The sequence below is a fragment of the Methylobacterium sp. A52T genome, assembly GCF_053346095.1.
On the sequence record NZ_JBKFBI010000020.1, the window covers coordinates 1 to 55,338 of the forward strand.

53 protein-coding genes (1 of these 53 only partly in view) are annotated in these 55,338 nt (G+C 71.4%); 28 read left to right on the forward strand and 25 right to left on the reverse strand.

All coding sequences use genetic code 11. The annotated features are described in order from the left end of the window. Together ACLBYE_RS07345 and ACLBYE_RS07350 are read right to left on the reverse strand one after the other, a co-directional pair. Positions 1-1,105: CHASE3 domain-containing protein (locus ACLBYE_RS07345; RefSeq protein WP_447693653.1), on the reverse strand; the 1,105-nt coding region annotated here is incomplete at its 3' end. 246 nt (positions 1,106-1,351) lie between these two features. Further along, complete coding sequence (locus ACLBYE_RS07350) at positions 1,352-2,479, reverse strand: patatin-like phospholipase family protein (RefSeq protein ID WP_447693654.1); 1,128 nt, start codon at positions 2,477-2,479, stop codon at positions 1,352-1,354. Between the two features lie 384 nt (positions 2,480-2,863). Between ACLBYE_RS07350 and ispG the strand changes: the two genes are divergently transcribed. The 7 genes from ispG (at position 2,864) to ACLBYE_RS07385 (ending at position 10,931) form a co-directional block, all read left to right on the forward strand. After that, entirely contained in the window at positions 2,864-4,189 is a 1,326-nt protein-coding gene (gene ispG, locus ACLBYE_RS07355) for a flavodoxin-dependent (E)-4-hydroxy-3-methylbut-2-enyl-diphosphate synthase (RefSeq protein WP_026605032.1), read from the forward strand. Between the two features lie 311 nt (positions 4,190-4,500). Then, the gene (locus ACLBYE_RS07360) at positions 4,501-6,519 is read left to right on the forward strand and encodes a potassium transporter Kup (protein WP_447693655.1); all 2,019 of its coding nucleotides are present in this window, start codon (positions 4,501-4,503) and stop codon (positions 6,517-6,519) included. A gap of 13 nt (positions 6,520-6,532) precedes the next feature. Continuing rightward, positions 6,533-6,868: a DUF6968 family protein gene (locus ACLBYE_RS07365; RefSeq protein ID WP_447693656.1), complete on the forward strand. Its 336-nt coding sequence runs from the start codon at positions 6,533-6,535 to the stop codon at positions 6,866-6,868. Positions 6,869-6,946: 78 nt separating this feature from the next. Continuing rightward, positions 6,947-7,177 (forward strand): type II toxin-antitoxin system VapB family antitoxin, encoded by a 231-nt coding sequence (locus ACLBYE_RS07370; RefSeq protein WP_447693657.1) that lies wholly within the window; start codon positions 6,947-6,949, stop codon positions 7,175-7,177. A 489-nt stretch (positions 7,178-7,666) separates the two neighbouring features. Beyond that, complete coding sequence (locus ACLBYE_RS07375) at positions 7,667-8,146, forward strand: (2Fe-2S)-binding protein (protein WP_020093844.1); 480 nt, start codon at positions 7,667-7,669, stop codon at positions 8,144-8,146. Continuing rightward, the gene (locus ACLBYE_RS07380; RefSeq protein ID WP_447693658.1) at positions 8,143-10,473 is read left to right on the forward strand and encodes a molybdopterin cofactor-binding domain-containing protein; all 2,331 of its coding nucleotides are present in this window, start codon (positions 8,143-8,145) and stop codon (positions 10,471-10,473) included. The genes ACLBYE_RS07375 and ACLBYE_RS07380 overlap by 4 nt, the downstream gene beginning before the upstream one ends. Before the next feature lie 74 nt (positions 10,474-10,547). Further along, complete coding sequence (locus ACLBYE_RS07385) at positions 10,548-10,931, forward strand: hypothetical protein (RefSeq protein WP_447693659.1); 384 nt, start codon at positions 10,548-10,550, stop codon at positions 10,929-10,931. A gap of 248 nt (positions 10,932-11,179) precedes the next feature. Here the strand turns inward: ACLBYE_RS07385 and ACLBYE_RS07390 are convergent, their stop codons facing one another. The 3 genes from ACLBYE_RS07390 to ACLBYE_RS07400 all read right to left on the reverse strand — a co-directional run bounded on the left by ACLBYE_RS07390 (position 11,180) and on the right by ACLBYE_RS07400 (position 13,508). After that, positions 11,180-11,974 carry a DUF1194 domain-containing protein gene (locus ACLBYE_RS07390; protein WP_447693695.1) on the reverse strand — a complete coding sequence of 265 codons (795 nt, stop codon included), beginning with the start codon at positions 11,972-11,974 and terminating at the stop codon, positions 11,180-11,182. A 313-nt stretch (positions 11,975-12,287) separates the two neighbouring features. After that, entirely contained in the window at positions 12,288-12,512 is a 225-nt protein-coding gene (locus ACLBYE_RS07395) for a hypothetical protein (RefSeq protein ID WP_012320868.1), read from the reverse strand. Positions 12,513-12,794: 282 nt separating this feature from the next. After that, a complete protein-coding gene (locus ACLBYE_RS07400; RefSeq protein WP_447693660.1) occupies positions 12,795-13,508 on the reverse strand; it encodes an SIR2 family NAD-dependent protein deacylase in 714 nt (237 codons plus the stop codon). A gap of 120 nt (positions 13,509-13,628) precedes the next feature. On the opposite strand from ACLBYE_RS07400, the gene ACLBYE_RS07405 reads away from it, so the two are divergent. From ACLBYE_RS07405 to ACLBYE_RS07445, 9 genes are all read left to right on the forward strand, one after another. Continuing rightward, entirely contained in the window at positions 13,629-14,189 is a 561-nt protein-coding gene (locus ACLBYE_RS07405) for an isochorismatase family protein (RefSeq protein ID WP_447693661.1), read from the forward strand. Continuing rightward, positions 14,186-15,256 (forward strand): GlxA family transcriptional regulator, encoded by a 1,071-nt coding sequence (locus ACLBYE_RS07410; RefSeq protein ID WP_447693662.1) that lies wholly within the window; start codon positions 14,186-14,188, stop codon positions 15,254-15,256. The genes ACLBYE_RS07405 and ACLBYE_RS07410 overlap by 4 nt, the downstream gene beginning before the upstream one ends. 230 nt (positions 15,257-15,486) lie before the next feature. Further along, positions 15,487-16,914: a dihydropyrimidinase gene (gene hydA / locus ACLBYE_RS07415; RefSeq protein WP_447693663.1), complete on the forward strand. Its 1,428-nt coding sequence runs from the start codon at positions 15,487-15,489 to the stop codon at positions 16,912-16,914. A gap of 49 nt (positions 16,915-16,963) precedes the next feature. Next, positions 16,964-17,959, forward strand: a complete 996-nt coding sequence (locus ACLBYE_RS07420) for an ABC transporter ATP-binding protein (protein ID WP_447693664.1) — start codon at positions 16,964-16,966, stop codon at positions 17,957-17,959. 16 nt (positions 17,960-17,975) lie between these two features. After that, entirely contained in the window at positions 17,976-19,232 is a 1,257-nt protein-coding gene (locus ACLBYE_RS07425) for an ABC transporter substrate-binding protein (protein WP_447693665.1), read from the forward strand. Positions 19,233-19,491: 259 nt separating this feature from the next. Next, positions 19,492-20,427, forward strand: a complete 936-nt coding sequence (locus tag ACLBYE_RS07430; protein WP_447693666.1) for an ABC transporter permease — start codon at positions 19,492-19,494, stop codon at positions 20,425-20,427. Between the two features lie 2 nt (positions 20,428-20,429). Beyond that, positions 20,430-21,320 (forward strand): ABC transporter permease, encoded by an 891-nt coding sequence (locus ACLBYE_RS07435; protein ID WP_447693667.1) that lies wholly within the window; start codon positions 20,430-20,432, stop codon positions 21,318-21,320. Positions 21,321-21,613: 293 nt separating this feature from the next. Then, the gene (locus ACLBYE_RS07440; RefSeq protein WP_447693668.1) at positions 21,614-22,030 is read left to right on the forward strand and encodes a hypothetical protein; all 417 of its coding nucleotides are present in this window, start codon (positions 21,614-21,616) and stop codon (positions 22,028-22,030) included. Between the two features lie 159 nt (positions 22,031-22,189). Continuing rightward, complete coding sequence (locus tag ACLBYE_RS07445; RefSeq protein WP_447693669.1) at positions 22,190-22,882, forward strand: 50S ribosomal protein L25/general stress protein Ctc; 693 nt, start codon at positions 22,190-22,192, stop codon at positions 22,880-22,882. A 70-nt stretch (positions 22,883-22,952) separates the two neighbouring features. Here ACLBYE_RS07445 and pdxH read toward each other — a convergent pair whose 3' ends face one another. After that, positions 22,953-23,576 (reverse strand): pyridoxamine 5'-phosphate oxidase, encoded by a 624-nt coding sequence (gene pdxH, locus ACLBYE_RS07450; protein ID WP_447693670.1) that lies wholly within the window; start codon positions 23,574-23,576, stop codon positions 22,953-22,955. Positions 23,577-23,668: 92 nt separating this feature from the next. Here pdxH and ACLBYE_RS07455 point away from each other — a divergent pair, with 92 nt between their 5' ends. Then, positions 23,669-24,169, forward strand: coding sequence for an RT0821/Lpp0805 family surface protein (locus ACLBYE_RS07455; protein ID WP_447693671.1), 501 nt, complete (start codon positions 23,669-23,671; stop codon positions 24,167-24,169). Between the two features lie 52 nt (positions 24,170-24,221). Here ACLBYE_RS07455 and ACLBYE_RS07460 read toward each other — a convergent pair whose 3' ends face one another. After that, positions 24,222-24,521 carry a hypothetical protein gene (locus ACLBYE_RS07460; protein ID WP_447693672.1) on the reverse strand — a complete coding sequence of 100 codons (300 nt, stop codon included), beginning with the start codon at positions 24,519-24,521 and terminating at the stop codon, positions 24,222-24,224. A gap of 343 nt (positions 24,522-24,864) precedes the next feature. On the opposite strand from ACLBYE_RS07460, the gene ACLBYE_RS07465 reads away from it, so the two are divergent. The 5 genes from ACLBYE_RS07465 to ACLBYE_RS07485 all read left to right on the forward strand — a co-directional run bounded on the left by ACLBYE_RS07465 (position 24,865) and on the right by ACLBYE_RS07485 (position 31,386). After that, positions 24,865-26,481: a glucosamine inositolphosphorylceramide transferase family protein gene (locus ACLBYE_RS07465; RefSeq protein WP_447693673.1), complete on the forward strand. Its 1,617-nt coding sequence runs from the start codon at positions 24,865-24,867 to the stop codon at positions 26,479-26,481. Between the two features lie 184 nt (positions 26,482-26,665). Next, complete coding sequence (locus ACLBYE_RS07470; RefSeq protein WP_447693674.1) at positions 26,666-28,639, forward strand: monovalent cation:proton antiporter-2 (CPA2) family protein; 1,974 nt, start codon at positions 26,666-26,668, stop codon at positions 28,637-28,639. A gap of 17 nt (positions 28,640-28,656) precedes the next feature. Continuing rightward, positions 28,657-30,093, forward strand: coding sequence for an MATE family efflux transporter (locus ACLBYE_RS07475; RefSeq protein WP_447693675.1), 1,437 nt, complete (start codon positions 28,657-28,659; stop codon positions 30,091-30,093). 110 nt (positions 30,094-30,203) lie between these two features. Further along, positions 30,204-30,995 (forward strand): DUF937 domain-containing protein, encoded by a 792-nt coding sequence (locus ACLBYE_RS07480; RefSeq protein WP_447693676.1) that lies wholly within the window; start codon positions 30,204-30,206, stop codon positions 30,993-30,995. A 73-nt stretch (positions 30,996-31,068) separates the two neighbouring features. After that, positions 31,069-31,386, forward strand: coding sequence for a cupin domain-containing protein (locus tag ACLBYE_RS07485; RefSeq protein WP_447693677.1), 318 nt, complete (start codon positions 31,069-31,071; stop codon positions 31,384-31,386). A 22-nt stretch (positions 31,387-31,408) separates the two neighbouring features. Here ACLBYE_RS07485 and ACLBYE_RS07490 read toward each other — a convergent pair whose 3' ends face one another. Beyond that, entirely contained in the window at positions 31,409-31,858 is a 450-nt protein-coding gene (locus ACLBYE_RS07490; protein WP_447693678.1) for a hypothetical protein, read from the reverse strand. Positions 31,859-32,399: 541 nt separating this feature from the next. Here ACLBYE_RS07490 and glyA point away from each other — a divergent pair. From glyA to ACLBYE_RS07510, 4 genes are all read left to right on the forward strand, one after another. Beyond that, complete coding sequence (gene glyA, locus ACLBYE_RS07495) at positions 32,400-33,704, forward strand: serine hydroxymethyltransferase (protein ID WP_447693679.1); 1,305 nt, start codon at positions 32,400-32,402, stop codon at positions 33,702-33,704. 115 nt (positions 33,705-33,819) lie between these two features. Further along, positions 33,820-34,353 (forward strand): transcriptional regulator NrdR, encoded by a 534-nt coding sequence (nrdR, locus tag ACLBYE_RS07500; RefSeq protein ID WP_056523583.1) that lies wholly within the window; start codon positions 33,820-33,822, stop codon positions 34,351-34,353. Beyond that, complete coding sequence (gene ribD / locus ACLBYE_RS07505) at positions 34,350-35,459, forward strand: bifunctional diaminohydroxyphosphoribosylaminopyrimidine deaminase/5-amino-6-(5-phosphoribosylamino)uracil reductase RibD (RefSeq protein ID WP_447693680.1); 1,110 nt, start codon at positions 34,350-34,352, stop codon at positions 35,457-35,459. Before nrdR ends, ribD begins: the two co-directional genes overlap by 4 nt. A gap of 3 nt (positions 35,460-35,462) precedes the next feature. Next, positions 35,463-36,086, forward strand: coding sequence for a riboflavin synthase (locus ACLBYE_RS07510; RefSeq protein ID WP_447693681.1), 624 nt, complete (start codon positions 35,463-35,465; stop codon positions 36,084-36,086). Between the two features lie 40 nt (positions 36,087-36,126). Here ACLBYE_RS07510 and ACLBYE_RS07515 read toward each other — a convergent pair whose 3' ends face one another. The 12 genes from ACLBYE_RS07515 to ACLBYE_RS07570 all read right to left on the reverse strand — a co-directional run bounded on the left by ACLBYE_RS07515 (position 36,127) and on the right by ACLBYE_RS07570 (position 47,651). Beyond that, entirely contained in the window at positions 36,127-36,555 is a 429-nt protein-coding gene (locus ACLBYE_RS07515; protein ID WP_020093869.1) for a PaaI family thioesterase, read from the reverse strand. A 266-nt stretch (positions 36,556-36,821) separates the two neighbouring features. Beyond that, complete coding sequence (locus tag ACLBYE_RS07520; RefSeq protein ID WP_447693682.1) at positions 36,822-38,393, reverse strand: SpoVR family protein; 1,572 nt, start codon at positions 38,391-38,393, stop codon at positions 36,822-36,824. Between the two features lie 34 nt (positions 38,394-38,427). Further along, positions 38,428-39,729, reverse strand: coding sequence for a YeaH/YhbH family protein (locus ACLBYE_RS07525; protein ID WP_447693683.1), 1,302 nt, complete (start codon positions 39,727-39,729; stop codon positions 38,428-38,430). A 188-nt stretch (positions 39,730-39,917) separates the two neighbouring features. Continuing rightward, on the reverse strand, positions 39,918-41,870 hold the full coding sequence (locus tag ACLBYE_RS07530) for a PrkA family serine protein kinase (RefSeq protein WP_091979915.1): 1,953 nt from the start codon (positions 41,868-41,870) through the stop codon (positions 39,918-39,920). Between the two features lie 218 nt (positions 41,871-42,088). Further along, positions 42,089-42,532, reverse strand: coding sequence for an Ig-like domain-containing protein (locus ACLBYE_RS07535; RefSeq protein ID WP_026605036.1), 444 nt, complete (start codon positions 42,530-42,532; stop codon positions 42,089-42,091). Between the two features lie 120 nt (positions 42,533-42,652). Next, on the reverse strand, positions 42,653-43,072 hold the full coding sequence (locus tag ACLBYE_RS07540) for a hypothetical protein (protein ID WP_447693684.1): 420 nt from the start codon (positions 43,070-43,072) through the stop codon (positions 42,653-42,655). A gap of 89 nt (positions 43,073-43,161) precedes the next feature. Beyond that, the gene (locus tag ACLBYE_RS07545) at positions 43,162-43,665 is read right to left on the reverse strand and encodes a MerR family transcriptional regulator (protein WP_100252799.1); all 504 of its coding nucleotides are present in this window, start codon (positions 43,663-43,665) and stop codon (positions 43,162-43,164) included. A 114-nt stretch (positions 43,666-43,779) separates the two neighbouring features. Further along, the gene (locus ACLBYE_RS07550; protein WP_091979909.1) at positions 43,780-44,100 is read right to left on the reverse strand and encodes an integration host factor subunit alpha; all 321 of its coding nucleotides are present in this window, start codon (positions 44,098-44,100) and stop codon (positions 43,780-43,782) included. Between the two features lie 167 nt (positions 44,101-44,267). Further along, a complete protein-coding gene (locus tag ACLBYE_RS07555) occupies positions 44,268-45,275 on the reverse strand; it encodes a beta-ketoacyl-ACP synthase III (protein WP_447693685.1) in 1,008 nt (335 codons plus the stop codon). A 99-nt stretch (positions 45,276-45,374) separates the two neighbouring features. Further along, positions 45,375-46,409: a phosphate acyltransferase PlsX gene (gene plsX, locus ACLBYE_RS07560; RefSeq protein ID WP_091927318.1), complete on the reverse strand. Its 1,035-nt coding sequence runs from the start codon at positions 46,407-46,409 to the stop codon at positions 45,375-45,377. Positions 46,410-46,554: 145 nt separating this feature from the next. Then, a complete protein-coding gene (locus ACLBYE_RS07565) occupies positions 46,555-47,085 on the reverse strand; it encodes a YceD family protein (protein WP_020093879.1) in 531 nt (176 codons plus the stop codon). Next, positions 47,082-47,651 (reverse strand): ubiquinol-cytochrome C chaperone family protein, encoded by a 570-nt coding sequence (locus tag ACLBYE_RS07570; protein WP_447693686.1) that lies wholly within the window; start codon positions 47,649-47,651, stop codon positions 47,082-47,084. Before ACLBYE_RS07570 ends, ACLBYE_RS07565 begins: the two co-directional genes overlap by 4 nt. Positions 47,652-47,806: 155 nt before the next feature. Between ACLBYE_RS07570 and ACLBYE_RS07575 the strand changes: the two genes are divergently transcribed. Then, positions 47,807-48,304, forward strand: coding sequence for an outer membrane protein assembly factor BamE (locus tag ACLBYE_RS07575; protein ID WP_020093881.1), 498 nt, complete (start codon positions 47,807-47,809; stop codon positions 48,302-48,304). Here the strand turns inward: ACLBYE_RS07575 and ACLBYE_RS07580 are convergent. The 4 genes from ACLBYE_RS07580 to ACLBYE_RS07595 form a co-directional block, all read right to left on the reverse strand. Next, entirely contained in the window at positions 48,241-48,951 is a 711-nt protein-coding gene (locus ACLBYE_RS07580; protein ID WP_447693687.1) for an HAD hydrolase-like protein, read from the reverse strand. The genes ACLBYE_RS07575 and ACLBYE_RS07580 overlap by 64 nt on opposite strands. A 22-nt stretch (positions 48,952-48,973) precedes the next feature. Next, entirely contained in the window at positions 48,974-50,887 is a 1,914-nt protein-coding gene (locus ACLBYE_RS07585) for a PAS domain S-box protein (RefSeq protein WP_447693688.1), read from the reverse strand. A 103-nt stretch (positions 50,888-50,990) separates the two neighbouring features. Then, the gene (locus ACLBYE_RS07590) at positions 50,991-52,082 is read right to left on the reverse strand and encodes an alkene reductase (protein WP_447693689.1); all 1,092 of its coding nucleotides are present in this window, start codon (positions 52,080-52,082) and stop codon (positions 50,991-50,993) included. 194 nt (positions 52,083-52,276) lie between these two features. Further along, entirely contained in the window at positions 52,277-54,421 is a 2,145-nt protein-coding gene (locus ACLBYE_RS07595) for a sodium-translocating pyrophosphatase (RefSeq protein ID WP_447693690.1), read from the reverse strand. A 447-nt stretch (positions 54,422-54,868) separates the two neighbouring features. On the opposite strand from ACLBYE_RS07595, the gene ACLBYE_RS07600 reads away from it, so the two are divergent. Beyond that, positions 54,869-55,240 carry a hypothetical protein gene (locus tag ACLBYE_RS07600; RefSeq protein ID WP_447693691.1) on the forward strand — a complete coding sequence of 124 codons (372 nt, stop codon included), beginning with the start codon at positions 54,869-54,871 and terminating at the stop codon, positions 55,238-55,240. Here the strand turns inward: ACLBYE_RS07600 and thiL are convergent. After that, positions 55,160-55,338, reverse strand: the 3' end of a protein-coding gene (gene thiL, locus ACLBYE_RS07605; RefSeq protein ID WP_447693692.1) for a thiamine-phosphate kinase. The gene runs 817 nt beyond the window's last position; the window shows 179 of its 996 coding nt (coding positions 818-996); the start codon falls outside the window, past its right edge; the stop codon is at positions 55,160-55,162. The two genes, ACLBYE_RS07600 and thiL, sit on opposite strands and share 81 nt — an antisense overlap.

A 55,338-nucleotide genomic window follows, 5' to 3' on the forward strand; every position in this document is an offset into this window, starting at 1 on the left:
CGCCCCCCGCCTGCCCCTGCCGCCCGATCTCGTGAATGGTCGTGCCGAGCCCCCCGGCGGCGGCGGCCACCGTGCTGACATTCGTGGCCGCCTGCTCGGCCGCCGCCGCGACCGTGGTCGACTGGTCGGCCGTCTCGGCCGCGGCGAAGCTCATGCGCGCGGCCGTGGATTCGAGCTCGCTCGCCGCCGACGAGACGGCCCGCACCACGCCGCCGACCGCCGCCTGGAAGCCGTCCGCCATCTCGACCATCGCGACCTTGCGTTGCGCATCGAGGGCGGCACGGGCCTGCGCCGCCTCGGCTTCGAGGGTCGCGGCTCGGACGAGGCCGTCGCGGAAGACCCGGACCGAATCGGCCATGGCGCCGATCTCGTCACCGCGGCCGACTCCGGGCACTTCGGTCCGGAGGTCGTTCGCGGCCATCCGGGTCATCGCGGCCGTGATGGCGCGGACCGGCTTGGCGATGCCGATCTGCAGGAGCGCCAGACCGACCAGCCCGATGCCGGCCATCAGGCCGAGGCCGATCAGGCTCGCCGACCGCGTCGCCGCGATGGCCGCCGCCGCGGCCTGAGCCCGGCCGTTCATCAGCGCGCGCTCCGTGTCGGCGATCTCGGCCGTCTTGGCGCGGATCTCGTCCATGATCGCCTTGCCGACGCCCGAGATCATGATCCGGCGCGCCTCTTCCCGGGTCGCGGCATCGCGCATCAGGGCGATCTCGCGATCCGCGAACGTGCTGCCCCAGCGCTCGGCCAGGGACTTCAGGTCCGCCAGGCGTGCCTGCTGCGCGGGGTTGTCCGCCACCAGCCGCCGCATCTCCGACCAGGCCGCCGCGAAGGCCTCACGCCCGGCCGTCTCGGGCTCGAGGAAGCGCGGCTCCGCGGCGATCAGGTAGCCGCGCAGGCCGGTCTCCCGGTTCACCATCGCGAGGCTCATCCGCTCGACCTGCGCCAGCACCGCCTGCGTGTGCTCGATCCGGTCCTGGGCCTCCCGGATATCGCCGATGTTCCGCAAGGTTATGCCAGCCACGACCAATGTAACGATGAGCATCGCGCCCATCACAAGGGCGATCTTGATGCTGATCCTGTAGTCGGACATACGAAATGACATGTCTCGGGCTCTCCCCGCGGCGAATGAGTCGTCGCCTCATCACCTGCGCCCTGCCCGTAGACGCTTCATCGGCGTTTATGAAGAGAAATTTTTATTAACTCTGAGCCGGGCTAAGACTCATTCGCGCGACATCATTTCCTTTCACCGAACTGCGGGCCCATCCTCTGATAAATCCGACAACTGCCGGCAGATATCGACAGAACGAAATCTTGAGATCAATTATCCGCACGTGGCCCGAAGGGCCCATCACTGATACGCCTGCTGCAGGTCGACCGTGCAATCCCGGCCGATCCGCTCGTAGTTCTCGGCGAGCCAGGCCTGCGCGGCGGCGCGGCCCTTGTCGCGCAGGCGCTTGAACACGGTCCAGCGCGCGTCGAGCTTGGAGGCGGCGTTGTAGTCCTCGAGGGCGTCGGTGCCGTCGATCCGGTGCACGAGGACCCGGCGGTACTGGCCCTGGCCGAGGGTGCCCTCCTCGATCAGCCCGTCGAGGAAGTCGATCGCCCGCAATTCGCGCATCAGATTCGCGTTGAACGTGATCTCGTTGAGCCGGTCACGGATCTCGGCCTCCGTGCGCGGGGTCTCGCGCCGCTCCACGGGGTTGATCTGCACGAGCAGGATGTCGCGGGTCTGGGCGCCGCGGTGCAGGGGGTAGAGCGGCGGGTTGCCGAGGTAGCCGCCGTCCCAGTAGGGCACGCCGTCGATCTCCACCGCCTGGAAGACCGTGGGCAGGCAGGCCGAGGCCATCAGGTGGTCGACGGTCAGGTGCTCGCGCTCGAACACCGCCAGCTTGCCGGTCCAGACGTTGGTCGCCGAGACGAACAGGCCCGCCGTGTCGGCCTCGCGGAGGCGGTCGAAATCGACCTGCTCGGCGAGCGCCTTGCGCAGCGGATTGATGTTGAGCGGGTTCGACACGTAGGGGCTCGGCGCCAGCATCTTGGCCCAGAACTCGGCCACCGGGTTGCCCTTCCACAGGCTGAACAGGCCGCTCACGAGGTTGCGCTGAGCCGGCCCCAGGTCGCCGTCGAGGCTGACCTCGCGCCAGAACCGCTCCAGACCCTCGCGAGCGCCGTCCGGGCCGCCCTTCAGCCAGCCATCCACCAGGACGACGGCGTTCATCGCCCCGGCGCTCGCCCCCGTCACCGCCTCGAAGCCGAGGCGGCCGTCCTCGATGAGCGCGTCGAGCACGCCCCAGGTGAAGGCGCCGTGCGCGCCGCCGCCCTGAAGGGCGAGCGCCACCGGCTTCTCGAACTTGGGCCCGGCGAGCGCCGGACCCGGCGCCTGCGCCGGCTGCGCCTCGATCGCGTCCGTGACGGGCGATTCGGGAACGGCGGTGGCGGGGTTGTGCGGCTCGGCGCCACCGAATTGTTCGCTCATGTCGGCCTCCTGATCCACCGTACAGATGGGATGCTGCAATGCAGCATCAACCGTGCGACGGGATCGCGGCGGGGCGCCTGCCCCGCGCCGGCACCTGTCCCGGCCCGAGCGAATCGGCAACAGAGTCCGACGAAAACTGGCCGGCGACGGCGGCGGGTGCCTCCGGGACGTGCAGGAAACTCGACATCCGCGCCCGGATACGACATGACAGCCGCGATGCTGTCCTGCGCGATGCTGCCCCGCGCGGCGCCGGGTTGACGCGGCGCCGGGTCATCCGCAGCTAACCCGCGGCAGCCCCGAAGTTCCGGCGAGGCGTGTCCCCGGGACCGGCCCGGCAGCCGTCACGGCTCCGGCACCCGCGAGGCGCGCCCGCGAAAGTCCACGATGGAAGTCATGGAAGCCACCCGTTCCGAGAACCCCGCCGATAACCCGCTGGCCGGCGGCGGACCGGAGATCGCCGGCCCCGCCCCGCGCCACCGCACCGTCGGCGTCACGGTCGGCGAGGGCGAGGGCGCGGTCACCGTCGGCGGCGGCGCCCCGATCGTCGTCCAGTCGATGACCAACACCGACACGGCCGACATCGACGCCACCGTGGCGCAGGTCGCCCAGCTCGCCCGGGTCGGCTCGGAGCTCGTGCGCATCACGGTCGACCGCGACGAGGCCGCCGCCGCGGTGCCGAAGATCCGCGAGCGCCTCGACCGGATCGGCGTCCACGTGCCGCTGGTGGGCGATTTCCACTACATCGGCCACAAGCTGCTCGCCGACCACCCGGCCTGCGCCGAGGCCCTGGCCAAGTACCGGATCAACCCCGGCAATGTCGGCTTCAAGGACAAGAAGGACACGCAGTTCTCGGCGATCATCGAGCAGGCGATCAAGCACAACAAGACCGTGCGGATCGGCGCCAACTGGGGCTCGCTGGACGGCGAGCTGCTCACCCACCTGATGGACGAGAACGCCAAGGCGCCGCGGCCGATCGACGCCCGGGCGGTGATGCGCGAAGCGATGGTCCGCTCGGCGATCAGCTCGGCCGACCGCGCCGTGGAGCTCGGCCTGCCGCAGAACAAGATCATCCTCTCGGCCAAGGTCTCGGCGGTTCAGGACCTGATCGCCGTCTACCGCGAGGTGGCGCGCCGCTCGGACTACGCCATCCATCTCGGCCTCACCGAGGCCGGCATGGGCTCGAAGGGCCTCGTGGCCGCCTCGGCCGCCATCGGCGTGCTGCTCCAGGAGGGGATCGGCGACACGATCCGGTACTCGCTGACCCCCGAGCCCGGCGGCGACCGGACCGTCGAGGTCAAGGCGAGCCAGGAACTCCTGCAGACCATGGGGTTCCGCACCTTCGTGCCGATGGTGGCGGCGTGCCCGGGCTGCGGCCGCACGACCTCGACCACGTTCCAGGAACTCGCCCGCGACATCCAGAACTGGATCGTCACCTCGATGCCGGAGTGGAAGAAGACCTATCCGGGCGTCGAGGGGCTGAACGTCGCCGTGATGGGCTGCATCGTGAACGGCCCGGGCGAATCGAAGCACGCCGATATCGGCATCTCGCTGCCCGGCACCGGCGAGACGCCGACCGCGCCGGTCTTCATCGACGGCAAGAAGGCGATGACGCTCCGCGGCCCGACGCTGGCCAAGGACTTCGAGACGATCGTGATCGACTACATCGAGCGCCGATTCGGCCAGGGCGGGAACCGCACCGCCGCCGAGTGACGGGCAGGCCGACGCACACGTCCCGCGAGACGGAGACCGCGTCGCCCCCCGCCGTCGGTCCGGGCGCCGCGCGTCCCGTCGACGTTGGCGGGGCGGCCCGCCGTGCCGAGACCCAGCTCCGCGTTCTTCGCGGGTGCACACGGTTTCCGGGCGCACGAGGGCATGATAGCAAGGCCGCACGATCCCGCGAGCGGTCGGCCCGGTGGCCGGCCCGCACGGTTCGGCGGAGTCTTCGCGTTTTCTGCCCGGCCCCGACTGGCCCCTGAGCCGAACCGCGAAGCGCCGGCCACGCCCGAGCTTCCGACATCCGCATGAGCCAAACCTTCGCACCCGGCGTAGCCCCCCAGCCCGCGCCCGCAGCCCCCGACGCCGCGCGCGCGGCCGCCCAGGCCGCCGACGAGACCGGCGCCCCGGTGCCGACGCACGGGCCGGCCACCGCCGGCAGCCTCGACGCCCCCGAGAAGGCCGAGACCCAGCACGGCCATGCCGGGTTCTGGACGCTGCTGGTCGGCTCCGTCGGCGTCGTCTACGGCGATATCGGCACCAGCCCGCTCTACGCGTTCCGCGAGGCGCTGGTCCCGGCCCGGACCGACGGCATCCTGCTGCCCGAGGAGGTGATCGGCACCGTGTCGCTGATCCTCTGGGCCCTCTTCATGATCGTGACGGTCAAGTACGTCGCGATCCTGCTGCGCATGGACAACAACGGCGAGGGCGGCATCCTCTCGCTGATGGCGCTGGCCCGGAAGGCGCTCGGCGGCTCGCGCATCGTGTTCATGCTGGGGCTCCTCGGCGCCTCGCTGTTCTACGGCGACGCGGTGATCACGCCGGCGATCTCGGTCCTCTCGGCGGTGGAGGGCCTGAAGCTCGTCACGCCCGCCCTCGACGAGTACGTCCTGCCGATCACCGTGGTGATCATCGTCGCGCTGTTCCTCGTGCAGAACCGCGGGACCGGGAAGGTGGCGGCCTTCTTCGGGCCGGTGACCGTCGTGTGGTTCCTCGCCATGGCGCTCGCGGCGCTGCCGCACATCACCCTGCACCCGGAGGTGTTCCGCGCGCTCAATCCCTGGCACGCCGTGCACTACCTGCTCGGCCACGGCAGCGGCGCGCTGATCGCCCTGGGGGCGGTGTTCCTGGCGGTGACCGGGGCCGAGGCCCTGTTCGCCGATCTCGGCCATTTCGGCCGCAAGCCGATCCAGGTGGCCTGGATATGCCTCGTCTTCCCGGCGCTGGCCCTCAACTATCTCGGGCAGGCGGCCCTGGTGCTGGAGAAGCCCGACACGGCCGATCCGTTCTTCCAGCTCGTGCCCGCCTGGGGCCTGCTGCCGATGGTGGTGCTCGCCACGATCGCCACCGTGGTGGCGAGCCAGGCGGTGATCACCGGCGCCTTCTCGCTGTCCCGGCAGGCGATCCAGCTCGGCCTGCTGCCGCGGCTGGAGATCCGCCACACCTCCGAGTCGCATGCCGGCCAGATCTACCTGCCGCAGATCAACGCCCTGCTGATGTTCGGCGTCGTGCTGCTCGCCGTGCTGTTCAAGACCTCGTCGTCGCTGGCCTCGGCCTACGGCATCGCGGTGACCGGCACGATGCTGCTCACCGCCTCGCTGACCTTCCTGGTGATGTGGCGCATGTGGAAGTGGTCGCCGGTCGCGGCGGCCGCCGTGATGCTGCCCTTCATCGTCCTCGAGTTCCTGTTCCTGCTCTCCAACCTGATCAAGGTCGTCGAGGGCGGCTACGTGCCCCTGCTGCTCGCGGGCGGCCTCATCATCCTGATGTGGACCTGGGTGCGCGGGGTGACGATCCTGTTCAACAAGACCCGCAAGACCGACGTGCCGCTGGTCGAGCTGGTCGGCATGCTGGAGAAGAGCCCGCCCCACCACGTGCGCGGCACCGCGGTGTTCCTGACGAGCGATCCCGAGATCGCCCCGGCGGCGCTCCTGCACAACCTCAAGCACAACAAGGTGCTGCACGAGAAGAACGTGATCCTCACCGTCGAGACGGTGGACACGCCCCGCTCGAACGAGGCCGACAAGGTGCGGATCGAGCCGGTGGGCCCGCATTTCTACAAGGTCGTGATGAAGTTCGGCTACATGGAGACGCCGAACATCCCGAAGACGCTGGTGCTGCTGCGCCGCCAGGGCTTCAAGTTCGACATCATGGCGACGTCGTTCTTCCTGTCGCGCCGCTCGATCCGGCCGGCGGCGCATTCCGGCATGCCGCTCTGGCAGGACCGGATCTTCATCACCCTCGCCAAGAACGCCAACGACGCCACGGACTTCTTCCAGATCCCGACCGGGCGCGTGGTGGAGGTCGGGACGCAGGTGACGGTCTGAAGGCCGCGCCGCCATGGTCATCGGCGCGCGCGTCCTGACGATCCGGAGCCCGGACGCGGATATTTCCGTCCCGGCCCGGCTCTGCGCGCCCGAATACGCCGATGGGCATTGGATCTGCCGCTATACGATCGGTTGGCCCGAGCATCCGTGGGACAGCTTCGGAGCCGGCGTCGATGCGTTGCAGGCGCTCCATCTGACGATGCAGAAGATCGGCATCGACCTCTACAGTAGCGCGGCCCACAAGGCCGGCAGCCTGATGTGGGAGAAGCCTGCGGATGGATACGGCTTTCCCATCCCGAAGAATGGCCGCGATCTGCTGATCGGCCTGGACAAGGTCTTCGAGGGGTGACGCAGGTAACGGTGTTTCTGCCGCTGGTGTAGATCAGCGCCCGGGATTATCTACGCTCGGCATCTAGGGCGAGCCCGCATGCCGATCAACGTCAATAATCCCGAAGCCGATGCGCTGACGCGCCGCTTCGCCGCGATAGCGGGCATCGGCACCCCCGAGGCGATCGAGCGCAGACACCTGGTGGAGACGCCGCGGGAGACTGCGGCCCGGTTGCGTGCGCAGCACGGGATCACGCTCAGCGATAGCGCCCGGGAGCCTCTGCCGCGGGAGGTCTACGACGCCCTGCAGGGCAGCCGCTGCGATCCGTGAATACGTGTGGAGACAGCCACACGTCGTCCTTTTTCCCGGGCGCATGGAGCGGCAGCGGAATGCGACCCGGGACCCAGCACAGGACGTCGCGAAGCGTCATTCCAGTTCAACTTGTGCCGCTTGCGCGGCAGGTCCTCGTGCTGGATCCCGGATCAGGTTCCGCTTCGCTCCACCTGTCCGGGAAACGGCTCCGCGCTTCATGAACCCAATGCGGTGACAGACCGCAACGACACGCCGTGATGGCGCTAACCTCATGTGCGCCGCCGCACGCGGCATGCCCTGAACGCAGCCGGCGCGGGATGACCAACAACATCCCCACGTTGCGCCGCTCCCTCAGCCTGCCTTAGAATATTTATTATTCTGAGCTTGAGCGTTCGCCCCGCGGCTTATCCGCACCGGGGAACGTGAGCCGGCTAAGCCGGCCGAGGCCCCCGGCCCGGCTCGGACCCGACTGATCGCCGCTCCGGCGCCGCCAGACAGGACGCAACGATGATCAAACTCACCGTGAACGGGGCTGCGCGCAGCTTCGACGGCGACCCCGACATGCCGCTGCTGTGGTACCTGCGGGACGAGCTCGGGCTCACCGGCACCAAGTTCGGCTGCGGCGTGTCGCTCTGCGGGGCCTGCACCATCCATCTCGGCGGCGCGGCGACCCGCGCCTGCATCACGCCGGTCTCGGCGGCCGCCGGCCAGGAGGTCGTGACCATCGAGGGTCTGTCGCCGGACGGCAACCACCCCGTGCAGGTGGCGTGGCGCGACCAGAACGTCGCCCAGTGCGGCTTCTGCCAGTGCGGCCAGATCATGCAGGCGGCCGCCCTCCTCAAGGACACGCCGAAGCCCACCGACGACGACATCGACACGACGATGAGCGGCAACATCTGCCGCTGCGGCACCTACCCGCGCATCCGCGCCGCGATCCATCAGGCCGCCGGTCAGACGGCGCCCGCCAGCAAGGGAGAGCGCCTGTGATCCACGACGCCAAGCTCACCGCTGAGCTCGCCGCCGGCACTACGCCGGCCCTCGACAATGTCAGCCGCCGCGGCATCCTCGGCGGCGCCGGCGCCCTGGTTCTGGCCCTCTCGCTGCGCCCGGCCCGGGCCGACGAGACCCAGACCAAGGAGCAGAAGGAGCAGAAGTTCGGCGCCGACGGCATGCCGCACGGCTGGCGCGACGACCCGAAGGTCTTCGTCGCCATCGCGCCGGACGGCACCGTCACGGTGACCAACCACCGCTCCGACATGGGTCAGGGCATCCGCACCTCGGTGGCCTTCACGGTCGCCGACGAGCTGGAGGCCGACTGGGCGAAGGTGAAGGTCATCCAAGCCTGGGGCGACGAGACCCGCTTCGGCAACCAGGACACCGACGGCTCGCGCTCGACCCGCCACTTCTTCCAGCACTTCCGCCACGCCGGCGCCGCCGCGCGGCTGATGCTGATCCAGGCGGCAGCCAAGCAGTGGGGCGTGCCGGCCTCCGAGGTGACGGCCGTCAACCACACGCTGACCCACGCCAAGTCGGGCCGCACCCTCGGCTACGGCGCGGTCGCCAAGGCCGCCGGCGAGCTGCCGGTGCCCACCGACGTCAAGCTGAAGGACCCCAAGGACTTCCGCTACATCGGCACCGGCAAGATCGGTCTGATCGACAATGTCGACATCACCACCGGCAAGGCGGTCTACGGTCTCGACACCAAGCTCGACGGGATGCTTTACGCCGTCGTCGCGCGCCCGGCCGTCTACGGCGGCACGGTGAAGTCCTTCGACGACAGCGAGGCCAAGAAGGTCCCGGGCGTCGTGAAAATCTTCAAGATCGACGCTACCCCGATCCCCTCGGAGTTCATGCCGCTCGGCGGCGTCGCCGTGGTGGCCAAGAACACCTGGGCGGCCCTGAAGGCCCGGGACGCGCTCAAGATCACCTGGGACGACGGCCCGAACGCCGGCTACGACACCGACGCGTTCCGCAAGGAGCTGGAGGCCGCCGCGCGCAAGCCCGGCAAGGTCGTGCGCACGCAGGGCGACGTCGACGGCGCCATGGCCAAGGCCAAGACCAAGGTCCAGGCCGAGTACTTCGTGCCCCACCTCGCCCAGGCCCCCATGGAGCCCCCGGCGGCGGTGGCCCGGGTGAGGGACGGGTTCTGCGAGGCCTGGGCCTGCGTCCAGGGTCCGCAGGCCGCCAACGACCGCCTGATGAAGGCGCTCAAGCTGCCCGACGACAAGGTCAAGGTGAACGTCACGCTGCTTGGCGGCGGCTTCGGCCGCAAGTCGAAGCCCGATTACGTGGTCGAGGCGGCGCTCTGCTCGCAGGCCGTCGACGGCGCGCCGGTGAAGCTCGCCTGGACCCGCGAGGACGACCTCCACCACGGCTTCTACCACACGATCTCGGTGGAGCGGCTGGAGGCCGGCCTCGACGACAAGGGCATGCCGGTGGCGTGGCTGCACCGCTCGGTGGCGCCGACGATCGGCTCGATCTTCGCACCCGACCCGAAGCACGAGCTGCCGTTCGAGCTCGGGATGGGGCTGGTCAACACGCCGCTCGACATCCCGAACATGCGGCTGGAGAACCCCGAGGCCGCCGCGCATGCCCGCATCGGCTGGTTCCGCTCGGTGTCGAACATCCCGCACGCCTTCGCGATCCAGTCCTTCGTGTCGGAGCTGGCGCACGCCGCCGGCCGCGAGCCGAAGGAGTACCTGCTCGCGCTCATCGGACCCGATCGCAAGATCAGCCCGACCGAGATCGGCGACGTCTGGAACTACGGCGAGGACCCGAAGCGCTACCCGATCGAGACCGGCCGCCTGCGCGGCGTGATCGAGGCGGCCGCCAAGGGCGCGGGCTGGGGTCGCCAGATGCCCAAGGGCACCGGCCTCGGCATCGCCGGCCACTACAGCTTCGTCACCTACACGGCGGTGGCGGCCGAGGTGGAGGTCGACGACAAAGGCCAGGTCCAGGTGAAGGCGATCGACATCGCGGTCGATTGCGGCCCGCAGGTGAACCCGGAGCGCATCCGCTCGCAGATGGAGGGCGCCGTGGTCATGGGGATGGGGCTCGCCCTGACCTCCGAGATCACCTTCAAGCAGGGCCGGGCGGTCCAGAACAACTTCGACGGCTACGAGGTCCTCCGGATCGACGCCGCCCCGAAGGCGGTCCGCGTGCACCTCGTGCCGACCGGCCGCTGGGACGGTCCGCTCGGCGGCGTCGGCGAGCCCGGCGTGCCGCCGGTGGCGCCGGCCATCGCCAACGCGATCTTCGCGGCCACCGGCCGGCGGGTCCGGCAATTGCCGATCCGCGATCAGCTGAGCGCCTGAACCGTCACCCGTCGCGAGGCGTTGGGGCCGTGGGGAGACCCGCGGCCCCATTCTCTTGGAAAGTACTCGACCCGATGATGCGTCCCGCCCTGACGGCCTGCCTGACCCTGATCCTGACGGCGGCTCCCGCCCTCGCCTCGCCCTGCGGCGACCGGATCGAGGGCGTCTCCAAGCGGGTCCAGTCCGAGCTGACCCAGTCGATCTCCGCCTCGACCAGCGGCCAGGGCAACGCCGCCAAGCGCGGCGGCGAGGGCGTCACCGGCACGGAGGGCCAGCGGGCGAACGAGTCGCCGCAGGCGCCGCCGGAGAAGTCGGCCCAGGCCGGCCAGGGCGCGGACGCCGCCCAGCAGGCGAAGGTCGCCCTGGAGGAGGCGCGCACGGCGGATTCGAAGGGCGATGCGAAGGGCTGCGAGGCCGCCCTGTCCCGCGCCGAGCAGCAGCTGAAGAAGGCGCCTTGAGGGGCTGATCCGCTTTCCGGTTGTCCGCGTCGGTCCCACCGTCTTTGCGAGCGGAGCGAAGCAATCCAGGGTCGCGCCAGGCCTTTTGAGGTCGCGCTGCCCTGGGTCACTGCGCTTCGCTCGTGATGACGGAGAGCGTAAGACCCGGGGGGGGCCTTCGTCATGTCCGAGCCGGCCCGTCACGGTAGGCTCAGGGCCGGCCGCGAGCGCGATTCCATCCGCGTGACGTCCCTACGGGGAGAGCCCCGTCACCGCCCCAGCGCGCTGATCTCGATCACGAATTTCCGCCGCAGCGCCCGCGAGAAGTCGCCGTAGCCGGCGGCTGCCAGCAGGAACGCCCCCGGGCCGCCGATGACGTTCGCGCGGTACCACTGCTCCAGGCTCGTGCGCGCCTGCGGCAGCGGGGTCGGGAGCAGGCCGTAGCCGGGCGCCCGGTAGGCCCCGGCCCCGACCACGTCGTTCTCGCCCGGCACCAGGATCGGCAGGCCGTTGACCGTCGCGCCGGTGTCGAGCAGCGACCGGTGCGCCTCCGCGAGGCTGTCGGCGTCGGTGCAGTTGTCGATCCCGTCGCCGGAAACGTCGACCACCACGCGCTCGGCCGGGACCGAGAGCGCCGGGAGCACGGCGGCGGTCACGGTGCGGAACATCTGGCCGAGGCAGGTGAACTCGCCGGCCTGGCGCGGCGTCGCCCGCACCAGGGCCGCGGCCGCCGCGGCGTCGGCCCGGCCGGCGATCCGCCGCCAGCCGACCGCGAGGGTCGCGCGGTCCGCCCAGGTGACCATCGCGAACAGGATCCCGCCCGGATTGCCGGTGATCGCGCCGAGGACCGACGGATCCTCCAGGGCCTCGGCGATGCCCTCCATCTGCAGCCGGAAGCGCGCGTCGTCGACGGATTGCGACACGTCCACGGAGACGACCAGCGCGGTGGCGACGCTCTCGGGCGCGGCCTGAACGGGCTCGGGTGTAGCGGGCGCGAGCCCGAGGAGCAGGAGGCCGGCGCCCCGCAGCACGCCGCGGCGGATCCGTCGCGAACCCGTCCGCATCATCGGCCTCGGCGCTCCCGGAAGGCGCGGCCCTGCGGCCGTCGCGCATCCGTTAGGCCACGTTTCGGCGTCGCGCGAAACCGGCCTTTCGGGGGGCCTGCCGCGCGGACCCGCCCGTCGGACCGACGCGCCGCGGGGCAGGCCCGGATGCGCGTCGGCAGGGTGTGGTTCGGGCGCTGGGCCCGGCCCCGGTGAGGAAGGTTCGCTCCGGCGGCGGTAGCCCGCTCATCTCGGAGGTTGCCCGTCCTCCGGCCCCGTCCCTGGGCCGGCCGCGGGGTCGTCGAGGGCGGCCTCGGCCGCCCCGGAAACTGCCTCAGGCCGCCGCGGCGGCGAGGGCGTGCGGGTTGCCGTTCAGGCCGGCGCAGAGATCGTCGATCTCGGCGAGGTCCAGCGCCTCGCCGGCCCGGCCGGCGATGGTGTCGATCAGGTGATCCTGACGGGGGTCGAACGGATGACCCTGCATCCGGTAGAACTGGTAATAGCGCAGTGCCGCCAGGACGGTGTCACGCTCGCGGTCGGTTACGGTGAAGTGCTGCATGGGTAGTTGCTTCCCCTTGTGGCTTCAACGAACGCTCGGGTAGGCCGCGACGCCGATCCCGAGCTTGACTGTTGTAACCCGTGGGCAACTGCCCGACCAGTTCTTGACAGCTCGCGCCGATGTGATTCGCGTCATTTAAGATTTTGATCCTGGCCCGGTCCGGCGGATCACGGGCCGAGAAACCCTGTTCGCGCAAAGGGTTGGCGAGCCCGACGGCGAACGCCGCGCGGTCGGCCCCGTCCGCGGCCGGTCCCGAATCCCCGCCGCCGGCCCGTCGCCGCGCTAGAGGCCGAGCTCGTCGAGGTAGCGCGGCAGCGCGACGCTCGCCGGCCCGTAACGCGCGTCGTCGAACGCGTCGGCATTGTCGGACGGCTCCAGGTTGATCTCGCAGGTCGGGATGCCGAGGGCGCGGGCCTGCCGCACGTAGCCGGCCGCCGGGTAGACCGCCCCAGACGTGCCCACGGCCACGAACAGGTCGGCCCCGGAGAGCGCCGCCTCGATCGCGTCAAGGTGCATCGGCATCTCGCCGAACCAGACCACGTCCGGCCGCATCCGGCCCGACGCACCGCAGGCGGGGCAGCTGTCCGCGCGGCTCAGGTCGGCGCGCCGCGGCGTGACCGCGCCGCAGGCGCAGCAGCGCGCCTTGAGCAGCTCGCCGTGCATGTGGGTGACCGCCCGCGAGCCGGCCCGCTCGTGCAGGTCGTCGACGTTCTGGGTGCACAGGAACAGCCGCCCGCCCCGGTCGGCGATCCGCGCCTCGGCCCGCGCCAGAGCGAAGTGCGCGGCGTTCGGCTCGGCCGCGACCACGCCGCGGCGGCGATGGTCGTAGAAGTCGAGCACCGTGTCGGGATCGGCCGCGTAGGCTTCCGGGGTGGCGAGCTTCATCGGGTCGAACCGCGCCCAGAGGCCGCCGCGGTCGCGGAACGTGCCGAGCCCACTCTCGGCCGAGACGCCGGCCCCGGTGAGCACGAAGATCGTCTTGGGATGGTCGCTCACGCGCGGCTCCTGTTCGCCCGGGAATGGCCGGATATGTCCGCTCGTTGGCGGTGCGATTTCTTTCCCGCCGGATCTCCCCGGTGAATGCTGCGGCTCGCTTCACCGAGCGGGAGACACGAAATGTCCGATGTTGCGCTGCTGGTCATCGATGTCCAGGAATCCTTCCGGCACAGGCCCTTCTGGAACGACGTCGATGTCCCGCCCTTCACCGCACGCCTGCAGGCGCTCATCGACGGCGCCACCGCGCGGCGGATCCCGGTCCTGCAGATCTTCCACGTGGCCGAGAGCGGCCCGTTCGCCATCGCCTCCGGCCAAGTCCGCACCCTCGAGCCGGTCGTGATCGCGCCGACGGCCACGTTCCACAAGCGCCGGCACAGCGCCCTGGTCGATAGCGGCCTGTCGGGCTGGCTGACGCAGCACGGCATCCGCCGGCTGATCGTGTCGGGCATCCGGACCGAGCAGTGCTGCGAGACCACGACCCGCCACGCCTCCGACAGCGGCTGGCAGGTCGACTACGTGACCGAGGCCACCCTGACCTTCGCCATGACCCACCCGGACGGCCGCCGCTTCGGCGCGGACGAGATCAAGGCCCGCACCGAGCTGGTGCTGACCGACCGGTTCGCCCGGATCGCCACGGTGGACCAGGCGCTGGCCGGCCCGGACCTGCCGGTCGCCGCGTGAGCGGGGCGGCGCGGCACATCCCGGTCCTCGTGGTCCTGCCGCCGCGCGCGCTGCTGCTCGACCTCGCCGGCCCGCTGGAGGTCCTGCGGATCGCCGGCACCGTCCAGGACCGGGTCGGCTTCGCGGTGGCGTACGCGGCGCCGCGGGCGCTCACCCGCTGCTCGATCGGGCTCGACCTGGGCGGGGCCGGAGGGCTGCCGGCGACGGTGGCCGACGGAACGGTCGTGCTCCTGCCGGGCTCCGCGACGCGGGTGCTCGGCGACGCGCCCGACGCGGCGGTCGACGCCGACGCGGAGGCCGAGATCGTCGCGTGGCTGCGCGGCGTCGTCCGGCCGGGCCACATCGTGGCGACCGTCTGCGAGGGCGCGCTGCTCGCGGCGCGGGCCGGCCTCCTCGACGGCTACGCCTGCACCACCCACCATGCCAGCTGCGACCGGCTGAGGGCGGCGGCCCCCGGGGCCCGGGTCCTGGACAACCGCCTGTTCGTGCAGGACCGCGACCGGTTCAGCAGCGCCGGCGTCACGGCCGGCATCGACCTGATGCTGCACCTCGTGGCCGAGTGGGCGGGCCCGGCGACGGCGGTCGCCGTCGCGCGGACGCTCGTCGTGTACATGCGGCGCGGGCCCGAAGATCCCCAGCTCTCGCCCTGGCTCGAGGGGCGCAGCCACCTGCACCCGGCGGTGCACCGGGCCCAGGACGCGATCGCCGCCGACCCGGCCCGGGACTGGTCCCCGGCGCTGCTCGGCCGGGTCGCGGGCGCGAGCCCGCGCAACCTCGCGCGGCTGTTCCGGCTCCACGCGGGCATGACCGTGACGGACGCGGTCAACCGGTCCCGCGTCGCGCTGGCCCGGGACCTGATCACGCAGAGCGACCTCGGCCTGGAGCGGGTCGCCGAGCGCGCCGGCTTCGGCTCTGCCCGGCACATGCGCCGCGTGTGGCGGCAGTTCCACCCGGCGGCGCCGTCGCGCCTGCGCGCCGGACCCGCGGACGGGGCGTCCGCGCCGGACCGCCCGCGGCCTCCGGCGAGACAACCGTCCTTGCGAGCAGAGCGAAGCAATCCAGGGTAGCGCTCCGCTTACCGGCGTCGCGCGACCCTGGGTCACTTCGCTGCGCTCGTGATGACGGGGGGAGCGACGACAGCCGAAGATCTCGGCCGGAACCGTGGTTCCGCGCATGGCGCGGCCCGCTGGACCCGCCCGGCCGCCTGTGACCTCCTGCGGTTCCGACCGCGCCCGCCCGAATCGGCGCGGACCGTGCATCGGCCCGGCGCGCCCGACGGCGCGGAGGAGTGAGCGGCATGCCCGAATTCGACCTTGCCATCCGGGGCGGCACGGTGGTCACGGCGAGCGACACGGTCCGGGCCGATATCGGCGTGCGCGGCGGCCGCATCGTCGCGGTCGCCGAGGGCATCGCCGACGCCGCCCGGGTGATCGACGCCTCCGGCCTGCTGGTCCTGCCCGGCGGCATCGACAGCCACGTCCACATCGCCCAGGATTCCGGCCCCGGCATCGTCATGGCCGACGACTTCGCCAGCGCCACCCGGGCGGCGGCGGCCGGCGGCACCACCTGCGTGATGCCCTTCGCGCTCCAGCCCCGGGGCGCCTCGCTGCGCGGCGCCGTCGACGCCTACCGGGCCAGGGCCGAGGGCCAGTGCCACGTCGACGTGGCGATCCACATGATCATCTCGGACCCGACCGAGGCGGTGCTCGGCCAGGAGCTGCCGGCTCTGGTGGCCGACGGCTACACCTCGTTCAAGGTCTTCATGACCTACGACGACCTCGTCCTGAACGATCGCCAGCTCCTCGACGTGTTCCACGTCGCGCGCCGGCAGGGCGCCCGTGTCATGGTCCACGCCGAGGGCTACGACGCGATCCGCTACCTCAGCGAGCGGCTGGAGCGGGCGGGCGAGACCGGACCCTACGGCCACGCCCTGTCGCGCCCCGAGATCGTCGAGCGGGAGGCGGCCCACCGGGCGATCAGCCACGCGGAGCTGATCGACCTGCCGATCGTGATCGTGCACGTCTCAGGCCGCGAGGCCACCGAGCAGATCGCCTGGGCGCAGGCGCGGGGCCTGAAGATCCGGGCCGAGACCTGCCCGCAATACCTGACGCTGACCGCCGAGGACATGAAGGGGCTCGGTCAGGAGGATCTCATGGCGGGGGCGAAGTACGTCTGCTCGCCGCCGACGCGGGACGTCGAGAGCCAGGAGGCGGTCTGGTCGGGGATCCGCCGCGGGATCTTCGACGTGGTCTCGTCCGACCATTGCCCGTTCCGCTACGACGACCCGCAGGGCAAGCTGAACCCGCGGGGTAAGACCTCCTTCCGCTGGATCCCGAACGGCATCCCCGGCATCGAGACGCGGCTGCCGGTGTTCTTCTCGGAGGGCGTCTCGAAGGGGCGGATCAGCCTCAACCAGTTCGCCGCGCTCACCGCCACGAACCACGCCAAGCTGTACGGGCTCTACCCGCGCAAGGGCTCGATCGCCCCGGGCTTCGACGCCGACCTGACCCTGTGGGACCCGAACCGGCGCGAGACCATCCGCCAGGCGAACCTGCACCACGGCTCCGACTACACGCCGTGGGAAGGCTTCGACGTCACCGGCTGGCCGGTCATGACCATCGCGGGCGGGCAGGTCATCGCCGAGGACGGCCGGGTCCTGTCCGAGCCGGGGCGCGGGCGGGTGCTCGACCGGGCCGTCGATCCGGCCGAGCGGCGGGGCGCCTGAGGCCGACGCTGGCCCGCCGCTTGCCTGCAACCTCCGGGGGGAGCACCGCATGGATGTCGAGCTGATAGGCCTGACCAAGCGCTACGGCGCGGCCATTGCGGTGGACGGCATCGACCTGAAGGTGCCGTCCGGCGCCTATTGCTGCCTGCTCGGCCCCTCCGGCTGCGGCAAGACCACGACGCTGCGGATGATCGGCGGCCACGAGCGCGCCAGCGCCGGCGACGTGGTGATCGGCCCGAAGGCGGTCGGCGACGCGGCCCCGGCCGCGCGCGGCACCGCCATGATGTTCCAGAGCTACGCGCTGTTCCCGCATCTCGACGCGCGCGACAACGTCGCCTTCAGCCTCAAGATGCGCGGCGTCGGCAGGGCGGAGCGCCGCGCCAAGGCGATGGCGATGCTCGACCTCGTGCAGATGGGCCACCTCGCCGGGCGCCTGCCGGCCCAGCTCTCGGGCGGCCAGCAGCAGCGCGTGGCCCTCGCCCGGGCCCTCGTCACCGGCCCGAAGGTGCTGCTGCTCGACGAGCCGCTCTCGGCCCTCGACCCGTTCCTGCGGGTGCGGATGCGGGTGGAGCTGAAGCGGATCCAGACCGAGCTGGGGCTCACCTTCATCCACGTCACGCACAGCCAGGAGGAGGCGATGGCGCTCTCCGACCTCGTGGTGGTGATGAATGCCGGCCGGATCGAGCAGGCCGCCGACCCGCGCACCGTGTTCGAGCGCCCGGCCACCGCCTTCGTGGCCCGGTTCATCGGCGGCCACAACGTGATCCGGCTGCCCGACGGGCTCGTGGCCGTGCGGGCCGACCGGATGCGGCTCGGCGCCGAGGCCGGCCCCGGCGCGCTGCCGGCCCGGGTGGTGGCGGTCGAGTACCAGGGCACCAGCGTCCATGTCGGCCTCGACGCCGACGGGCTGGAGCGGACGCCGGAGAGCCCCGCCGCCCTCACGGCGATCCTCAGCGACGCGGATTTCGCGAGCCGCCCGCTCCGCCTCGGCGACACGATTCCGGTCGGCTGGGACGCGGCCGCCGCCCACCACCTCGACGCGTAACAGGACGGAGACGACGATGGACCTTTCCCCGAGCCGCCGCACGCTCCTGAAGGGCGCCGCCGCGCTCGCCGCGACGCCGGTGACCGGCTTCCCGGCGGTGCACGCCGCCGAGCCCGTGACCCTGCGCTACCTCGGCACCGCGGTGAACCAGTCCGCCGACATCGCCCGGAAGGTGAAGGAGGATCTCGGCCTCACCATCGAGTACATCCCCGTGGTCACCGACGAGGTGACCAAGCGCGCGGTCACCCAGCCGAACTCCTTCGACCTGATCGACACCGAGTATTTCAGCCTCAAGAAGATCCTGCCCGCCGGCAACCTGCAGGGCATGGACGCCAAGCGGATCAAGCTCGCCGACAAGATCTCTTCCGTTTTCACGAAGGGGGAAGTGGCGGGCAAGAAGATCGGCGAGCAGGGCACGGCGCCCAGGAAGGTCTTCTACCTGGAGGGCATCGACTCCAAAAAATTTGCCGGCGAACAGACTCAGTGGATCTCGCTGATCCCCACCGTCTACAACGCCGACACGCTGGGCATCCGGCCGGACCTGATCAAGGTGCCCGTCACGAGCTGGAAGGAACTCCTGAACCCGGCCTTCAAGGGCAAGGCCTCGATCCTCAACATCCCGTCGATCGGCATCATGGACGCCGCCATGGTGGTGGAGGCGACCGGCGACTACACCTACGGCGACAAGGGCAACATGACGAAGCCCGAGATCGACCGCACCATCAAGGTGCTGATCGAGGCCAAGCGCGCCGGCCAGTTCCGCGCCTTCTGGCAGGACTTCAACGAGTCCGTGAACCTGATGGCCTCGGGCGAGACGGTGATCCAGTCGATGTGGTCGCCCGCCGTCACCAAGGTGCGGGCGCAGGGCGTGCCCTGCACCTACCAGCCGCTGAAGGAGGGCTACCGGGCCTGGGCCTCGGGCTTCGGCATCCCCAAGACCCTGAGCGGCAGGAAGCTCGACGCGGCCTACGACTTCATCAACTGGTTCCTGTCCGGCTGGGCCGGGGCGTACCTCAACCGGCAGGGCTACTACTCGGCCGTGCTGGAGACCGCCCAAGCGAACATGCAGCCCTACGAGTGGGCCTTCTGGATGGAGGGCAAGCCCGCCGAGAAGGATATCCTCGGCCCCGACGGCACCCTGATCGAGAAGGCCGGCGCCACCCGCGACGGCGGCTCCTTCGACGCGCGGATGGGCGCCGTCGCCTGCTGGAACGCCGTGATGGACGAGAACACCTACATGGTGCGCAAGTGGAACGAGTTCATCGCGGCGTGAGGGCGGTGGGCGCCCGCTGCAAGCGACCGAAGAGTCCCATCCTGCGCGGCCACGCGGCGGCTGAATGGAACGCGGGTCCCCTCTCCCGTGCGGGAGAGGGACAGGGTGAGGGATGCGACCTCTCCGGAAAGACCGGGTCCCTCACCCCAACCCTCTCCCGCACGGGAGAGGGCGCGCGTCGCGCCTCGCAGGAGCCGATGTGTGAACGTCGGAGCCCGCAGAGGGAGTGTGGAGCGCCGGCACGCGTGGGGCGAACTCGATGACCGATCTCGCCCTGCCCGCCGCCGCGACCGCCGAGCGGACCGGGGCGCCCGCCGTCGCGGCGCGCCCGCGCGGCCGCGCCCTCGCCTACCTCCAGGCCGCGCCGCTGGCCCTCGTCTTCCTGGTCTTCCTGGTGGTGCCGCTGGTGCTCACCGGGATCGTCTCGCTCTGGGAATACAACGAGTACGAGATCATCCCGGCGCTCACCCTGCAGAACTACGCCGACGTGTTCGACGGCTGCCTGTCGGCCGACCTCTGCACGACCGTGCGCACCTACCTGTCGACGGTGAAGTTCGTCGTGCTGACGCTGGCGATCACCCTGCCGCTCGGCTTCGCGATCGCCTACTTCCTGGCCTTCCACGTCCGCTCGGGGACGGTGCGGATGGGCCTGTTCCTGCTCTGCACGATCCCGTTCTGGACCTCGAACGTGATCCGCATGATCTCGTGGATCCCGCTGCTCGGCCGCAACGGCCTCGTCAACGACACGCTGCGCACCCTCGGGCTGATCCGCGAGCCGATCGAGGGCCTGCTCTACTCCGACTTCGCGGTGGTCCTGGCCTTCGTGCACCTCGACACAGTGTTCATGATCGTGCCGATCTTCAACAGCCTCGCGCGCATCGACCGGCGGCTGATCGAGGCGGCGCGCGATGGCGGCGCGTCCGGCGCGCAGATCCTCTGGAACGTGATCCTGCCGCTCGCCAAGCCCGGCATCGCCATCGGGACGATCTTCGTGACGACCCTGGTGATGGGCGACTTCGTCACCGTCGGCGTCATGGGCGGCCAGCAGATCGCCAGCGTCGGCAAGGTAATCCAGGTGCAGATGTCCTACCTGCAATTCCCGGCCGCCGCCGCCAACGCCGTGGTGCTGCTCGCCGCCGTGCTGCTGATGATCCTCGGGCTCACCCGGATGATCGACCTCCGGCGGGAGCTGTAGCGATGGACCAGCCCCGCGGCCGCGCCTTCTACCTGCTGGCGGCGGTCTTCGCCCTCTACGTCCTGTTCCTCTACGGGCCGACGCTGACCATCCTGGCGCTGAGCTTCCAGGGGCCCTCCGGCGGCCTGACCTTCCCGATGAACGGCGTCTCGACCCACTGGTTCGCCAAGTTGTGGGAAGGCGTCGGCGTGATCGACATCTGGGCGGCGCTGCGGCGCTCGCTGGGCCTCGGCCTCGTGGTCATGGCGCTCACCGTGGGGATCGCGTTCTACGCGGGCCTCGCGTTCCGGAAGGGCTTTCGCGGCGCCGGCCTCGTCTTCGCCCTGGCGGTGTCGAGCCTGATCGTGCCCTCGATCGTGGTCTCGCTGGGCATCGGCCTAGAATTCCGGCTCCTCGACGACGCCGTCAAGGCGATGGCCGCCGCCACCGGCTGGGGGTTCCTGCAGGACCACGGCACGCTGATGGGCCTCTACAGCTCGGCGCTGGGCGCGCACCTCACCTGGACCCTGCCCTTCGGCCTGCTGATCATGTTCGCGGTGTTCAACCGGTTCGACCCGGCCTACGAGGAGGCCGCCCGCGACCTGGGCGCCAGCGGCCCGCAGACGCTCCGGCACGTGGTGGTGCCGATCCTCGCGCCCGCGCTCGTCGGCGTCGCGCTGTTCGGCTTCACCCTGTCGTTCGACGAGCTCGCCCGCACCAGCCAGGCGATCGGCGGCCGCAACACCCTGCCGCTGGAGCTGCAGGGCCTGACCACCACGGTGACGACGCCGGAGATCTACGCCCTCGGCACGGTCACCACGGCCGTCTCGGCGCTGGTGATCGGGACCGCGCTCGGCCTGACCCTGTGGCTGCAGAAGCGCCGTGCGCGGCGGGCGCTAGCGGGGTTGCCGTAGACCGCTTCCCCTCTCATCCTGCACGCGTGCGAGTCTACGGGGTTCGCGTGTGTGGCCTGCCGGTTCCGTTGCAGTCACGATTCTCGATTACGGACGCGGAAATACGGTCCTGATCGAGATCGAGACGCCCGTCGGGCGGCTGCAGGCAGTCGGCGAACTGGAGCAGATCGGCCAAACATTGTATTTTCGTCGCGCCCACATCCAGGGGCTGCACAGGGGTGCTCTCGGGCGGATTGGGCTCAACGCGATCGGTGCGGCGATCCTGAGAGAGGCTGAAGTCGATGCGATCGTCATTGAAGGAGGCGCTCGAACGACGGGAGCAGGGCCGAAGCGAGGACGCCGACCGCCGCCCTTCCGGTATCCCCGTTGAACTCGTGCTTCAGGCCTCGAGCCCGATCGAGCAACCCGTCAGCCTCGTGCGGGCGCTGATCAGCTTCGGCCTGGACTTGCGGGACGCGCACGACACCGTCGACCGCCTCGCGAGCGGCGAGCAAATCTCTGTCACCCTGCACCTGATGCCGGAGAGCGGCTCGCCCTTCGCACTGCGCCATTTCGGTGTGGCCGCGTCCGCGCCTCAGGCGGACGGTGCGTCGACGATTCCCAGGGATGTGCTGGGCGCGATCGATGCGTGGCGCCTGTCGAGGCCGGAGCGCCCGAGTCGAGAGGAGGCGATCGGCATCATCCTTCGCCGCGGCCTCGCGGCCGCGTAGGGGCCCCACTCCGACATTGCCAATCCACCCCCGCCCGTGTATGCGCACGGCGCGCCCCCGAGACACCCTTGGAGGCAGGGGCGCGCCGGGAAGGTTGTGGCCGTCCGCCAGGGGCGGCCTTTTCGTTTTCCGGCTCCAGCAATCGTAAAGGATCACGCCATGAGCGCTGTGAAGACGCTTGAGGCCGTGGCACGCGACCGGGTCGGCAAGGGGGCCGCCCGGGCCGTTCGTCGCCAGGGCCAGATTCCCGCCGTCATCTACGGGGGTGGCCAGCCGCCGCAATCGATCGCGGTCGACCTCATCCGCACCCGCACCCTGATCTACGCCGGCGGCTTCAAGACCACGCTGTTCGAGATCAACGCCGGCGGCAAGAAGGTCCGCGCGATCCCGCGCGACTTCCAGCTCGACCCGGTGACCGGCGTGCCGCTGCACGTCGACTTCCTGCGCGTCGTCTCGGGCCAGACCGTCACGGTCGAGGTGCCGGTGCACTTCGTCAACGAGGACGCTGCCCCCGGCATCAAGAAGCTCGGCGGCACCCTCAACATCGTGGCCCACACGCTGAGCCTCGACGTCGCCCCCGACCAGATCCCGGACGCGATCGAGGTCGACCTGACCGGCCGCGCGATCGGCGACGTCATCCACGTCTCCGACATCAAGATCCCGGCCGGCACCTACACCGGCGAGGCGACCGACCCGGTGGCCAACATCGTGCCGCCGACCGTGCTGGGCGCCGAGGTGGAGGCCGAGGAGGCCGCCATCGCCGAGGCGCAGTCGGCCGAGGCCGCCGAGGAGAAGGCCGAAGCCGACGCCGAGGCCGCCGAGGACGAGAAGAAGGACGGCGAGGAGGCCTGAGCCTCGTCGCCACCCGTCACGCGACGCGAGAGCCCCGGCCCTGCCGGGGCTCTCTGCGTTTCGGCCGGGCTCAGGGATAGAGCCGCGCCCGGCTCCAGCCCGCGCCGGTCCGGGTGAAGCGCACCCGGTCGTGCAGGCGGAAATCGCCGTTCTGCCAGAACTCGACGCTCACCGGCGCGATCCGGAATCCGGTCCAGTGCTCCGGCCGGGGGATCGGCCCGTTGCCGTAGCGCTCGGACAGCTCCGCCACCGCGGTCATCAGCGTGGCGCGGTCGGCGAGCGGGCGGGATTGCTGGCTGGCGATCGCCCCGAGCCGGCTCTCCCGGCGGCGGCTCTGGAAATACGCGTCGGCCTCCGCGGCCGTGACCCGCGTGATCGGCCCGCGGGCCCGCACCTGCCGGCGCAGGCTCTTCCAGTGCAGCACCAGGGCCGCCTGGGGGTTCTGCGCCAGCTCCTCCCCCTTGGTGGATTGCGTGTTGGTGTAGAAGACGAAGCCGCTGGCGTCGAAGTCCTTCAGCAGGACCATCCGCACGTCCGGCAGCCCGTCCGATCCGGCGGTGGCGAGCGCCATGGCGTTCGCGTCCTCGGGCTCGGAGGCCTCCGCCTCCTTCATCCAGGCCGCGAACAGCCCGACGGGGTCCTCGCTCAGCGTGAAGTCCCCGCCCTTCGGGTCATCGGTCCTTAACTGATCCACGCCAAGACTCCTGCCAGCCGCGTCCAGGGCCTGAGGGGGCACCGACATCGGCATGTTCGGTCGAGCGAATAGCCCGTCGTGAGTCAGGTGTAATGCGGGGATGCGCGTGTAAAGGGCCAAGCCGGCGGTCGCGCATCTGCGCGTCCGTGTCGGTGGTGTCGATGGCGGTGGCGATGGCCCTGTGCGGCTGCAGCCAGCCCCTGCTGGTCTTCCGGGGCGATCCGCCGGCGGCGGCGCCGCGCGTCGTCGAGGAGCCGACCGTCACCGGCAGCATCGAGAAGCGGCCCGTGAGCTTCGGGGACGACCTCGCCGAGGAGGATTGGCGCCGGGCGCGGGCCGCCCTCGGCGTCGCCCTGGATCCGCAGGGCAACGGGCGCCCGGTGAAGTGGGACAACCCGGAGACCGGGCTTCACGGGTCGGTCAACCCGACCGGGCTCCCGTACGTCTCGGACGAGCTGATCTGCCGCAACTTCCTGGCATCGGTGATCGCGCCGACCCGCAGCCGCTTCGTCCGCGGCACCGGCTGCAAGCTCTCGGGCGGACCATGGACGCTCAAGCGCGTCCGGGCCGCGAGCGGCCTCGGACGCTCCTGACCGCGCTCCTGGCCGCGACGAGGCCGTCGCGCGACGGCCTCCGCGGATCGCCTCAGTAAGGGTAGCCGTAGTACGGCCGCACGCGCAGGCGCGGCTGCGCGGCCGGCGGCGCCGCGTAGCGGGCCGCGGCCTCCGGATCGTAAGTCCGGATGTAGGGGTCGAGGGCCGGGTCGCGATAATTGCCGTTGTTGACCCCGGCCGAGCGGTCATTGCCGCTCAGCGCCGCGTAGGGCGAGAGGCCGCTCCCGCTGTCGCCGCCACCACCGCCGCCACCGCCCCAGGCGAAGGCCGTTCCCGGAACGGCGGCGAGGAGCATCGCCGCGAGGGGCATCGTCAGCGTCTTGCGCGTCATGTCCTGTCTCCGCACCACGTCCTTGACTGGCGAACGGTCCAGCTGGAGGTGGGGTTCCCCTCGGCGAGCCGCCACCGCCTCGCGACATTGTATCACGACCCGCCAACACGCGTTTATTTGAAGGACGGCGTTTCGATTTTTTCGATTCATCGTCCAGAAATCGTCCCGCACGTTAAGATTGAACCGGTAGACATCCACTCGGCCGTGCTTGATCGTGGCGCGGCGTAACAGCATTCGAGCCTGGCTCGACCGTATCGAGGGTCGAGACCGGGCGCATCTTGGGTCTGGCCACCGTGAGCGTCGATACGAAACCCGGCACGCGGGGCGCGGGGCCGACCGGCTGATGGAGCGGGTGATCGGAGGCACGGACCGGCCGTCGGCGACCGGTGGCCGGGCGCCCGCCCGGACGGAGCCGTCGCCCTCCGGGACGCGCTCCCGCACCCGGACCATCGTCGTGAGGCTCGACCGCCGGTCCCTGCGCGGCTGGCACATCCGACTCCTCGACCAGCTCGGGCAGCGGCCCGACCATCGGATCCGCGTCGCCTGGGTCGAGCACGCGGAGGGCCTGCCGCCGAACGCGGAGCTCCTGTTCCGCCTGGAGGCCGCCATCCACGGCCTGCCGCGGCCGGGTCTGGCGACCGCGGCGGAGCCGGTGGCCCTCGCCCCCTACGAGGCGGCCCCCGACGGCGCGGAGCCCGGCGGGAGCGCCGCCGACCTCGTCCTCGACCTCTCGGACAGCCCCGCGGATCCGGGCCCGGCGCCGGCCTGGCGGCTCGATTACGATGGAATGCCGGGCGAGGCTGGTCTCCTCGCCGCCCTGTTCGCCCACGGGGCGCCGGTGGCGGCCCTGCGCGGGCCGGACGGCGCGCCGGTGGCGGTCGGCCGCCTCGGCACGGAATCGCACACGGTGATGCTCACGGCCTTCGAGGGCTATCTCGCACGGACCATCACGCTGATCCTGGCAGCCCTCGACGGCGCCGCCTCGACGGCGCTCCCCGACGGCGCCGGGGAACCCCTGCGGCCCGCGGCCGCCTACGACCTCGGCGGCCTGGGCGCCCGCCGCCGGGCCGCCGGGGGGCTCGCCCGCCAGATCGCCCGCCGGCTCTACGCCCTCTGCTTCCACGGACCGCACTGGCGGGTGGGCTGGCGGCGGATCGTCGGCCCCGACCTGATCGACCTGCGCCGGCATCCCGAGGGCGGCTGGCAGGTCCTTCCCGACGACGGGCGCCGCTTCTACGCCGACCCCTTCGCGATCGCCCGGGACGGCGCCGTGACCCTATTCGTGGAGGAATTCGACTACCGCCGCGGCAAGGGCGTGATCGCCGCGGTGGATTTCGGGGAGAACGGGCCCCGCGGCCGCCCGGAGCCGGTGCTCGAGCTCGAGACCCACCTCTCCTACCCGTTCGTGTTCGAGGCGGACGGGCAGGTCTGGATGATCCCGGAATCCCACGCCTCCGGGACGATCGACCTCTATCGGGCCACCGACTTCCCGCGCGGCTGGGTCCACGAGGCGGTGCTCCTCGACGGGGTCGTGGCCGGGGACGCGACCCTGCTGCAGCACGGTGGCCGCTGGTGGATGTTCGCCACGGTCCGGGCCGGCGGCGGCAGCTACTCCGACACGCTCCATCTCTGGCACGCGCCGCATTTCCGCGGGCCCTGGACGCCGCACCGGCACAACCCGGTGCTGATCGATATCGGCTCTGCCCGGGCCGCGGGCCCGATCGTGGCGCGCGACGGCGGCCTGATCCGGCCCGTCCAGGATTGCCGCCAGGGCTACGGCGCGGCGCTCGGCCTCGCCCGGATCCTGCGCCTCGACGAGGAGGCCTACGCGCAGCGGGTCGAGACGCGCCTGTGCCCAGGCGCGGCCTGGCCGGGCACGCGCCTGCACATGCTGAGCGCCGCCGGCGGCTTCGAGTTCATCGACGGATCGCACCGGGCGCGCCCCCGCCTCCTGGGCTGAGCGCCTCCGGGCTGAGCGCGCCGCTCGGGTTGGGCGCGGCTCCTGGTCCGAGCCCGGGCCGAACCGCCCCGCGCGGGCCCGTCGGTGCCGAACGGCACCCGCTTACGGCTCGCATCCCGGCCCCGTGCGCGCTAAGCGGGGGCTCCACCCGCGCCGATCCAGCAGAACCGCCGGGACGATCACCATGGCGAGCCCCGTCGAACATGCGAGCTTCCTGCCGCCGGTCCTGACCTTCCTCACGGCGGCCGTGATCGGCGTGCCGATCTTCCGGCTGATCGGGCAGAGCGCCGTGCTCGGCTACCTCGTGGCCGGCGTGCTGATCGGGCCCTCCGGCCTGTCGCTGATCGCCGAGCCCGACACGGCCGCGAGCGTCGCCGAGATCGGCGTGGTGCTCCTGCTCTTCATCGTCGGGCTGGAGCTGCACCTGTCGCAGCTCGTCTCGATGCGCCGCGACATCTTCGGCCTCGGCGCCGCGCAGCTCGTCGTCTGCGCGCTGGTGCTCGGCGGCGCCGGCCTCGTGGCGGGCCTCAGCTTCGGCGCCGCCGCGGTGATCGGCCTCGCGCTCGCCCTCTCGGCCACCGCGGTGGCCCTGCAGCTCCTGGAGGAGCGGGGCGATCTCGGCAGCGCCTACGGCGCGCGCGCCTTCGCGGTCCTGCTGTTCCAGGACTTGTCGGTGGTCGGCATCCTGGCGCTGATGCCGCTGCTGGCCTCGGCCGGCGAGGCGACCGACGTCTCCTGGCTCGGGGAGGCCGCGGTCTCCACCGGCAAGGCGCTCGCGGCGATCCTCGCGGTGGTGCTGGTCGGCCGCTACGGCCTGAACCCGTTCTTCCGGCTGCTCGCGGCGAGCGGCGCCCGGGAGGTGATGACCGCCGCGGCGCTCCTGGTGGTGCTCGGCACCGCGCTGCTCATGGAGCAGGTCGGCCTGTCGATGGCGATGGGCGCGTTCCTCGCCGGCATCCTGCTCGCCGAGTCGAACTTCCGCCACCAGCTGGAGGCCGACATCGAGCCGTTCCGCGGCATGCTGCTCGGCCTGTTCTTCATGAGCGTCGGCATGTCGATCGACGGCACCCTCGTGCGCGAGGTCTGGCCGGCCCTGTTCGGCGCGACCCTGGCGGCGATCCTGGTCAAGGTCGCCATCGTGGCCGGCCTGTTCCGGCTGTTCGGCTCGGACACCCTCGGGGCCCTGCGGGGGGCCGCGGTCCTGGCGCCCGCGGGCGAGTTCGCCTTCGTGCTGCTGCCGCAGGCCCAGGATCTCGGCCTCACCGGCGTCACGGCGACGCGCTTCGCGGTGGCGCTCGCCGCGCTGACCATGCTGATCGGCCCCATCGCCGCCAAGGGTCTCGACAAGCTGATCGAGCGGCGCAACGCGCGCAGCACCTTCGCGCTGGAGGAGCCCTCCACCGAGCTGTCCGAGAGCGGCGACGCGCGGGTGCTGGTGATCGGCTTCGGCCGGTTCGGGCAGGTGCTGACGCACGTGCTGATGGCCGAGGGCATCCCGGTCACGGTGATCGACAAGGACGTGGAGCAGCTGCGCGCCGCCTCGCGCTTCGGCTTCCGCATCTACTACGGCGACGGCACGCGCCTCGACGTGCTCCGCGCCGCTGGGATCGGGCGGGTCGAGCTGGTCTGCATCTGCGTCGACGACCGGGAGGGCGCCCTCAAGATCGTCGACATCGTCCACGAGGAATTCTCGAGCGTGCGGACCTTCGTGCGGGCCTACGACCGCCTGCACGCGGTGGAACTGATGAACCGGGACGTCGACTACCAGATCCGCGAGACCGCGGAATCCGCCCTCGCCTTCGGGCGGGCGGCCCTGGAGGGGCTCGGCCTGTCGCCGGAGGCCGCCACGGCCCGGACCGACGACGTGCGCAAGCGCGACATCGCGCGGCTGGTTCTGCAGCAGGCGGGCGCCCTGCCGGACGGGTCCAGCTGGATGCGCGGCGCCGCGGCGGGCCTGAAGCCCGAGCCGCTGACCGCCCCGGTCCGGCCGGCCCGGGCGCTCAGCACCGAGACCCGCGACCTCGTGGGCAGCGACCGGCGCGAGGCCGCCGAGCGGCTCCTGGAGAAGCCCGCCCTGGCCCCGCAGGAGACGGATGCCGCCGAGGATCCCGATCCGGAGGCCGAGCTCGAGGCGGAAGGCAGCGCCCGGGATGCGTGACGGACGGGATGTCTGACATGTCCGACGGGCCGCCCCCGGCGGAGGCGGGCCGCTTCGTCACCGGCTCGATCCTCCGCCACGTCGTGGTGATGGCGGCCACCGGCTCGGTGGGGCTGATGGCGATCTTCGTCGTCGATCTCCTGTCGCTGCTCTACGTCTCGACGCTGGGCGACCCGAACCTCACGGCGGCGGTCGGCTTCGCGGGCATCGTCCAGTTCTTCGCCACGGCGGTGAATATCGGCCTGATGATCGCGGCCGGAGCCCTGGTCGGGAAGGCCGTCGGCGCGCGCGACCGGGCGGCGGCGCGGCGCCTCGCGACCTCGGCGCTGGTCCTCGGCAGCCTCGTGGCCGCCCTCATCGCGGGGCTGATCGCGCTGCTGGCCGGCCCGCTCCTCGCCCTGATCGGCGCGCAGGGCGAGGCGCTGCGGGTGGCCGTCCTGTTCCTCTACATCACCCTGCCGTCGAACCTGCTGCTCGCCGCCGGCATGCTGTTCACCGGGCTGCTGCGCGCGGTCGGCGAGGCGCGGCAGGCGATGTCGGTCACCCTGGCCGGCGCCGTGGTCACCGCGCTCCTCGATCCGCTGCTGATCTTCGGGGCCGGCCTCGGCGTCACGGGCGCGGCGATCACGGTCTGCGCGGCGCGCGCGACCTTCGTGGCGGTGGGCGTCCGCGGCGTCGCCCGGCACGGTCTCCTCGGCCGGCCGCGCCCGCCCGACCTGCCGGCCGACGCGGCCGCCCTGGCCGGCGTCGCGGGCCCGGCCGTGCTCACGAACCTCGCCCCCTCGGTGGCGAGCGCCTTCCTGGCGCGCCTGTTCGCCGGCTACGGAGCGGACGCGGTCGCGGCCGCGTCGGTGATCGACCGGCTGACGCCGGTGGCCTTCGGCGGCCTGTTCGCGCTGTCGGGGGCGATCGGCCCGATCCTGGCGCAGAACTGGGGCGCGGGCCTGTTCGACCGGATGCGCGGGGTGCTCGGCGCGGCGATCCGGGTGACGCTTGCCTACTGCGCCGCGGTCTGGCTCCTCCTGGCCCTGGCCCGGGGCTGGCTCGCCGGCCTGTTCGGCCTGCAGGGGGTCGCGGCCGAGCTGTTCGGCTTCTTCTGTCTCGTCGGCGGCGCGATCTGGTTCTTCAACGGGCTCCTGTTCCTCGGCAACGCCGCCTTCAACAATCTCGGCTTCCCGCTGCGCTCGACGCTGCTGAACTGGGGCCGGGCGACGCTCGGGACGATCCCGCCGGCGATGCTCGGCGCGACGCTCTACGGCCCCCGCGGCGTGGTGGCCGGGATGGGGGTCGGCTCCCTGGTCTTCGGCGCGCTCGGCATCCTGCTCGCCCGCCGCACGGTCGACCGGCTGGAGGGGGTCGGCCCGCGCCGGCCGGACCTGGACATCGCCGCCGAGGCGCCCCACCGGGCGGCGCCGTTGCCGCCGGGGCACGCCCATCCCGAGCCGCTGAGCTGAGACGGCGGCGCGGAGGCACAAGTTCCGCGGGTGGGAACTGGTATTTCCCCGCGCAAAGGGTCACGATGCCCTGTCCCGGGCGGTCCCGGCCGGGACAGGATCGAGGCGTCATGTTCAACCCGCTCGAGATGTTCCAGGCCCAGGGCGAGGCCGGGCTCCAGGCCATGGGCCAGCCGTTCGGCCTGACGACCGAGCAGACGGCCCGCGCCTTCGAGGCGCTGATGCCGGCCCTGACGCTCGGCCTCCAGCGCAGCGTCGGCCTGGACCCGACCGGCTTCGCGCGGATGTTCGGTCTAGAGGCCGCCAAGCCGGCGCCGGCGCAGGGGTTCGAGGCCCTGGGCCAGATGTTCGGCTCGGCGCAGCTGATGCAGGCGGTGCTGCGGCAGGCCTCGGCGACGAGCGGCGTCGGCGCGCAGGTTCTGCGCCAGATGCTGCCGATGATGGCGGGCGCCGTGGTGGCGAGCATCGTCCACGTCATGCTGAACCAGCCGCAGGCCGAGCCGGCGCGGCCGAGCGCGCCGCCCCCGCCCGTGCCGTTCCCGTTCGGCCCGGCCTGGGCCGAGATGGCCAGGGCGATGATGCCCGCCGTCGAGCCGCCGGCCCCGCCGCCGAAGCCCGCCGCCAGGCCCAACGTCAGGCCCGCCGCCGATCCGCAGGCGAGCGCGGGCGAGGCCGGCTCCGACATGTTCCAGCAGATGCTGCGCACCGGGGCCGAGGTTCAGGGCAACAACATCCGGGCGATGCAGGAGCTGTTCGAGACCTTCTGGCCCACCTCCGGCGCGCCGTCCGCGAGCGCCGCGCCTCCGGCGCCGTCGGGCAGCCCGGCTCGGCCGGATCCGGCGCCGGCCGACCCCGCGGCCGGCAAGGGCCGGCGCGGCCGCCAGCCGGGCGGGACCGGTTGAGGCAGGGGCGGGGTCCGGTCGGGCGTTGACCCGGCGGACCGGAGCGGCACCCTGCCGGCGAGGAGACCCGTCGATGAGCGATTACCTGACCTCTTGGGACGACCGCGCCGAGAGCCTCGGCGGGAACGGTGTCGCCAAGCGCACGATCCCGGGCTCCGGCGCCAGCCTCGTGCGCGTGGTCGTCCCGGCCGGCGTCTCGGCGCCGGCGCACAGCCACGATCACGAGCAGTTCGTGCAGGTGCTCTCGGGCTCGGGGATCCTGGAGACCGAGCGGGGCCGCGAGCCCTTCTCGGCCGGCAGCGTGTTCCACTTCCCGGCCGGAGCGTGGCATGCGGCCGCGTTCGAGACCGAGACGGTCCTGATCGAGACGAACCTCGCCCCGCAGGCCTGACGGCGCGGCACGCCGTCCAGCCTCAGCGGTCCGCCGCGGCGTCGGACTGCGCGTCCAGACTGACGATGCGCGCCACCGTGTCGCGCGCGTGGCGGATCGCGTCCTCGGCGGTGAGCAGATGCCCCTCTTGCGGATCGAAGACGATACCGCCCGACCGGGCCGCGCAGGCCGCGACAGCCATCCACGCCCCGGCGCAGGCCGGGAGCGTGGCAAAGTAGAAGGCATAGACACACGTCCACGGCCCGCCGAAGTCGATGTCGGTATAGGTGTCGGTCAGATCCGACAGCGGAACGATCTGGCACTCGAAGCCGGCCTCGCGGCGCCGCCAAGTCGCGGGCAGATGCCCTTGCGTGGCCGGCGGCATGCGCACGGCGTCGAGTTTCAGATCGAACCCGATTTCGTCGATGGCCGCCTGCCATTCCGCCACGCTGGGCATCGCGCGCGCGCAGAGCGCGTAGGCTTCCATGCTCATGGTAACCTCTCTTCGAATAGAATCGCGGATATTGGCAGGCCTTTGACCGAGTTTCCTCGTCTTAAGTGAACCTCTATGACGGGAACACTGTCATCCACACCGACACCTCTGCGCAGTTCGCGCGCGCGAGCCGGCGTCAACTGCGCATCGCCGGTCTCGATATCCCAGATCGCTCGAACCGGGTCAGCGCTGGTCCTGCCGTCGCGCGATGAAGGCCAGTCCGAGCCGAGGCTCAGCGATGGAATAGTCCAGGACATCCGGCAGATCACAGTACCGCATCGCGTCGCTGATCCTCGAAACGTTCATGATTTATTCCATGAATCTTTTCCTTTTGTCAAGCGATTCGCCTCAGAGAAGGAAAATATGCCGACACCGCTCTCGAGGCTGCCGCGGCAGGCTGCGACAAATTATTCTTGGCGCGCGAGCAAAATGCCTGTGCTTGGCCTGAGCCCTCGGCGCGTGTAGGAATCCCACCTTCAACGCCCGCCCGTGCACGCCGACGAAAGGCCGGGCATCGCCCCTACCAGAACAGAGGCAGACCATGAGCGCCGGTACCGCCGCCGACAAGCACTTCTCCAACAGCTTCTTCGCCGCCCCGCTGTCGGAAGTCGATCCCGAGATCGCCGAGGCGGTGGCCAAGGAACTCGGCCGCCAGCAGCACGAGATCGAGCTGATCGCCTCGGAGAACATCGTCTCCCGCGCCGTGCTGGAGGCTCAGGGCTCGGTGCTCACCAACAAGTACGCCGAGGGCTATCCGGGCCGGCGCTACTACGGCGGCTGCCAGTTCGTGGACATCGCCGAGGACCTCGCCATCGAGCGCGCCAAGCGCCTGTTCGACTGCGGCTTCGCCAACGTGCAGCCGAATTCCGGCTCCCAGGCCAACCAGGGCGTGTTCCTGGCGCTCATGCAGCCCGGCGACACCTTCCTGGGTCTCGACCTCGCCGCCGGCGGCCACCTGACGCACGGCGCCCCGCCGAACGTCTCGGGCAAGTGGTTCAAGCCGGTCTCCTACACGGTGCGCCGCGAGGACCAGCGGATCGACATGGAGCAGGTCGCCCAGCTCGCCCAGGAGCACAAGCCGAAGGTGATCATCGCCGGCGGCTCGGGCTACCCGCGCCACTGGGACTTCGCGAAGTTCCGCGAGATCGCCGACTCGGTCGGCGCCTACTTCATGGTCGACATGGCCCACTTCGCGGGCCTCGTGGCGGCCGGCGTCCACCCGTCGCCGTTCCCGCACGCCCACGTCGCCACCACGACGACCCACAAGACCCTCCGCGGCCCGCGCGGCGGCATGATCCTGACGAACGACGAGGCGCTCGCCAAGAAGTTCAACTCGGCGATCTTCCCCGGCCTCCAGGGCGGCCCGCTCATGCACGTCATCGCCGGCAAGGCGGTGGCTTTCGGCGAGGCGCTGAAGCCCGAGTTCAAGATCTACGCCCGCCAGGTGGTGGAGAACGCCCGGGCGCTCGCCGACACGCTGATCTCGGGCGGCTACGACATCACCTCGGGCGGCACCGACAACCACCTGATGCTGGTCGACCTCCAGCGGAAGGGCCTCACCGGCAAGGCCGCCGAGGCGGCCCTGTCGCGGGCCCACATCACCTGCAACAAGAACGGCGTTCCCTTCGACACGCAGAAGCCGACCGTCACGTCGGGCATCCGGCTCGGCACCCCGGCCGGCACCTCGCGCGGCTTCGGCGTCGCCGAGTTCAAGCAGATCGGCGGCTTCATCGTCGAGGTGCTGGACGGGCTCGCCGCCAAGGGTGAGGCCGGCGACAGCGCGGTCGAGGCCGACGTGAAGACCCGCGTCCACGCGCTGACGGACCGGTTCCCGATCTACGGCTGAGGCAAGAGGGCCGCTTGAGCCGGGGCCGGTCTTCCGGGCCGGCCCGCGGTGGATTAGGAAACGGCCGCGGATCCGACCGGTCCGCGGCCGTTTCCATGCCCGAGTAGCGAGATCCATGCGCTGTCCCTATTGCGGCGGCTCCGAGACCCAGGTGAAGGACTCGCGGCCCTCCGAGGACGGCGCCGCGATCCGGCGCCGCCGGGTCTGCCCGGACTGCGCCGGCCGCTTCACCACCTTCGAGCGCGTGCAGCTCCGCGAGGTCGTGGTGCTCAAGCGCTCGGGCAAGCGCGTGCCGTTCGACCGCGACAAGCTCCAGCGCTCCATCGACGTGGCGCTGCGCAAGCGCGCCGTCGATCCGGAGCGGATCGAGCGGCTGGTCAGCGGCATCACCCGGCAGCTCGAGAGCGCGGGCGAGCCCGAGGTGACCTCCGAGGCGATCGGCGAGCTGGTGATGGCGGGGCTGAAGGGCCTCGACGACGTCGCCTACGTGCGCTTCGCCTCCGTCTACAAGAACTTCCGCGAGGCCCGGGACTTCGAGGAGCTGCTCGGCACGCTGAGCGACGGCACGCCGGTACCGGCGGCCGCGCCGGGTCCGGAGGGCGACCCGGAGCCCGAGGCGTCGGGGCGGCGCCGCGCCGGGCGTCCATGAGCGGCGACCCGAACTTCATGCGCCTCGCCCTGGCGCTGGGCCGGCGCGGGCTCGGCACCACCTGGCCGAACCCGTCGGTCGGCGCCGTCGTGGTCGAGCCCGGGACCGGCCGCATCCTCGGGACGGCGGCCACGGCGCCGGGCGGGCGCCCGCACGGGGAGCCCGTGGCGCTCGCCGCCGCCGGCGAGGCCGCCCGCGGCGCGACCCTCTACGTCACCCTGGAGCCCTGCTCCCATCACGGTCGCACGCCGCCCTGCACCGACGCGATCCTGGCCGCCGGGATCGCCCGGGTGGTCAGCGCCCTGGAGGATCCCGACCCGCGGGTGGCCGGGCGCGGCCACGACCTCCTGCGGCGGGGCGGCGTCGCGGTCGAGACCGGCCTGATGCGGGAGGAGGCGGCGCGCGACCATGTCGGCCACGTCACCCGGGTGACCCGCGGCCGCCCGGCCCTGCACCTCAAGCTCGCCCGCACCCGCGACGGCTTCTGCGCCTCCGCCGGGCCGGACCGTCTGCGGATCACCGGGCCGGTGGCGGACGGGGCGGTCCACCTGTGGCGGGCCCACGCCGACGCGATCCTGATCGGCATCGGCACCGCGCGGGCCGACGACCCGTCGCTGACCGTGCGGCTGCCGGGCCTCGGCGCGCGCTCGCCCCTGCGGGTCGTGCTCGACACGCATCTGCGGCTCTCCCCGGCGAGCGTCCTCGCCCGCACCGCCCGCGACACGCCGACCCTGGTGCTCACGACCCGCTCGGCCCCGGCCCACGCGCGGCGGGCCCTGGAGGCCCTCGGCGTCGCGGTCGCCACCGTGCCGGCGGACGCGGCCGGCGGGATCGACCTCCCGGCGGCCCTGGCGCATCTCGGCGAGCGCGGCCTGACCCGCCTGTGCAGCGAGGGCGGCCCCCGCCTTGCGGAGGCGCTGGCCCGGGCCGATCTGATCGATGCCTGCACGCTGGTCACCGGGCCGGCGGAGCTGGGCGCAGCGGGCGGCCTGCCGGCCCTGGGTCCCGCCCTGGCGGAGGCCCTGGCGGGCGACCGGTTCCGGGAGGCGGAGCGGCTGCAGCTCGGGCCCGACGCGGCCGTGACCTACGAACGCAACAGGACGTAAGCGATGTTCACGGGCTTGGTCAGCGCCATCGGCACGGTCGTCTCGGTCTCGGGCGACGGCGACCTGCGCCGGATCGCGATCCGCGCCGCCTACGACCCGGCGACGATCGCGCTCGGCGCCTCGATCGCCTGCGCCGGACCGTGCCTCACCGCCGTGTCTGTGGAGCCCGCGGCGGGCGGCTGCGTCTTCGCGGTCGACGCCGCCGCCGAGACGCTGGCGTGCACCACCGTCGGCACCTGGGCGGCGGGCACGCGGATCAACCTCGAACGCTCGCTGAAGATCGGCGACGAGCTCGGCGGCCATCTCGTCACCGGCCACGTCGACGGCCTCGCCGAGATCGTGGAGCGCGAGTCCGTGACGGCCGATGCCTGGGGCGCCAGCGAGCGCTTCACCCTGCGGGCGCCGGCCGCCGTGAAGAGATTCATCGCCGAGAAGGGCTCGGTCTGCCTCGACGGCACCTCGCTCACCGTGAATGCGGTCGAGGACGACCTGTTCACGGTTCTGCTGATCCCGCACACGCTCCAGGTCACCACCTGGGGCGAGCGGCGGCAGGGGGACCGGCTCAACCTGGAGGTCGACCTGATCGCCCGCTACGCCGCCCGGCTCGCCGAGGCGCGTGCCGGCTGAGGCCGCCCCCCGTCCTTGCGACCGCAGCGAAGACGGCGCGTCAGCGCGGCGGGATCGAGTAAGTGCCGGTGGCGTGGCAGACGAGGTCGGGGTTGCCCGCGGCGGTGATCGACACCTCGCCGACGGCGAGGCGCCGGCCGAGCTTGAGCAGCCGGCATTCGGCCACGAGATCCCCGGTGGCGGGCTTGCGCAGGAAGTTGAAGGTGAGGCTCGTCGTCACCGCGAGCGCCACCGGACCGATATTGGCCAGGATCGCCGCGTAGAGGGCGTAGTCGGCGAGCGCCATCATGGCAGGCCCCGACACGGTCGCGCCGGGACGCAGGAAGCGCTCGTGGGCTTCGAGCCGCATCCGCGCCGAGAGCGGTCCCACGGCCTCGAGGTGGTAGGCGCGCCCGCCCGCCTGCATCTGCGGGAATTCGCGGTCGAGGAAGTCGCCGGTCTCGGCGAGGGTGAGGATCGTGGCGGTCATCGCCCCATGCAGCACGGCGGTACCGCCGAGGCAATCACGAGGCCTTCGGAACCGTCGTCCTCATCGGAAGGTCCCGGTCGATCGGCCGGTGCCGTCTTGGCGAGCGGCGCGAAGCGATCCAGTCGGCGCTACATTCACCGATGTCGCGCGACCCTGGGTCACTTCGCTGCGCCCGTGATGACGGAGGGCTGCCGCCATCGAGGGTTTCGGCCGGACGCCACATCAGGACGGGAAATCGGGCGGGAGGCGCCCTCCCGCCGTCCCGCTCAGAAGAAGATCGGCCGCGCGCTGGCGGTGATCTCGCCGAGCACCGCGCCGGTGGCCGGCTCGACCTCCTTGAGCACCACGTCGTAGCCCCAGAGGTCGGCGAGGTGCTGCAGCACCCGCTTGGCGTCGTCCTTCTGCAGGGTGATCTTGTTGATCGCCTTGTGGTGCAGGATCAGGCGCCGGTCGCCTTCCAGATCCACGTCCACCACCTCGATGTCGGGATCGAGCCACGCCACGTCGTACTGGCGCGCGAAGGCCCGGCGCAGCTTGCGGTAGCCGCGCTCGTCGTGGATCGCCTCGACCCGCAACTCCGGCTCGTCGGGATCGTCGATCACGTGGAACAGGCGCAGGTCGCGCATCAGCTTGGGCGACAGGAACTGCTGGATGAAGCTCTCGTCCCGGTAATTCTCCCAGCAGTCGCGCAGGACCGCCATGGCGTCGCCGACCCCGGCGATGTCGGGGAACCACGCCCGGTCCTCCTCGGTCGGCTGCTCGGCGATGCGGGCGATGTCCTGCATCATCGCGAAACCGATCGCGTAGGGATTGTGGCCGCCGTAGGAGCGGTCGTCGTAGTTCGGCTGCCGGATGACGTTGGTGTGCGACTGCAGGAACTCGAGATAGGCCGCCTCGGTGATCTGCCCGGATTCCGACAGGGCGTTCATGATCCGGTAGTGGCAGTAGGTCGCGCAGCCCTCGTTCATCACCTTGGTCTGGCGCTGCGGATAGAAGTACTGGGCGACCAAGCGGACGATGCGCAGGATCTCGCGCTGCCAGGGGCGCAGGCGGGGCGCGGCCTTCTCCAGGAAATACAGGATGTTCTCCTGCGGCAGTTCGAGCAGCGCCTTGCGCCGCTCGGCGGCCGCGTCCGGACGCGCCGTGCCGATCTTCTGCGGCAGGGTGCGCCAGAGATCGTTGTAGATCTGCTCGCCGTGCTCGATCCGCTCGCGCTCGCGCCGCTGCTCGGAGGCGAGGTCCGGCCGCTTCTTGCGCGGGTAGCGGTGGACGCCCTGGCTCATCAGCGCGTGGGCGGCGTCGAGCACCTGCTCCACCGCCTGGTGGCCGTAGCGCTCCTCGCAGCGGGCGATGAAGCCCTTGGCGAAGTCGAGGTAGTCGAGGATGCCCTCGGCGTCGGTCCACTGCCGGAACAGGTAGTTGTTCTTGAAGAAGTGGTTGTGGCCGAAGGCGGCGTGCGCGATGACCAGCGTCTGCATCGTCGCCGTGTTCTCCTCCATGACGTAGGAGATGCACGGGTCCGAGTTGATGACGATCTCGTAGGCGAGCCCCATCAGGCCGCGGCGGTAGCCGGCCTCGTGCTGGGCGAAGTGCTTGCCGAACGACCAGTGCTTGTAGAACAGCGGCATGCCGATCGACGCGTAGGCGTCGAGCATCTGCTCGGCCGTGATGATCTCGATCTGGTTCGGGTACCACGACAGGCCGAGCTGCGGCCCGGCCACCGCCTCGCAGGCGTCGTGGATCCGCCGGATCGTGTCGAAATCCCAGTCGTTGCCGGTGAACAGCGGCTTCTGGTTGCCCGCGATGATCTGGGGCGTGCGTGCCTTGACGAGCGTCATGCGGCCTCCCGATCGGTCGATGCGTGCGACGGCATCACGCCTCCGCCTCGGCGCGGCCTTCCTTGCGCCCGAACAGCTCGCGGAAGACCGGGTAGATCTCCCGGCGGTGGTTGACCTTGCGCATGGCGATCGGACCGCCGGCCTTGGCGATGGCCTCGTAGGTCCGCCACAGGGTGGTGCGGTGCTCGACGAAGCCGGCGCGGGGTCCGTTCTCGTCGCCCACTTCCAGATAGGCGAAGTGCTGGCAGGCCGGCAGGATGTGCGACCGCAGCAGCTCCGTGGAGGTCGGCCCGTCGGACGAGACGTTGTCGCCGTCCGAGGCCTGGGCCGCGTAGATGTTCCAGTCGTTCGGGTCGTAGCGCTCGGCGATGACGCGCTTCATCTCCACGAGCGCCGACGAGACCAGGGTGCCGCCGGTCTCGCGGGAGCCGAAGAAGGTCTCCTCGTCCACCTCGGTCGCCCGGTCGGTGTGGCGGATGAACACGATCTCGACGTGCCGGTAGCGGCGCGTCAGGAAGATGTGCAGCAGGATGTAGAACCGCTTGGCGAGGTCCTTCATGTGCTCGGTCATCGAGCCGGACACGTCCATCAGGCAGAACATCACCGCCTGCGCGATCGGCCGCGGATAGGGCTCGAACCGGCGGAAGCGCAGGTCGATCGGGTCGACGTAGGGGATGCGCTTCGCGCGCTCGCGCAGCCGGAACAGCGCCTGCTCCAGGTCCGGCCGCTCCGGATGCCCCTCGGCGAGGGCGTCGAGCCGGGCCTCCAGGGCCGCGACCTCGTCGGGCTTCGGGCGCTTGAGAGCGATCCGCCGCGACATCGAGTTGCGCAGGGTGCGGGTGAGCGCGAGGTTCGCCGGCGAGCCGGTGACCGTGTAGCCCGCCCGGCGCAACCCTTCCGTCTCGACGATGGCGAGGCGACGCTTGGCGAGGTCCGGCAATTCCAGATCCTCGAGGAAGAGCTCCAGGAACTCCTCGCGGGTGAGCACGAAGCGGAACGCGTCCTCGCTGTTCTCGCCGCCCTCCCCGCCCTCGCCGGCCCCGCGACCGCCGCCGCTGCCCGGCGGGCGCTCGATCGTGTCGCCCTCCACGTAGGTCTTGTTGCCGGGCAGGATGTGGTCCTGCAGGCCGGTGCCGGGCTGGCGCGAGAAGCGGGGCTCCCGGACGCCGTCCGCCGGCACGGTGACGCGGCCGTCCTTGCCGAGATCCTTGATGTCCTTCTCGCGGGCGGATTCCCGCACCGCGCGCTGGGCCACGTCCTTCACGCGCCGCAGGAAGCGCTGGCGGTTCGGGAGGCTCTTGCCGCCCGGGTTCAAACGTCGGTCGACGATGTGCATCCGCTGCGAAAACCCTCGTCCGCGTGCTCCGGCCGGGTCCGGACCCTTGTCGTACCATGCCGTCACCGGAGGGAAGGATCCCTCTTTGGCAGCAGGGCCGCGATCTTCGCCGGCCGGTCGTCCGAAACTGTGGCGGCGGAGGGTCGTTACGGGGCCCGGCCGATCCATCGGACGGGCCCCGTCGTCCCTCAGCCGGCCTGCTTCACCCGCATGTACCACTCCACCAGGCGGCGGACCTGCCGCTCGGTGTAGCCGCGCGCCACCATGCGCTCGACGAACTCGCCGTGCTTCTTCTCGGTCTCGCCGTCCTTCTTCGAGCCGAAGGAGATCACCGGCAGCAGCTCCTCCACCTGGGAGAACATCCGCCGCTCGATCACCTCGCGCAGCTTCTCGTAGGAGGTCCAGCTCGGGTTGCGGCCGCCGTGCTGTGCCCGGGAGCGCAGGGCGAACTTCACGACCTCGTTGCGGAAGTCCTTCGGGTTGGCGATCCCGGCGGGCTTCTCGATCTTGGTCAGCTCCTGGTTCAGGAGCTCCCGGTTCATGAGCTGGCCGGTCTCGGCGTCCTTGAAGTCCTGGTCCTCGATCCAGGCGTCGGCGTAGTCGATGTACCGGTCGAACAGGTTCTGCCCGTAATCGTGGTACGATTCGAGGTAGGCCTTCTGGATCTCGTGGCCGATGAACTCCGCGTAGCGCGGGGCCAGCTCGGTCTTGATGAATTCCAGGTACTTCTTCTCGGTCTCGGGCGGGAGCTGCTCGCGGCGCAGCGACTGCTCCAGCACGTACATCAGGTGAACCGGGTCGGCCGAGACCTCGGTGGTGTCGTGGTTGAAGGTCGCGGCCAGCACCTTGAAGGCGAAGCGGGTCGAGATCCCGTCCATGCCCTCGTCGACGCCGGCCGTGTCCTTGTACTCCTGCATCGAGCGGGCGCGGGGATCGACCTCGCGCAGGCTCTCGCCGTCGTAGACCCGCATCTTGGAGAAGACGTTGGAGTTGGCGTGCTCGCGGAGCCGCGACAGCACCGAGAACCGCGCCAGCATCTCCAGCGTGCCGGGCGCGCAGGCCGCGTCCGACAGCTCCGAGCCGGAGATCAGCTTCTCGTAGATCCGCTGCTCCTCGGTGACGCGCAGGCAGTACGGGACCTTGATCACGTAGATCCGGTCGATGAAGGCCTCGTTGTTCTTGTTGGTCTTGAAGGTCTGCCACTCGGCCTCGTTCGAGTGGGCCAGGATCACGCCGGTGAACGGGATCGCGCCGATATTCTCGGTGCCGACGTAGTTGCCCTCCTGCGTCGCGGTGAGCAGCGGGTGCAGCATCTTGATCGGCGCCTTGAACATCTCGACGAACTCGAGGATGCCCTGGTTCGCCCGGTTCAGGCCGCCCGAGTACGAGTAGGCGTCGGGATCGGCCTGCGACAGCGTCTCCAGCCGCCGGATGTCGACCTTGCCGACGAGGGAGGAGATGTCCTGGTTGTTCTCGTCGCCCGGCTCGGTCTTGGCGATGGCGATCTGGCGCAGGCGCGACGGCCGGACCTTGATCACCTTGAACCGCGAGATGTCGCCGTTGAACTCGTCGAGGCGCTTGAGCGCCCAGGGGCTCATCAGGCCGGTCAGGCGGCGGCGCGGGATGCCGTAGCGGCGCTGGATCTCCTCGCCCATCGTCTCGGGGTCGAACAGGCCCAGCGGGCTCTCGAAGACCGGCGACACCTCGTCCCCAGCCTTGAGTACGTAGACGGGGTGAACCTCCATCAGGAGCTTCAGCCGCTCGGCCAGCGACGACTTACCGCCGCCGACCGGTCCGAGCAGGTAGAGGATCTGCTTGCGCTCCTCCAGCCCCTGCGCGGCGTGGCGGAAGAACGAGACGATCCGCTCGATCGTCTCCTCCATGCCGAAGAACTCGCGGAAGGCCGGGTAGGTCCGGATCGTCCTGTTCATGAAGATCCGGCCGAGGCGCGAATCCCTGGCGGTGTCCACGAATTCCGGCTCGCCGATCGCCGCGAGGATGCGCTCGGCGGCCGAGGCGTACATCAGGGGCTCGTCGCGACAGGCCTCGAGATACTCGGAGAGCGTCATCTCCGTGTCGCGGCGGGCCTCGTACCCTCGGGCGAAGCTCTGGAAAAGGTCGTTCGTCGCATGCATCGGCATTCGATAACCCTCTCAGACCGTGACAGCTTCATCCTGTCTCGGCTCGGATGCAACCGACAGGCCCGCTTTTGTCGCAGTGCGGCGAGCGTGGCGCCCGGCATGTCGATTGCATGCAACACTCAGGAGCGCTGAAGGCGTCACGGACGAGACTCCGCGACGCCCCCGGACGGCTGCCCGCGCGGCAGGACTGGGCAGATACCGTTTCGGCCGAAGCCTGCTCACAAATCCGTGCCCTCTTTCTTGCCGTCGTCTCCCGATTTGGTCCCCGCGCCCCCGACCGTGATCTTGACGGTCTGCGTCTGGACTTGGCCGTCGGAGCTCTTGACCTCGAACGTCACTTCGTCGGTGCCGGTGAATCCGTTGTTGGGTTGGTAGAACAGCGCCTGGACGGCCGCTTCCTTGTTGGGGCAGCGGTAGCTCGCCGGCGTCTTCAGTTTGCCGACCTTGGTGATCACCGACCCGTTCTTCGGCGGGCCCGAGACCTTGAACTCGGGCATCGGCCCAGGAGAACAATCCTTCTTGAGGTTGGGGGCGATCTCGATGCGGACCGTCTTGCCGGGCGCCACCGTCTTGGTTCGGCTGGACGGTGTCTGGGCCAGGGCGGGCCCGGCCAGTGCCATGCTCCCTGCGAGCAGCGCGGCGAGCGGACGTAGGGCAATCATGGCAGCGTCTCTCCAGTGCCGACCCGGGACCTCTCCCCGGACACGCGTCCGGATGTCCCGTTCATCGGTGGAGACCATGTGGGGACGCCGCGCACGGGCGTCGAGGGCTCGGGCGGCGGGTTAATTCTGGAGGGCCGCCGCGACGATCCCGGTGATGCGGGCGATCTGCGCCGCGTCGAACTCACCGGCCAGGGCGGCGGCGAGCCGCCCCTCGACCCGCGCCCGCTCCCCGGCATCGGCCACCGGCACGGGGGGAATCTCGTCCTCGGCCAGCCGGCAGACCCGGCGAATCGTCTCGGCGGCCGCCAGGAGTTTCTCCCGATCGGTGGGACCCATCTCCCAGAGCGGGTTGCGCAGGCGGCTGATCACACGCTTGGCGTCGCGGTAGTCCCGGTCGACCGCGGTGGCCGCCTCGATCTGGCTGACGAGGAACATCAGCTCCAAGACTTCGGACGCCGCCTCCGGGCAGGAGCGGACGATCCGCATGATGCGGGCCATCAGTTCCTGGCTGGGCGTCAACTTGGGTTTGGGCGCGGCCATGCGGGCGACAACGCGACGTGTTGCCGGAAAGTTCGCCCGCCGCGCGCGGGGCCGGGGTCGTCGAGCCCGGCAGGCCCGCTCAGGCCCGCTCAGGCCTCCATGTCGGGCAGGTCGCGCAGCCCGTCGAGCAGGGCGCGGCAGGCGCGCAGCTCGTCCAGGGCCTCGGCCAGGGCCGCCCGGTCCGACGCGCCGAACGTCGCGCCGCCGGTTCCGCTCCGGCTTCCCGCCTCGGTCTCGACCTCCTGAAGCAGCGGCTCGGCCGCCACGGCCTCGCCGCGGCCGACGGCCTGCACGAAGCGGACGCCGTTCTCCTTGAGGACCCGCTGCGCCCCCGCGATGGTGTAGCGCTGCACGTGCAGGAGGTGGCGGATGCCGGCGACGAGCTCGATGTCCTGGGGCCGGTAGTAGCGGCGCCCGCCAGCCCGCTTCACGGGGCGGATCTGGCCGAAGCGGGTTTCCCAGAACCGCAGGACGTGCTGGGGCACGTCGAGCTCCTCGGCCACCTCGCTGATCGTCCGGAACGCGTGGGCGCTCTTCTCGCCGATCCCGGTCGGCGGTTCGTCGGTCGAGGCGGCGGCGAGGGCTGGCGGCATGGGCGTCTTACGGAGCGGGGCGAAGCGGCCCGATCTTGCCGGCTCGCGGGGCCGCACTCAAGCCTGAAGAGCCCGCCCGAAGCGCCCGCCGACGCGGCCGCATTCGCGGCGCGCTCAGTCGTCGTCGTGGTCTCCCGCGCCGTTCAGGCCGTTGATCTTGGCCTTGAGCACGTTGGAGGGCTTGAACACCATCACCTGCCGCGGCTCGATCGCGACCTCGACCCCGGTCTTGGGATTGCGGCCGACGCGCTTGCCCTTGCTGCGGACCACGAAGGAGCCGAACGAGGACAGCTTCACCGTCTCACCGCTCGCGAGGCAGCTGCAGATCTCGGACAGCACGGTCTCGACGAGGGCGGCCGACTCGGTCCGCGACAGGCCCACCTGATGGTAGACGGCCTCGCTCAAGTCGGCGCGCGTCACCGTCTTGCCTGCCATGCCGTGTCCCCTCGCCCGCGTCGCTCGCCCCATGACGCACGGCGCGGCACCCTTGGCCGCTCCGAACGCTGAAGGCGTATCCCTATGATCCGGCACGCTAATCGGCGCTCCGCCCCCGGTCAACCGCGCCGGGGCGGCGAATCGTTTCGGGCGCGCCGCCCGAAACGCTACCAGCGGATCAGCGCCGCGCCCCAGCTGAACCCGCCGCCGATCGCCTCGATCATCACGAGGTCGCCCGCCCGGATGCGGCCGTCCCGCCGCGCCACGTCGAGGGCCAGGGGAATCGAGGCCGCCGAGGTGTTGCCGTGGCGGTCCACCGTCAGGACGATCTTGTCCCGGGCGACACCGAGCTTGTCGGCCGAGGCCTCGATGATGCGGCGGTTGGCCTGATGCGGCACGAACCAGTCGAGCTCCTCCGCGGTGATGCCCGCCTGCGCGAAGGCCTCGACGATCACGTCGGTGACCTGCCCGACGGCGAATCGGAAGACGTCGCGGCCCTCCATGCGCAGGTGGCCGGTGGTGCCGGTGGAGCCGGGGCCGCCGTCGACGTAGAGCTTCTCCCGGTGGCGGCCGTCCGACCGCAGGCTCGCGCTGAGGACGCCGCGGTCCCCGGCCCCCTCCTGCGCCTCCAGCACGACGGCGCCGGCGCCGTCGCCGAACAGCACGCAGGTGGTGCGGTCCTCCCAGTCGACGATCCGCGAGAAGGTCTCGGCGCCGATCACGAGGGCCCGGCGGGCGGCCCCCGTGGTCAGGAACTTGTCGGCGGTCGAGACCGCGAAGACGAAGCCGGCGCAGACCGCCTGCAGGTCGAAGGCCGCGCCCTGATGGATGCCCAGCGCCGCCTGGATCTGGGTCGCGGTCGCCGGGAAGGTGTGATCCGGCGTCGAGGTGGCGCAGATCACGAGGTCGATGTCGTCCGCGCTCAGCCCGGCATCGTCGAGGGCCGCCCTGGCGGCGCGCGTGCCGAGGACCGAGGTGGTCTCGTCGGGCGCCGCGAGGTGGCGCTGGCGGATCCCGGTCCGCTGGACGATCCACTCGTCGGAGGTGTCCACCCGCTCGGCGAGGTCGGCGTTCGTCACCACCCGCGCGGGCAGGCTCGAGCCGGTCCCGACCACCACCGAGCGCAAAGGGGGGACGCGCCGGTGCTGCTCGGGGTCAGTGCGGAGGGTTGCCATCATTGTCCTTCCCGGACGACCCAGCTTCACAATCGCCGGTTGTGAAGCCGCGGGCGTCCGATTTCCATCCCGTCCGTCGACGGAGGCCCGGGGCCGGCGTCAGGCCGGCGCCAGCGCCGCCGTCTGGTCGAGCATCTCGCGGATCGTGCGGATCATGTCGTGGCGCGCCATGTCGTGCGCCAGATCGATCGCCGCGGCGAAGCCCTGCGCGTTCTCCGAGCCGTGGCTCTTGATCACGATGCCCTCGAGGCCGAGGAACACCCCGCCGTTGGCCCGGCTCGGGTTCATCTTGTCCTTGAGGGCCTTGAAGGCCTGCCGCGCGAACAGGGCGCCGATCTTGGCGGCCAGCGTCCGGGTCATGGCGGCGCGCAGATAGGTGCCGATCTGCTTGGCGGTGCCCTCGGCGGTCTTGAGGGCGATGTTGCCGGTGAATCCCTCGGTCACCACCACGTCGACCGTGCCGCGCCCGAGATCGGTGCCCTCGACGAAGCCGTGATAGGTCAGCCCGGGGCTCTCCATCTCGCGCAGGATCCGGGCGGCCTCCTTGACCGCCTCGTTGCCCTTCATCTCCTCGGTGCCGACGTTGAGCAGGCCGACGGTCGGACGCTCGAGGTCGAACACGATGCGCGCCATGGCCGAGCCCATCACGGCCATCTCGACGAGGTGCTCGGCATCCGTGCCGATCGTGGCGCCGACGTCGAGCACCACGCTCTCGCCGCGCACGGTCGGCCAGAGGCAGGCGATGGCCGGTCGCTCGATGCCCGACATGGTCTTCAGGCAGATCTTCGACATCGCCATAAGAGCGCCGGTGTTGCCGGCCGACACGCAGGCATCGGCCTGCCCGTCGCGGACCGCCTGGATCGCCTGCCACATGGACGACTTGCCCCGGCCCTGGCGCACCGCCTGGCTCGGCTTGTCGTCCATGGCCACGGCCACGCTGGTGTGGCGGATCTCCACGCAGTCCTTGAGCCGGGGCTCCTTGGCGACCAGCGGCGCGATCACGGCCTCGTCGCCGAACATCAGGAAGGTGGTGCCGGGATGGCGCTCCCGGGCCAGCGCCGCGCCGGGCACGACCGTGGTGGGCCCGTGGTCGCCACCCATGGCGTCGAGCGAGATGCACACGCGTTGGGACATGTCGGTAGCGGGTCGCGGGTCTCGGCGGGAAAGGGGTTCGGACGGCGGCGGGACGGGGCCCGCCGGGCGCGGCGGACCATAGCGATACCGGCCCGGCGGGCAAATGAAATCGGGCGGCCGGCGGTTCCGGCCGGACGCGGCGGCCTCAGCCGTCGCGGTCGCGGAGCTTGCGCAGGCCGTCGAGGGGTCCGGCCTCGTCACCCGCCACGACCGGCTCGAAGGCGATGCCGGGCTTGCGCGGGTACGGGTCGAGGCCCAGCGCCAGGAACTCGGCGGTGAGCGCGCCGAAATCGATGCGGCCGCCGACCAGGGGGTCGGGGATGTCGGCGTCCTCGGCATCGGTGCCGGCGAGCCGGTCGGTGTCGGTGAACACCACCTCGACCGGCTCCCGGACCGGCGCCTCGAAGGGTTCGAGGCTCACGGTGCAGACCTGGGTCACCAGGGCCTCCACGGTGCCGGTCACGGTGAGGCGGCTGGTCGCCCCCTCGATGGCGAAGCGCCCGACGAGGTCGCGGATCCCCGGGATGCCGAAATCGGCGGCCAGCGCCGCGCACTCGGCCGGGCTCGCCTCGACGGTGACGGCGCCGCGCCCCTGGGGCAGGCGTTCGACATTGACCCAGCGCGCGAGCGGGAAAGCGTCCTGGCCGGCATCGCGGCTGCTGGCATCGCGGCTCATGCGCGTCCTCCGTGGTCAGGGCCGGCCGGTGCCGGCGCGAAGCTGGCAGGCTCCGGGAAGGGCGGCCCGGCCGCGAGCAGCCCGTCGAGATCGGCCCCGGCGAGGGCGGCGTCGGCCGCCCGCACGTAGGCGGCGAGACCGCACCCGTCCCCCTCGCCGCCGAGCACGTTGCGGACGAGGGCGGCCGCCAGGGAAGCGGCGTCGCCGGCCTCCAGGGCCGCGTCGTAGCCCTCGGCCCGGCCGTAGAAGGCGGCGCCGAGCTTCTTCATCCGCTTGGACACGCCCATGTCGCCGACGCCGAGTTCGCGCAGGGAGGCGTCGAGCTGGGTGAAGACCGAGTTCACCAGATCCTGCGCCACCTCGGCGGCCGGCGGCGGCAGCCGGTTCAGCCGGCGCAGGACCAGGATCGCGTGCAGGCACAGGGACTCGAACCGCCCCTCCACGGTGTCGGGCACGCCGAGATCCGTGTAGAGGCCCGGCCGGCGCGCGGCCTCGCTCAGGGCGACGTGCAGCCCCTCGACGGCGCGGCGGCGCGCGCCCGCGCGGCGGAACAGCCCGGCGATCATCGGTGTCGAACCCCGGCCCTCTGTGGCCAAGCTTGCCTTGTCAAAGCCATAACCCCGCGGTACGGCAACCCACGCCCAGGGCGCAAGCGCCGTCGGAGCCCCGTGCCGGCGGCGACGGTCGCGCCCCGTCCGTCAACACGCTCTCTGGGGGCCCGATGCGGCGCCGTTTCGTCCAGTCCTTCGCGCGCCTCGCCCTGCTCGGCCTCGCGGCAACCGGTCTGTCGGGCTGCATCGGCGAGGAGCTGCGCCACGGCTACCAGGTCGATCAGGCGGCGCTCGCTACGATCAAGCCCGGCATGGGCCCCGAGCAGGTGCTGCAGATCCTGGGCACGCCCTCGACCGTGTCCACGGTCGGCAACAAGTCCTGGTACTACATCTCGCAGAACACCCGCCGCACGATCATGTTCCTGGGCGAGCAGGTCGAGGACCAGAAGGTCACGGCCGTGTACTTCACCCCCGCCTTCAAGGTCGAGCGCGTGGCGCTCTACGGCCTGCAGGACGGCCGGATCTTCGACTTCATCGAGCGCACGACGCCGACGAGCGGCGCCGACCGCGCCTTCCTCAGCCAGCTGTTCCGCGGCCTGACCCGCTACGAGCCGTTCGGCAGCGGCAGCGGCACCAGCGTCGTGCCGGGCGCGAATCGCGGCATGTGACCGGCCTCGCCCGCCACGAGGCGGGCGATCGCCCCGGGCTCCGGGAACAGGTGCTCGGGGCCGTGGGACGCGAGGGCCCGCGGGTCGGTGTAGCCCCAGGCCACGGCGCCGAACGGGCAGCCCAGCGCCCGCGCCGCCTCGAGGTCGCGGATCTCGTCGCCGACGCAGAGGGCCCGGTACGGTGGCACCCCGGTCCGCGCGAGCAGCGCCCGCAGCCGGCGCGCCTTCCCGAAGATCGACGCCCCGCAGGCGTAGCTGCCGATGCGGGCGGCATTGTCCGGCCCGAGCACCCGCCGCACCGTGTCGGCGCGATTCGACGACAGGATCGCCAGCGGCACGCCCGCCGCCGCGATCGCGGCCAGCATCGCCGGGACGCCGGGGAACAGGGCGATCTGCGCGGCGTCGCGGGCGGCCAGCGCGTGCATGTGGCGGGCGATGAGCGGCAGCTTCCAGCGCGGGATGTCGAGATGGGCGACGATCGCCCTGGCGCCCTGGAGCCGGAGTTCCTCCACCTCGTCGGCCTCGACCCGGCGGAAGCGGTAGCGGTCGGCGACGCCGTTCAGCACCGAGCAGAACCACCCGAAACTGTCGGCCAGCGTGCCGTCGAAGTCGAGGACGACGAGCCCCGGCCCGGGCGCGGCCGGCATCCGGGCCGGCATCCGGGCCACGTCAGGTCCGCAGGTTCTCGAGCGGGACGCTGAGCCGCATCAGGAGACCGCCCGGCGCCCAGTCGTGCTCCAGCACCCCGTCGAGCTGGCCGGCGACGCTGCGCTCGGCCAGCACCGTGCCGAATCCTTTCCGGGACGGCGCGCCGGCGATCTGCGGACCGCCCTCCTCGCGCCAAGTCAGCGTGTAGCGGCCCGCCTCGCGGGTCCCGCTCAGCGAGACGCCGCCCTCCCGCGTCGACAGGCCGCCGTACTTGACCGCGTTCGTCGCCTGCTCGTGCATGATCAGCGCGAGGGCCGTGGCGGTGCGCTCGCCGATCTCGGCATCGTCCCCGGAGATCACCACGCGCGCGCGCCCGTTCTCCTCGTAGGCGGCCATGACCAGGCGCATCAGCCCGAGCACCGTCTGGCCGGCGACCGGCGGGGCGCTGTCGGGGGAGTGCGGGCGGACGTATTCGTGGGCCCGGGCCAGGGCGCCGAGCCGCTCGCGGAAGGCGGCCACGAAGGGCTTGGCCGCGGGGTCGGTCCGGGCGGTCAGGGCGGCGAGGCCGCCGACCACCGCGAAGATGTTCTTGATGCGGTGGGACAGCTCGCGGATCAGCAGATCGCGGGCCTCCTCGGCGCGCTTGGCCTCGCGCAGGTCGCGGGTGACCGTGGCGTAGCCGATCTCGGCCCCGGTCGGGTCGCGCACGGGGAAGATGTTGTAGAGCACCGCCACGGGCTTGCCGGTGACGAAGTGCCGGAAGGCGAGTTCGCCCTCCCAGAACCCGTCGCGGCGCACCGCCGGCATCACGGTCTCGGCCAGGATCCGGCGGCTCTCGTCGGTGAAGAAGTCGGGCACCTTCTTGGCGCGGGCGGCCGCGAGATCGGGCAGGCCGACCAGGGCCATGGCCGCCTCGTTGAGGTGGGTGATCGCGCCCTCGAGGGTGGAGAGCCCGATGAAGTCCTTGGACGTCTCGACGATCGCCGCGAGCTTGCGGGCCTCGGCCTCGGCGCGCTTGAGGTCGTCGATGTCGGTGCAGGTCCCGAACCACCGCTCGATCCGCCCCTCGGCGTCCCGGATCGGCATGGCCCGCCCGAGGGTCCAGCGGTAGTCGCCGCTGTGGTGGCGCAGCCGGTACTCGATCTCGTAGGGCTCGCCGGTCGCGAGGCAGTGGCGCCAGCGCGCCCAGGCCCTGTCCTGGTCCTCGGCGTGGAACACCCCGTTCCAGCCCTCGCCGTCGGTGGAGCCGTAGGGGACGCCGGTGAACTCGTACCAGCGGTCGTTGTAATAGTCGTGGAACCCGTCCGGCCGGGTGGTCCAGACCATCTGGGGCATCGCCGAGGTCATCACGCGGAAGCGCCGCTCGCTCGCGGCGATCTCCGCCTCGCGGGCGGCGACCTGCGCCAGCGTCCGGCGGTGCTCCAGCAGGCTCGAGATCTGCCGCGCCAGCGCCAGCAGGGTCGCGGTCTGCTCCGAATCGAGCCCGTCTTGGCGGGGGACCCGGTCCAGCACGCACAGGGCGCCGAGCGGGATGCCGCGGCTGCCGCGGATCACCGCGCCCGCGTAGAAGCGGAAGGCCGGCGCCCCGGTCACGAGGGGATTCTCGGTGGTCCGGGGGTCCGTGGTCAGGTCCGGGATGACGAGAAGGTCGCCGGCCTCGATCGTGTGGGCGCAGACCGAGCAGTTGATCGGCAGCTCGCGCTTGCCGAGGCCCACCTCCGACTTGAACCACTGCCGCTCGGCATCGACGAGGCTGACGAGCGCGACCGGCGCCCGGCAGACGTAGGCGGCGACCCGCACGAGGTCGTCGTAGAGCGGCTCGGGCTCGGAATCGAGGATCGCGAGATCGCGCAGTTCGGCGATCCGGTCGGCGGCGCGCCAGCGCCCGTCGGTCGGTCCGGCTTCCGCGAGCGCGTGAGGTGCAGGCACATCCATGGTCCTGCCCTCACATAGGCGCGCGACGGCCCGCTGCCAAGGAATTGCCGCGGTTTCCTGCCGCAGCCCTCCGGGCCGCGGCAGGGCGCGCGGCGGCGGCGCGTCAGGCGGCGCGGGACTCGGCCAGGGTCGGGTAGTCGACGTAGCCCTCGGGTCCCTGGCTGTACCACGTCGCGGCGTCGTCCTTGGCGAGCGGCGCCTTCCTGGCGATCCGCTCGGCGAGGTCCGGGTTGGCGATGAAGGTCCGGCCGAACGCGATGGCGTCGGCCTCGCCGGCATCCAGCGCCTTCTGGCCGCTGACCCCGTCGTAGTCGGCGTTCAGGATCATCGGGTTGCGGAACACGCGCCGCATCGCCGGGGCGATCGGCGCGTGGTCGGCCTTGCCGAAGGTGCCGTTCGGCCCCGGCTCGCGCATCTCCAGGAAGGCGATCCCGGCATCGGCGAGCGCCTGGGCGGCGGCGACGAACAGCGGCTCCGGGTTCGAGTCGTTGCAGCCCTGGATCGCGCCGTTCGGCGAGAGGCGCACGCCGGTGCGCTCCGGCCCGGCGACCTTCGCCACCGCCCCGGTCACCTCGCGCAGGAGCCGCACGCGGTTCTCGACGGAGCCGCCGTACTGGTCGGTGCGGTGGTTGGTGCCGTCGCGGAGGAACTCGTCAATCAGGTAGCCGTTCGCGGCGTGGATCTGCACCCCGTCGAACCCGGCCGCCAGGGCGTTGGCGGTGGCGCGCTCGTAATCGGCGAGCAGGCGCGGGATCTCGGACACCTCCAGGGCGCGCGCCTCGCTGTAGGGCTTCTTGCCGGAATAGGTGTGGGCCTGGTCGGGGGCCGTGGTGGGCGATGACGAGACCGGCTTGGCGCCGCCGAGGAAGTCCGAATGGACCATCCGGCCCATGTGCCAGATCTGGCAGACGATCTTGCCGCCCCGGTCGTGAACGGCCTTCACGATCGGCCGCCACGCGTCGACCTGGGCGTCGGACCAGATGCCCGGCGCGTAGGGCCAGCCGAGGCCCTCCTGGCTGATGCCGGTGGCCTCGGTGAGGATCAGGCCGGCGCCGGCGCGCTGGGCGTAGTACTCGGCCATGATCGGGGTCGGAACGTGCTCGCGGGTGCCGCGGCCGCGGGTCAGCGGCGCCATGAAGATCCGGTTCTTCGCCTCGATGGCGCCGATGCGGATCGGGTCGAGCAGGGACGGCATGGGTTACCTCGTGCTGGTGCGGCGGGGGCCGCGTCCGGGTTTTAATCCGGCGCCGAGGTGGCGCTGCGGCGCCGCGATGCCAAGGTGCTGCGCCGCGGGACTGGCCGCCGCGTGCGGGGGCGCACACGGCGACACGAGAAGGGCCGGGCTCGCGGAGAGCCCGGCCCCGTCGGCCGATCCGGTCTTCGCGGAACTCAGCTGTGCGCGAGCACGGCGAGCAGCAGCAGGGCGATGATGTTGGTGATCTTGATCGCCGGGTTCACCGCCGGGCCGGCGGTGTCCTTGTAGGGGTCGCCCACCGTGTCGCCGGTCACCGCCGCCTTGTGGGCCTCGGAGCCCTTGCCGCCGTGGTGACCGTCCTCGATGTACTTCTTGGCGTTGTCCCAGGCGCCGCCGCCCGAGGTCATCGAGATCGCCACGTAGAGCCCGGTGAGGATCACGCCGAGCAGGCTCGCGCCCACGGTGGCGAAGGCCTGGCTCTTCCCGGCGATGAACTGGATCACGAAGAACAGCACCACCGGCGACAGGACCGGCAGCAGCGACGGGATGATCATCTCCTTGATCGCCGCGCGGGTCAGCATGTCCACCGCCCGCCCGTAATCCGGCCGGTCCGTGCCCTGCATGATGCCGGGCTTGGCCCGGAACTGGCGCCGGACCTCCTCGACCACCGCGCCCGCCGCGCGCCCGACCGCCGTCATGGCGATGCCGGCGAACAGGAACGGGATCAGGCCGCCGAGCAGCAGCCCGACCACGACGTAGGGGTTGGAGAGCGAGAAATCGACGCTGACGCCCTGGAAGAAGCGGTACTGCGTCGGGCTCGCATGGGCGATGAAGTAGTTCAGGTCCGACGTGTAGGCGGCAAACAACACCAGTGCGCCGAGGCCCGCCGAGCCGATCGCGTAGCCCTTGGTCACCGCCTTGGTGGTGTTGCCGACCGCGTCGAGGGCGTCGGTCGACTTGCGCACCTCGGAGGGCAGGCCCGCCATCTCGGCGATGCCGCCGGCATTGTCGGTGACCGGCCCGAAGGCGTCCAGCGCCACGATGAAGCCCGCGAGCGCCAGCATGGCGGTGACCGCGATGGCGATGCCGAACAGGCCGGCGAGCGCGTAGGTGCTGATGATGCCCGCCACGATCACGATGGCCGGCAGCGCGGTCGATTCGAGCGAGATCGCCAGCCCCTGGATCACGTTGGTGCCGTGGCCGGTCACCGACGCGTCGGCGATCGACTTCACCGGGCGGAAGTTGGTGCCCGTGTAGTACTCGGTGATCACCACGATCAGCGCCGTGATGGCGAGCCCGATCACCGCGCAGCCGAACAGCGCGCCCGACGTGAAGGTCAGGCCGGTCGAGGTGGTGAAGCTCGTCGAGAAGCCGCCGAGCAGGGTCATGTTGACCGCCGCGATCGCCGCGATGGAGAGCACGCCGGCGGCGATCAGCCCCTTGTAGAGCGCCCCCATGATCGACTGGTTCGCGCCGAGTCGCACCGCGTAGGTGCCGGCGATGGAGGTGAGGATGCAGGCCGACCCGATGGCGAGCGGGTAGAGCATCATCGGCTCGAGGACGTCGCGGTTGCTCCCACCCGCGCCGGAGAAGAAGATCGCGGCCAGCACCATCGTGGCGACGACCGTGACCGCGTAGGTCTCGAACAGGTCGGCCGCCATGCCGGCGCAGTCGCCGACATTGTCGCCGACGTTGTCGGCGATGGTGGCGGGGTTGCGCGGATCGTCCTCCGGGATGCCGGCCTCGACCTTGCCGACGAGGTCGCCGCCGACATCGGCCCCCTTGGTGAAGATGCCGCCGCCGAGGCGGGCGAAGATCGAGATCAGCGAGGCGCCGAAGCCGAGCGCCACGAGGGCGTCGATCACCTCGCGGCTCGACGGCTCGAGATGGGCGGCGCGGGTGAGGAACAGGTAGTAGAGGGCGACGCCCAGCAGCGCGAGGCCCGCCACCAGCATGCCGGTCACCGCCCCCGACTTGAAGGCGACGTCGAGGCCGCCGCCCAGCGAGGTCGAGGCCGCCTGGGCCGTGCGGACGTTGGCCCGCACCGAGACGTTCATGCCGATGAAGCCGGCCGCGCCCGACAGCACGGCGCCGATCAGGAAGCCGACCGCGACCTTGATCCCGAGGAAGACGGCGAGGAGGACGAACAGGACGACGCCGACGAGGCCGATCGTCGTGTACTGCCGCCGGAGATAGGCCTGCGCGCCCTCGGCGATGGCGGCGGCGATCTCCTGCATGCGCTGCGTGCCGGCGTCGCGCCGCATCACGTCGAGGATCGTGACGATGCCGTAGGCGACGGCGCAGAGCCCGCCCGCGATGATCAGGACCAAGGGAATCATTCGACCGTCCTTGTTATTATCGTGCCTGGCGTGGGCTTGTGATTGTCGAGCTTGGCCGCCGGACGGCGGCCATGGGACGCGGCGCTCGGATTCGGGGCTTTCCTTCCCAGAACAATGCCTTGATTGCCAAACTTCGCCGGGGAGCGCAAACGCCGCGTCGGCGGGCGACGCCGGGAATCGTGTCTCGCGATGATGGGCGGAAAGGCCCCGTGGAACCCGCAATGCTGCAGTATGTTGCAGATCCGGTTTCCCGCTGGCCGCTGCACCCGTTCCCACGGGCGCGAGTCCCTTCTCCGTGCGGGAGAGTGGCCGGGCGCGGCTCTCGCGCGCGGAGATGCCCGTCTCCCGAACCGGGACATCACGAACGCGCGCGGCTCGAGCGGCCGTTAACGTCGCCTTAACCAACCGATATTCTATTTTTGGTTGTGTTCGGACGAGGGACTCGCCATGAGCAGCGACCAGGCCGCCAGGTTGGCGGCGACCATCGAGGTGTTGAGCGGCGCGGTCGGCTTCCTGATCGCCGAGCGGGTTGCGGCGCAGCCGGCCACGATCCAGGACGACCTGCTCTGCGTGCTGCAGCGCGCCCTGTCCCGGGCGCCGGGCGCGGGCGGGGACCCGGCCGGCCGCTGGATCCCGGTGGTCGCCGCCGCGATGATCGGCGAGGTCCGGCGCCAGATCGGCCACCCGGCTGGGGACGCCGCCGGCCCGATGATCCCGGGACCGGCCGCGATCTGGGCGTCAGAAGTGGCTGAAGGCTCCGGCCGCGAACACGCGCTCGGCGCCATCGCGCATTTCGAAGCGCGGCGGGCCGTCGCCTGAGGTGACGGTGCCGATGGCGGCGACGGCGATCCCGGCCGCCGCGGCCTCGGCCCGGAAATCCGCCAGGCCCTCCGGCGCGACGGTGCAGAGGATCTCGT

Coding starts and splice junctions, on each gene's coding strand:
- ACLBYE_RS07425 (WP_447693665.1), top strand. CDS start 17,976: ATGGACCTTTCCCCGAGCCGCCGCACGCTCCTGAAGGGCGCCGCCGCG.
- ACLBYE_RS07385 (WP_447693659.1), top strand. CDS start 10,548: ATGATGCGTCCCGCCCTGACGGCCTGCCTGACCCTGATCCTGACGGCG.
- ACLBYE_RS07510 (WP_447693681.1), top strand. CDS start 35,463: ATGTTCACGGGCTTGGTCAGCGCCATCGGCACGGTCGTCTCGGTCTCG.
- ACLBYE_RS07360 (WP_447693655.1), top strand. CDS start 4,501: ATGAGCCAAACCTTCGCACCCGGCGTAGCCCCCCAGCCCGCGCCCGCA.
- ACLBYE_RS07405 (WP_447693661.1), top strand. CDS start 13,629: ATGTCCGATGTTGCGCTGCTGGTCATCGATGTCCAGGAATCCTTCCGG.
- ACLBYE_RS07430 (WP_447693666.1), top strand. CDS start 19,492: ATGACCGATCTCGCCCTGCCCGCCGCCGCGACCGCCGAGCGGACCGGG.
- ACLBYE_RS07365 (WP_447693656.1), top strand. CDS start 6,533: ATGGTCATCGGCGCGCGCGTCCTGACGATCCGGAGCCCGGACGCGGAT.
- plsX (WP_091927318.1), bottom strand. CDS start 46,409: ATGTCCCAACGCGTGTGCATCTCGCTCGACGCCATGGGTGGCGACCAC.
- ACLBYE_RS07375 (WP_020093844.1), top strand. CDS start 7,667: ATGATCAAACTCACCGTGAACGGGGCTGCGCGCAGCTTCGACGGCGAC.
- ACLBYE_RS07470 (WP_447693674.1), top strand. CDS start 26,666: ATGGCGAGCCCCGTCGAACATGCGAGCTTCCTGCCGCCGGTCCTGACC.
- glyA (WP_447693679.1), top strand. CDS start 32,400: ATGAGCGCCGGTACCGCCGCCGACAAGCACTTCTCCAACAGCTTCTTC.
- ACLBYE_RS07530 (WP_091979915.1), bottom strand. CDS start 41,870: ATGCCGATGCATGCGACGAACGACCTTTTCCAGAGCTTCGCCCGAGGG.
- ACLBYE_RS07585 (WP_447693688.1), bottom strand. CDS start 50,887: ATGGATGTGCCTGCACCTCACGCGCTCGCGGAAGCCGGACCGACCGAC.
- ribD (WP_447693680.1), top strand. CDS start 34,350: ATGAGCGGCGACCCGAACTTCATGCGCCTCGCCCTGGCGCTGGGCCGG.
- ACLBYE_RS07595 (WP_447693690.1), bottom strand. CDS start 54,421: ATGATTCCCTTGGTCCTGATCATCGCGGGCGGGCTCTGCGCCGTCGCC.
- ACLBYE_RS07485 (WP_447693677.1), top strand. CDS start 31,069: ATGAGCGATTACCTGACCTCTTGGGACGACCGCGCCGAGAGCCTCGGC.
- ACLBYE_RS07475 (WP_447693675.1), top strand. CDS start 28,657: ATGTCCGACGGGCCGCCCCCGGCGGAGGCGGGCCGCTTCGTCACCGGC.
- ACLBYE_RS07465 (WP_447693673.1), top strand. CDS start 24,865: ATGGAGCGGGTGATCGGAGGCACGGACCGGCCGTCGGCGACCGGTGGC.
- ACLBYE_RS07570 (WP_447693686.1), bottom strand. CDS start 47,651: ATGATCGCCGGGCTGTTCCGCCGCGCGGGCGCGCGCCGCCGCGCCGTC.
- ACLBYE_RS07350 (WP_447693654.1), bottom strand. CDS start 2,479: ATGAGCGAACAATTCGGTGGCGCCGAGCCGCACAACCCCGCCACCGCC.
- ACLBYE_RS07540 (WP_447693684.1), bottom strand. CDS start 43,072: ATGGCCGCGCCCAAACCCAAGTTGACGCCCAGCCAGGAACTGATGGCC.
- ACLBYE_RS07420 (WP_447693664.1), top strand. CDS start 16,964: ATGGATGTCGAGCTGATAGGCCTGACCAAGCGCTACGGCGCGGCCATT.
- ACLBYE_RS07580 (WP_447693687.1), bottom strand. CDS start 48,951: ATGCCGGCCGCGCCCGGGCCGGGGCTCGTCGTCCTCGACTTCGACGGC.
- ACLBYE_RS07600 (WP_447693691.1), top strand. CDS start 54,869: ATGAGCAGCGACCAGGCCGCCAGGTTGGCGGCGACCATCGAGGTGTTG.
- ACLBYE_RS07515 (WP_020093869.1), bottom strand. CDS start 36,555: ATGACCGCCACGATCCTCACCCTCGCCGAGACCGGCGACTTCCTCGAC.
- ACLBYE_RS07575 (WP_020093881.1), top strand. CDS start 47,807: ATGCGGCGCCGTTTCGTCCAGTCCTTCGCGCGCCTCGCCCTGCTCGGC.
- ACLBYE_RS07520 (WP_447693682.1), bottom strand. CDS start 38,393: ATGACGCTCGTCAAGGCACGCACGCCCCAGATCATCGCGGGCAACCAG.
- ACLBYE_RS07565 (WP_020093879.1), bottom strand. CDS start 47,085: ATGAGCCGCGATGCCAGCAGCCGCGATGCCGGCCAGGACGCTTTCCCG.
- ACLBYE_RS07395 (WP_012320868.1), bottom strand. CDS start 12,512: ATGCAGCACTTCACCGTAACCGACCGCGAGCGTGACACCGTCCTGGCG.
- ACLBYE_RS07555 (WP_447693685.1), bottom strand. CDS start 45,275: ATGGCAACCCTCCGCACTGACCCCGAGCAGCACCGGCGCGTCCCCCCT.
- ACLBYE_RS07435 (WP_447693667.1), top strand. CDS start 20,430: ATGGACCAGCCCCGCGGCCGCGCCTTCTACCTGCTGGCGGCGGTCTTC.
- ACLBYE_RS07545 (WP_100252799.1), bottom strand. CDS start 43,665: ATGCCGCCAGCCCTCGCCGCCGCCTCGACCGACGAACCGCCGACCGGG.
- nrdR (WP_056523583.1), top strand. CDS start 33,820: ATGCGCTGTCCCTATTGCGGCGGCTCCGAGACCCAGGTGAAGGACTCG.
- ispG (WP_026605032.1), top strand. CDS start 2,864: ATGGAAGTCATGGAAGCCACCCGTTCCGAGAACCCCGCCGATAACCCG.
- ACLBYE_RS07525 (WP_447693683.1), bottom strand. CDS start 39,729: ATGCACATCGTCGACCGACGTTTGAACCCGGGCGGCAAGAGCCTCCCG.
- ACLBYE_RS07535 (WP_026605036.1), bottom strand. CDS start 42,532: ATGATTGCCCTACGTCCGCTCGCCGCGCTGCTCGCAGGGAGCATGGCA.
- ACLBYE_RS07460 (WP_447693672.1), bottom strand. CDS start 24,521: ATGACGCGCAAGACGCTGACGATGCCCCTCGCGGCGATGCTCCTCGCC.
- ACLBYE_RS07455 (WP_447693671.1), top strand. CDS start 23,669: ATGCGGGGATGCGCGTGTAAAGGGCCAAGCCGGCGGTCGCGCATCTGC.
- ACLBYE_RS07370 (WP_447693657.1), top strand. CDS start 6,947: ATGCCGATCAACGTCAATAATCCCGAAGCCGATGCGCTGACGCGCCGC.
- ACLBYE_RS07590 (WP_447693689.1), bottom strand. CDS start 52,082: ATGCCGTCCCTGCTCGACCCGATCCGCATCGGCGCCATCGAGGCGAAG.
- ACLBYE_RS07390 (WP_447693695.1), bottom strand. CDS start 11,974: ATGCGGACGGGTTCGCGACGGATCCGCCGCGGCGTGCTGCGGGGCGCC.
- hydA (WP_447693663.1), top strand. CDS start 15,487: ATGCCCGAATTCGACCTTGCCATCCGGGGCGGCACGGTGGTCACGGCG.
- ACLBYE_RS07480 (WP_447693676.1), top strand. CDS start 30,204: ATGTTCAACCCGCTCGAGATGTTCCAGGCCCAGGGCGAGGCCGGGCTC.
- ACLBYE_RS07445 (WP_447693669.1), top strand. CDS start 22,190: ATGAGCGCTGTGAAGACGCTTGAGGCCGTGGCACGCGACCGGGTCGGC.
- ACLBYE_RS07490 (WP_447693678.1), bottom strand. CDS start 31,858: ATGAGCATGGAAGCCTACGCGCTCTGCGCGCGCGCGATGCCCAGCGTG.
- ACLBYE_RS07550 (WP_091979909.1), bottom strand. CDS start 44,100: ATGGCAGGCAAGACGGTGACGCGCGCCGACTTGAGCGAGGCCGTCTAC.